The sequence below is a fragment of the Pseudomonas sp. NPDC087817 genome (assembly GCF_044742875.1).
GTDB lineage: Bacteria > Pseudomonadota > Gammaproteobacteria > Pseudomonadales > Pseudomonadaceae > Aquipseudomonas.
On record NZ_JBIUVJ010000009.1, the window covers coordinates 7,202 to 64,872 of the forward strand.

Annotated in this window: 46 protein-coding genes and 2 pseudogenes (1 of these 48 cut by a window edge); 26 read left to right on the plus strand and 22 right to left on the minus strand. The window is 58.7% G+C overall.

Going from position 1 to position 57,671, the window contains the following annotated elements:
• The 5 genes and pseudogenes from ACIONG_RS10320 to ACIONG_RS10340 form a co-directional block, all read left to right on the plus strand.
• Nucleotides 1-85, plus strand: a pseudogene (locus ACIONG_RS10320) (type VI secretion system tube protein Hcp); the annotation flags it as partial.
• A 116-nt stretch (nucleotides 86-201) separates the two neighbouring features.
• Complete coding sequence (locus ACIONG_RS10325; RefSeq protein WP_401298876.1) at nucleotides 202-2,157, plus strand: type VI secretion system tip protein VgrG; 1,956 nt, start codon at nucleotides 202-204, stop codon at nucleotides 2,155-2,157.
• Nucleotides 2,158-2,188: 31 nt separating this feature from the next.
• The gene (locus tag ACIONG_RS10330; protein ID WP_095190024.1) at nucleotides 2,189-2,638 is read left to right on the plus strand and encodes a DcrB-related protein; all 450 of its coding nucleotides are present in this window, start codon (nucleotides 2,189-2,191) and stop codon (nucleotides 2,636-2,638) included.
• 42 nt (nucleotides 2,639-2,680) lie between these two features.
• Nucleotides 2,681-6,901, plus strand: a complete 4,221-nt coding sequence (locus ACIONG_RS10335) for an RHS repeat-associated core domain-containing protein (RefSeq protein ID WP_401298881.1) — start codon at nucleotides 2,681-2,683, stop codon at nucleotides 6,899-6,901.
• 19 nt (nucleotides 6,902-6,920) lie between these two features.
• Nucleotides 6,921-7,526 carry a hypothetical protein gene (locus tag ACIONG_RS10340; RefSeq protein ID WP_401298883.1) on the plus strand — a complete coding sequence of 202 codons (606 nt, stop codon included), beginning with the start codon at nucleotides 6,921-6,923 and terminating at the stop codon, nucleotides 7,524-7,526.
• A 243-nt stretch (nucleotides 7,527-7,769) separates the two neighbouring features.
• Here ACIONG_RS10340 and ACIONG_RS10345 read toward each other — a convergent pair.
• From ACIONG_RS10345 to ACIONG_RS10355, 3 genes and pseudogenes are all read right to left on the minus strand, one after another.
• Nucleotides 7,770-8,226: pseudogene (locus tag ACIONG_RS10345) on the minus strand (IS66 family transposase); the annotation flags it as partial.
• 13 nt (nucleotides 8,227-8,239) lie between these two features.
• The gene (locus ACIONG_RS10350) at nucleotides 8,240-8,434 is read right to left on the minus strand and encodes a hypothetical protein (RefSeq protein ID WP_401298886.1); all 195 of its coding nucleotides are present in this window, start codon (nucleotides 8,432-8,434) and stop codon (nucleotides 8,240-8,242) included.
• Nucleotides 8,435-8,489: 55 nt separating this feature from the next.
• Nucleotides 8,490-8,906: an antitoxin Xre/MbcA/ParS toxin-binding domain-containing protein gene (locus ACIONG_RS10355; protein WP_401298889.1), complete on the minus strand. Its 417-nt coding sequence runs from the start codon at nucleotides 8,904-8,906 to the stop codon at nucleotides 8,490-8,492.
• A 201-nt stretch (nucleotides 8,907-9,107) separates the two neighbouring features.
• Between ACIONG_RS10355 and ACIONG_RS10360 the strand changes: the two genes are divergently transcribed.
• A complete protein-coding gene (locus ACIONG_RS10360; protein WP_401298892.1) occupies nucleotides 9,108-10,370 on the plus strand; it encodes a YiiX/YebB-like N1pC/P60 family cysteine hydrolase in 1,263 nt (420 codons plus the stop codon).
• Between the two features lie 227 nt (nucleotides 10,371-10,597).
• Here ACIONG_RS10360 and ACIONG_RS10365 read toward each other — a convergent pair whose 3' ends face one another.
• The 6 genes from ACIONG_RS10365 to ACIONG_RS10390 all read right to left on the minus strand — a co-directional run bounded on the left by ACIONG_RS10365 (nucleotide 10,598) and on the right by ACIONG_RS10390 (nucleotide 18,577).
• Nucleotides 10,598-12,022 (minus strand): sigma-54-dependent transcriptional regulator, encoded by a 1,425-nt coding sequence (locus ACIONG_RS10365; RefSeq protein ID WP_401298895.1) that lies wholly within the window; start codon nucleotides 12,020-12,022, stop codon nucleotides 10,598-10,600.
• Nucleotides 12,019-13,539, minus strand: a complete 1,521-nt coding sequence (locus tag ACIONG_RS10370) for a phosphatidylserine/phosphatidylglycerophosphate/cardiolipin synthase family protein (RefSeq protein WP_401298898.1) — start codon at nucleotides 13,537-13,539, stop codon at nucleotides 12,019-12,021. The genes ACIONG_RS10365 and ACIONG_RS10370 overlap by 4 nt, the downstream gene beginning before the upstream one ends.
• Nucleotides 13,539-14,675: a hypothetical protein gene (locus ACIONG_RS10375; RefSeq protein WP_401298901.1), complete on the minus strand. Its 1,137-nt coding sequence runs from the start codon at nucleotides 14,673-14,675 to the stop codon at nucleotides 13,539-13,541. The genes ACIONG_RS10370 and ACIONG_RS10375 overlap by 1 nt, the downstream gene beginning before the upstream one ends.
• Nucleotides 14,662-17,202 (minus strand): AAA domain-containing protein, encoded by a 2,541-nt coding sequence (locus ACIONG_RS10380; RefSeq protein WP_401298904.1) that lies wholly within the window; start codon nucleotides 17,200-17,202, stop codon nucleotides 14,662-14,664. Before ACIONG_RS10380 ends, ACIONG_RS10375 begins: the two co-directional genes overlap by 14 nt.
• 282 nt (nucleotides 17,203-17,484) lie before the next feature.
• The gene (locus ACIONG_RS10385; RefSeq protein ID WP_401298907.1) at nucleotides 17,485-18,216 is read right to left on the minus strand and encodes a hypothetical protein; all 732 of its coding nucleotides are present in this window, start codon (nucleotides 18,214-18,216) and stop codon (nucleotides 17,485-17,487) included.
• Nucleotides 18,217-18,337: 121 nt separating this feature from the next.
• Entirely contained in the window at nucleotides 18,338-18,577 is a 240-nt protein-coding gene (locus ACIONG_RS10390; protein ID WP_401298910.1) for a hypothetical protein, read from the minus strand.
• Between the two features lie 714 nt (nucleotides 18,578-19,291).
• Here ACIONG_RS10390 and ACIONG_RS10395 point away from each other — a divergent pair.
• The 3 genes from ACIONG_RS10395 (at nucleotide 19,292) to ACIONG_RS10405 (ending at nucleotide 23,026) form a co-directional block, all read left to right on the plus strand.
• The gene (locus ACIONG_RS10395) at nucleotides 19,292-20,218 is read left to right on the plus strand and encodes a LysR family transcriptional regulator (RefSeq protein WP_103302844.1); all 927 of its coding nucleotides are present in this window, start codon (nucleotides 19,292-19,294) and stop codon (nucleotides 20,216-20,218) included.
• A gap of 105 nt (nucleotides 20,219-20,323) precedes the next feature.
• Nucleotides 20,324-20,950, plus strand: coding sequence for a glutathione S-transferase (locus ACIONG_RS10400; RefSeq protein ID WP_315444934.1), 627 nt, complete (start codon nucleotides 20,324-20,326; stop codon nucleotides 20,948-20,950).
• Nucleotides 20,951-20,995: 45 nt separating this feature from the next.
• On the plus strand, nucleotides 20,996-23,026 hold the full coding sequence (locus ACIONG_RS10405; RefSeq protein WP_401298915.1) for a pyridoxamine 5'-phosphate oxidase family protein: 2,031 nt from the start codon (nucleotides 20,996-20,998) through the stop codon (nucleotides 23,024-23,026).
• Between the two features lie 139 nt (nucleotides 23,027-23,165).
• On the opposite strand, the gene ACIONG_RS10410 is transcribed toward ACIONG_RS10405, so the two are convergent.
• Genes ACIONG_RS10410 through ACIONG_RS10445 form a run of 8 tightly spaced genes read right to left on the minus strand, consistent with a single transcriptional unit; the run spans nucleotide 23,166 to nucleotide 32,175 of the window.
• Nucleotides 23,166-24,296, minus strand: coding sequence for a glycosyltransferase family 4 protein (locus tag ACIONG_RS10410; RefSeq protein ID WP_103302838.1), 1,131 nt, complete (start codon nucleotides 24,294-24,296; stop codon nucleotides 23,166-23,168).
• Nucleotides 24,297-25,427 (minus strand): glycosyltransferase family 1 protein, encoded by a 1,131-nt coding sequence (locus ACIONG_RS10415; protein ID WP_103302837.1) that lies wholly within the window; start codon nucleotides 25,425-25,427, stop codon nucleotides 24,297-24,299.
• A complete protein-coding gene (locus ACIONG_RS10420) occupies nucleotides 25,411-26,787 on the minus strand; it encodes a glycosyltransferase family 4 protein (RefSeq protein ID WP_401298919.1) in 1,377 nt (458 codons plus the stop codon). The genes ACIONG_RS10415 and ACIONG_RS10420 overlap by 17 nt, the downstream gene beginning before the upstream one ends.
• Nucleotides 26,784-28,049, minus strand: a complete 1,266-nt coding sequence (locus tag ACIONG_RS10425) for an ABC transporter ATP-binding protein (protein WP_401298922.1) — start codon at nucleotides 28,047-28,049, stop codon at nucleotides 26,784-26,786. The genes ACIONG_RS10420 and ACIONG_RS10425 overlap by 4 nt, the downstream gene beginning before the upstream one ends.
• Nucleotides 28,049-28,846: an ABC transporter permease gene (locus tag ACIONG_RS10430; protein WP_401298925.1), complete on the minus strand. Its 798-nt coding sequence runs from the start codon at nucleotides 28,844-28,846 to the stop codon at nucleotides 28,049-28,051. Before ACIONG_RS10430 ends, ACIONG_RS10425 begins: the two co-directional genes overlap by 1 nt.
• Nucleotides 28,847-30,289, minus strand: coding sequence for a mannose-1-phosphate guanylyltransferase/mannose-6-phosphate isomerase (locus ACIONG_RS10435; RefSeq protein ID WP_401298928.1), 1,443 nt, complete (start codon nucleotides 30,287-30,289; stop codon nucleotides 28,847-28,849).
• Between the two features lie 3 nt (nucleotides 30,290-30,292).
• Nucleotides 30,293-31,264, minus strand: a complete 972-nt coding sequence (gmd, locus tag ACIONG_RS10440) for a GDP-mannose 4,6-dehydratase (protein ID WP_103302826.1) — start codon at nucleotides 31,262-31,264, stop codon at nucleotides 30,293-30,295.
• Nucleotides 31,261-32,175 carry a GDP-mannose 4,6-dehydratase gene (locus ACIONG_RS10445; RefSeq protein WP_401298933.1) on the minus strand — a complete coding sequence of 305 codons (915 nt, stop codon included), beginning with the start codon at nucleotides 32,173-32,175 and terminating at the stop codon, nucleotides 31,261-31,263. Before ACIONG_RS10445 ends, gmd begins: the two co-directional genes overlap by 4 nt.
• 427 nt (nucleotides 32,176-32,602) lie before the next feature.
• Between ACIONG_RS10445 and ACIONG_RS10450 the strand changes: the two genes are divergently transcribed.
• From ACIONG_RS10450 to ACIONG_RS10480, 7 genes are all read left to right on the plus strand, one after another.
• Entirely contained in the window at nucleotides 32,603-34,231 is a 1,629-nt protein-coding gene (locus tag ACIONG_RS10450) for a glycosyltransferase (RefSeq protein ID WP_401298936.1), read from the plus strand.
• Entirely contained in the window at nucleotides 34,225-35,529 is a 1,305-nt protein-coding gene (locus ACIONG_RS10455) for a glycosyltransferase (RefSeq protein ID WP_401298939.1), read from the plus strand. The genes ACIONG_RS10450 and ACIONG_RS10455 overlap by 7 nt, the downstream gene beginning before the upstream one ends.
• Nucleotides 35,526-36,413 (plus strand): bifunctional 2-polyprenyl-6-hydroxyphenol methylase/3-demethylubiquinol 3-O-methyltransferase UbiG, encoded by an 888-nt coding sequence (locus ACIONG_RS10460; RefSeq protein ID WP_213027056.1) that lies wholly within the window; start codon nucleotides 35,526-35,528, stop codon nucleotides 36,411-36,413. The genes ACIONG_RS10455 and ACIONG_RS10460 overlap by 4 nt, the downstream gene beginning before the upstream one ends.
• Nucleotides 36,410-37,564, plus strand: a complete 1,155-nt coding sequence (locus ACIONG_RS10465; RefSeq protein WP_401298942.1) for an acyltransferase family protein — start codon at nucleotides 36,410-36,412, stop codon at nucleotides 37,562-37,564. Before ACIONG_RS10460 ends, ACIONG_RS10465 begins: the two co-directional genes overlap by 4 nt.
• Nucleotides 37,558-38,385: a class I SAM-dependent methyltransferase gene (locus ACIONG_RS10470; RefSeq protein ID WP_401298945.1), complete on the plus strand. Its 828-nt coding sequence runs from the start codon at nucleotides 37,558-37,560 to the stop codon at nucleotides 38,383-38,385. Before ACIONG_RS10465 ends, ACIONG_RS10470 begins: the two co-directional genes overlap by 7 nt.
• A gap of 76 nt (nucleotides 38,386-38,461) precedes the next feature.
• Complete coding sequence (locus ACIONG_RS10475; protein ID WP_401298948.1) at nucleotides 38,462-39,649, plus strand: DUF3142 domain-containing protein; 1,188 nt, start codon at nucleotides 38,462-38,464, stop codon at nucleotides 39,647-39,649.
• Entirely contained in the window at nucleotides 39,636-41,768 is a 2,133-nt protein-coding gene (locus ACIONG_RS10480; RefSeq protein ID WP_401298951.1) for a hypothetical protein, read from the plus strand. The genes ACIONG_RS10475 and ACIONG_RS10480 overlap by 14 nt, the downstream gene beginning before the upstream one ends.
• Here ACIONG_RS10480 and ACIONG_RS10485 read toward each other — a convergent pair.
• The gene (locus ACIONG_RS10485) at nucleotides 41,765-42,394 is read right to left on the minus strand and encodes a LysE family translocator (protein ID WP_401298954.1); all 630 of its coding nucleotides are present in this window, start codon (nucleotides 42,392-42,394) and stop codon (nucleotides 41,765-41,767) included. The genes ACIONG_RS10480 and ACIONG_RS10485 overlap by 4 nt on opposite strands.
• Before the next feature lie 144 nt (nucleotides 42,395-42,538).
• Between ACIONG_RS10485 and ACIONG_RS10490 the strand changes: the two genes are divergently transcribed.
• On the plus strand, nucleotides 42,539-43,012 hold the full coding sequence (locus tag ACIONG_RS10490) for an Lrp/AsnC family transcriptional regulator (protein WP_103302808.1): 474 nt from the start codon (nucleotides 42,539-42,541) through the stop codon (nucleotides 43,010-43,012).
• A 74-nt stretch (nucleotides 43,013-43,086) separates the two neighbouring features.
• On the opposite strand, the gene lpdA is transcribed toward ACIONG_RS10490, so the two are convergent.
• The gene (lpdA, locus tag ACIONG_RS10495) at nucleotides 43,087-44,487 is read right to left on the minus strand and encodes a dihydrolipoyl dehydrogenase (protein ID WP_401298957.1); all 1,401 of its coding nucleotides are present in this window, start codon (nucleotides 44,485-44,487) and stop codon (nucleotides 43,087-43,089) included.
• Nucleotides 44,488-44,698: 211 nt separating this feature from the next.
• On the opposite strand from lpdA, the gene ACIONG_RS10500 reads away from it, so the two are divergent.
• The 8 genes from ACIONG_RS10500 (at nucleotide 44,699) to cfaB (ending at nucleotide 53,983) form a co-directional block, all read left to right on the plus strand.
• Nucleotides 44,699-46,660, plus strand: a complete 1,962-nt coding sequence (locus ACIONG_RS10500; RefSeq protein WP_401299072.1) for an SPFH domain-containing protein — start codon at nucleotides 44,699-44,701, stop codon at nucleotides 46,658-46,660.
• On the plus strand, nucleotides 46,657-47,697 hold the full coding sequence (gene hflC, locus ACIONG_RS10505; RefSeq protein WP_401298960.1) for a protease modulator HflC: 1,041 nt from the start codon (nucleotides 46,657-46,659) through the stop codon (nucleotides 47,695-47,697). Before ACIONG_RS10500 ends, hflC begins: the two co-directional genes overlap by 4 nt.
• Nucleotides 47,694-48,755, plus strand: a complete 1,062-nt coding sequence (hflK, locus tag ACIONG_RS10510) for a protease modulator HflK (protein WP_401298963.1) — start codon at nucleotides 47,694-47,696, stop codon at nucleotides 48,753-48,755. Before hflC ends, hflK begins: the two co-directional genes overlap by 4 nt.
• Nucleotides 48,752-50,659 (plus strand): cation-translocating P-type ATPase, encoded by a 1,908-nt coding sequence (locus tag ACIONG_RS10515; RefSeq protein ID WP_401298966.1) that lies wholly within the window; start codon nucleotides 48,752-48,754, stop codon nucleotides 50,657-50,659. Before hflK ends, ACIONG_RS10515 begins: the two co-directional genes overlap by 4 nt.
• 110 nt (nucleotides 50,660-50,769) lie before the next feature.
• Entirely contained in the window at nucleotides 50,770-51,021 is a 252-nt protein-coding gene (locus ACIONG_RS10520) for a hypothetical protein (RefSeq protein WP_103302797.1), read from the plus strand.
• 65 nt (nucleotides 51,022-51,086) lie between these two features.
• Nucleotides 51,087-51,932 (plus strand): DUF692 domain-containing protein, encoded by an 846-nt coding sequence (locus ACIONG_RS10525; protein ID WP_401298970.1) that lies wholly within the window; start codon nucleotides 51,087-51,089, stop codon nucleotides 51,930-51,932.
• Nucleotides 51,923-52,711: a putative DNA-binding domain-containing protein gene (locus tag ACIONG_RS10530; RefSeq protein ID WP_401298973.1), complete on the plus strand. Its 789-nt coding sequence runs from the start codon at nucleotides 51,923-51,925 to the stop codon at nucleotides 52,709-52,711. The genes ACIONG_RS10525 and ACIONG_RS10530 overlap by 10 nt, the downstream gene beginning before the upstream one ends.
• 84 nt (nucleotides 52,712-52,795) lie before the next feature.
• Nucleotides 52,796-53,983: a C17 cyclopropane fatty acid synthase CfaB gene (gene cfaB / locus ACIONG_RS10535; RefSeq protein WP_401298976.1), complete on the plus strand. Its 1,188-nt coding sequence runs from the start codon at nucleotides 52,796-52,798 to the stop codon at nucleotides 53,981-53,983.
• 37 nt (nucleotides 53,984-54,020) lie between these two features.
• Here cfaB and cls read toward each other — a convergent pair whose 3' ends face one another.
• The gene (gene cls, locus ACIONG_RS10540; protein WP_103302786.1) at nucleotides 54,021-55,460 is read right to left on the minus strand and encodes a cardiolipin synthase; all 1,440 of its coding nucleotides are present in this window, start codon (nucleotides 55,458-55,460) and stop codon (nucleotides 54,021-54,023) included.
• Nucleotides 55,461-55,592: 132 nt separating this feature from the next.
• On the opposite strand from cls, the gene ACIONG_RS10545 reads away from it, so the two are divergent.
• On the plus strand, nucleotides 55,593-56,111 hold the full coding sequence (locus ACIONG_RS10545; protein ID WP_315444953.1) for a DUF3617 domain-containing protein: 519 nt from the start codon (nucleotides 55,593-55,595) through the stop codon (nucleotides 56,109-56,111).
• An 80-nt stretch (nucleotides 56,112-56,191) separates the two neighbouring features.
• Here ACIONG_RS10545 and ACIONG_RS10550 read toward each other — a convergent pair whose 3' ends face one another.
• Together ACIONG_RS10550 and ACIONG_RS10555 are read right to left on the minus strand one after the other, a co-directional pair.
• Complete coding sequence (locus ACIONG_RS10550; RefSeq protein WP_401298981.1) at nucleotides 56,192-57,523, minus strand: dihydroorotase; 1,332 nt, start codon at nucleotides 57,521-57,523, stop codon at nucleotides 56,192-56,194.
• Between the two features lie 3 nt (nucleotides 57,524-57,526).
• Nucleotides 57,527-57,671 carry the end of a carbonate dehydratase gene (locus ACIONG_RS10555; protein WP_103302781.1) on the minus strand. Its footprint extends 416 nt past the window's final position, so 145 of the gene's 561 nt are visible here — the last part of the coding sequence; its start codon lies beyond the right edge, outside the window; it ends in the stop codon at nucleotides 57,527-57,529.

A 57,671-nucleotide genomic window follows, 5' to 3' on the forward strand; every position in this document is an offset into this window, starting at 1 on the left:
GCAGTTCACCTACCGCAAAATCACCTGGACCCACGAAGTATCCGGTACTTCGGGTTCCGATGACTGGCGTGCTCCAGTCGTTTAATTACGGCTGACCGCTTCACACATCGGCCAGCTCTGCTGGTCGATGTTGCTTTGCCCTTCAAGAATCTTTGATCTGCTGATGAGGCTCGCGCCGCAGCACTGCACGAGGAACAACGGATGTTCAGTTCAGCCAATCAGACTCACTTCAGCCTGACTATCGAGGGGGTTCAGAGTGATCTCCAGGTGCTCTCCTTTTCCGGCAAGGAGGCTATCAGCACACCCTATGCCTTCGATGTAGAGCTGGTCAGCGAGCGACACGAACTGGACCTTGAAAGCTTGCTCCACAAGCCCGCTTTTCTCGCTTTCAGTGATAGAGGGGACGGAATCCACGGGATCATCCATCGAGTGGAACAAGGCGCCAGCGGCAAACGTCTGGCCCGCTACAGCCTGACGTTGGTTCCGCAACTTGCTTATTTGAGTCACCGAATCAACCAGCGCATTTTTCAACACTTGCCGGTCAACAAGATCATCGCGCAGGTACTGGAAGAGCACGGCATTCTGAGCAATGCCTATCAGTTCCAATTAAGTACGGTTTACCCCGAACGCGACTACTGCGTGCAGTACGACGAGTCAGACCTGCAGTTTGTCCAGCGCCTGTGCAGTGAGGAAGGTATTCACTATCACCATCAGCACAATCAAACGGGCCACCTGTTGGTGTTTGGTGATGATCAGACTGTGTTTCCCAAGTTAAGTCAGCCAACCGAGTATCAGGCCGGCACCGGTATGGTCGCGGACAAGCCAGTGGTCAAGGGGTTTGATTTGCGGGTGGAGGCTCGTACCAGCCGTACTACGCGGCGTGACTATGACTTTGAAAAACCGAGCATGCTGCTGGAGGCAAAGCACCAGACTGAAGGTCAGGCGCAGCAGCCAGACCTTGAAGACTATGACTACCCAGGTCAATTCATCAGTCGTGAACGTGGCAAGTTACTGAGTCAGCGTGCACTGGAGCGTCATCGCACGGATTACCGTCTGGTGAGAGGTAACAGCGACGAGCCGGCTCTGGTCAGCGGTCACTTCCTGACACTGGCTAACCATCCACGTACCGCGTGGAACGATCTCTGGCTGCTGACCGAGGTCTGCCACGAAGGTCTGCAACCACAAGTGCTCGAGGAGTCGATCACCAGTAATGCGCAGCCTGCGGATGGTTTTGTGCAGGGCTATCGCAACACGTTTTCTGCCACTCCCTGGGACACGTTGTTCCGTCCCTCCATGACGCTCAGAAAACCGGTTCTGGCCAGCCAAACGGCGAGAGTAACGGGACCTGAGGGGGAGGAAATACATTGCGATCAATACGGTAGGGTCAAGGTGCAGTTCCATTGGGACCGCGAAGGCCGCTTCGACGAAAACAGCAGTTGCTGGGTACGTGTGGCTTCCAGTTGGGCGGGGCCCGGATATGGTCAGGTGGTGATTCCGCGCATCGGTATGGAAGTATTCATCACCTTCGTGGAAGGCGATCCTGACAAGCCGTTAATTACGGGTTGTGTCCCGAACAAAATCACACCTGTGCCATATCCGCTACCGGCAAACAAAACCCGGAGCGTTTTCAAAACCAACAGCAGTCTTGGGGGCGGTGGCTCCAACGAGGTTCGTGTAGAGGACCGCAAGGGACAGGAACAGATCTACATCCATGCCCAGCGCGATCAGGACTGCACCGTCGAAAACAATGAAAGCCATTGGGTCGGAGTCAATCGAGTTCATTCGGTTGGTCAGGACGAAACCATCACCATCGGCCAAAACCGCGTCAGATTCGTCAAGGTCAATGACACGCTACAAGTTGGCGGCGCCAAACAGGACAGCGCCGGCACTCAATACCTGATGGAGGCGGGAATACAACTGCGTCTGGTCTGCGGCCAGAGTGTTTTCGAGATGAATGCCAGTGGAGAGATCAACCTGTATGGCACGAAGTTTAACTTCTCGGTAACGGGCGACGCACAGATCAATACCGGGGGCAATCTCGATATCAACATGCCTGGCGGGGCTGCCGCTACGGACCCTGGTGCTGATGGCGCAAAAGGTACCATCGATGGCAGGGTCGAAAGTGTTTTCTCCAATCCGCCACAACCAGCCTTTTGATCCCGCAACCCAACAAAATAGAGTCGAGTAAATGGATTATTTTATTCAGGAAGGCAAACTCACTTTGCCAACAGGCTTTCAGGACCGCAGCGTCAATATGTTTGTGCCGGGTGTCACCCTGCCGGCGCCATTCAGCCTGACCGTGTCACGTGATAACACACTTCCGAGCGAAGCCTTGCCCGACTACGTCGAACGTCAGGTCAGTCTGATTGCGGCGAAGCTGCGCAAATACCAACGCCAGAGCACCGTCCATGTCGAACTTTCTGCGCAATCGCCGATACCCGGCCTGCAAGTCGATGCGCACTACCAAAGCGATGGTCGCCCGGTTTACCAGCGCCAGGCCGCTTTCTTTGTCGGACCTGACCGGGCGCTGATTTTTACCGCCACCAGTCAGGTGCCATTCGACGATCAGTTGAATCAGCTATGGGTGAACGTTCTGGCAAGCTTTGAGCAGCACCCTCCTGTCACCGCAACACCCTAAGGACTCCCGACATAAAAGGTCGGCAAGACATGGAAGTTTCCGATGTTTGAAGCAGCACGGTTTGACGATGAGGTTGCTCATACCAACGCTCTCTTGGGGTTTTTGGTAGGTGCGGCGTTGGGACTGGCACTTGTCGCGGTTGCATCGATCTTTGTTGTTGCAACCTGTGGATTCGGTGCCGGGTTATTGGTCGGAATTTTGGCGGGCTTGGGAGGTTCCGGGCTGGTGATGGCGGGTGAAGCCATAGGGCGAATGTGCAAGGCGCCCGCCGGAGGGATCACGAGTGGTTCCAGTAATGTCCGTATCAATGGCCTCAAGGCAGCCTACGTGCAAGGCAGTGTCGGCATCTGCAAAAAACACCCAACACCACCGATGGTGGCGGAGGGTTCTGGCAAGGTATTTATCAACGGTCTGCCGGCTGCCCGCAAGGGCGACAAGCTGACCTGCGGCAGTGTGATCGACAGCGGTTCAGAGAACGTCTTTATCGGTGCTGAAAAGGAACAGTACCTACCGATCGACGATGAGGTACCCGAATGGCTGCGCAATACGGTTGATATCCTGATGATCGTAGCCGGCCTTGCCGGCAGCCTTGGGCAGTTAGCGCTCAAAGCTGGCCAGGTGGGTCTTAAAAAAGCGGCCCCCTGCGCACTGCAATTCGCCGCTGGTTTTGTGGCGGGTGAATTGGCTTCTCGGTTTGTCATCGGCCCGGCTATTAGCCGGGTGGCCGGCGGCCTGTTTGGCAACCCGGTGGATGCAATCAGCGGACGCAAATTGCTCCTGGAAGAGAGCGAAACAGACTTTGCTCTTCCGGGCCTCATGCCCATTGTCTGGTCGCGTTTCTATGCCAGTGACATCAGTCACGAAGGCCTGCTGGGAAGTGGCTGGGTGCTTCCGTGGGAGCAAAGCCTGCGCCTGGAAGATGACCAGCTTTACCTGCGCGACAACCAGGGGAGGAATCTTAATCTGCCGGTTCTTGAGCCGGGGGAGCGTTTTTTCCTCGCCAGCGAGCAGATGTTTCTGGTGTGCTCCGAAGGCGGGCACTACCTTATCCAGACGCTCGACAATACCTTCTTCTATTTCGGTGAGTTATCCGAAAGCGGCCAATCCTCGCCGCTGCGCCGCATCGAGAATGCACTGGGTCACTTCCTCACGTTCCACTACGACACACAAGATCGTCTGAGCGATGTCTGTGCTACCGGCGGCATTCGCCTTCACTTGTGTTACGACCACCATGCACGACGCCTGAGTCGAGTTGAACGGGTGGTGGACAACCGGTCAGTGGAAACCCTGGTTCAGTACCATTACGACGCCGCGGGACAACTCCAGAAAGTCATCAATCGCAACGGCGACCGGGTGCGTAATTTCGCCTACGAACACGGGTTAATGGTTGCTCACGAAAATGCGCTGGGACTGGTTTGTAATTACCGCTGGTCAACACGCTTCGACGATCATCAGCCTCGTGTAGTCGAGCACTGGACCAGCGACGGCGAGCGTTACCATTTCCAGTACGACCTTGCCCAGCGGCAAACTGAAATCCGTGACGTACTCGACCGAGTCGCCCGGATCCACTACAACGAAGGGCGTCGGGTAGTCGCCAGTCGTGATTTCGGTGGCGAGCAATATGGCTTCGAGCTGGACGCCTCGGGCAATATGACTGGTCTGGAGTTGCCCGATGGCAACAAACTGGCATTTGCCTACGACGACTATTCTCGCCTGGTCGAGGAGATCGATCCGCTGGGTCGCAGTACCTGCTACAGCTACCACCTTAACACCAGCCTGATAGCCAGTATCCAGCGCCCTGATGGCAGCAGCCAAAGCTGGGTCTACGACCGCAGCGGTACGTTGCTTGACAGTATTGACCCGCTGGGTCAGATCACCCAGTACTTCAACACCAATGATGGCCTGCCCCATAGCTGTACAGACCCAAAGGGGAATACCACCCGCCTGTGGTGGAACGGGCTAGGCCAAATTGAGCAGTATCAGGATTGTTCTGGTCATCGCAGTCACTATGCCTACGATGAAAGGCTGCATCTGGTCAGCATTACGGATGCCCTGGAACGCACGACTCGATTGACCCGCAAGTCCAGCGGTGAAGTAACTCGTATTGAGCATCCTGATGGTAGCCAAGACAGTTATAGCTACAACGTTCTTGGTCAATTGCTCAGCCACACGGATGCTGATGATCGCACCACCTACGTGACCCGTACCCCCCGTGGCTTGCTCAGCAAACGCCAAGACCCACGCGGTCAGTACGTTCATTATGAATACGATCAATGCCAACGCCTGATCGGTTTGCTCAACGAGAACAAAGTAGCCTATCGCTTCAGCTATGACGCCAGCGATCGTCTGAAAGAAGAAGTCCGAGTGGATGGTCTGCGCCGGCGTTTCAGCTATAGCCTCAGCGGTACCCTCACGCAGTTGGAAGAGTTGGCCCGGCAGGACTTCAGCGAGGTTTCGCGCCAGCAATACTTCGAGCACGACGCTGCAGGGCGCCTAGTCAGTCGCATCACTGACGACGCGCGTTTGGACTACCTCTACGACGATGTCGATCGCTTGATTGCCGTCGACCGTCAGCCCAGTGCAGCAGGCAAGGCTCTGGGAATCAGCAGTGACCATCTGACGTTCAGCTACGACGCCGCCGGCCAACTGCTGAGCGAAGACAGCAGCACCGGCAATCTCGTTTACAGCTACGACGAACTGGGTAATCTCACCCGTTTGGAATTGCCTGACGGGCGTAAGGTCAATCACCTTTACTACGGCAGCGGCCACCTGCACCAGATCAACCTTGACGGTCAGTTGATCAGCGACTTCGAGCGTGACGCCTTGCACCGCGAGACGCTGCGTACTCAAGGCTTGCTGACCAGTCGCTACGGTTACGACACCAAGGGGCGCAAGTTGTGGCAGGCAGCTATCCATTTGCCTCACGAGCAACTCAGCCAACTTCAGGAAAAAACCGACAACCTGCTCGGCCATCCGCAGCATCCAGCCACAGCCCTGCACCGTCGCTACCACTACAGTCCGGGGGGCGAAGTGCAGCGCGTGACGGACAAACAGCGTGGGGTGACAAACTTCACTTATGACGCCAGCGGCCAACTGCGCAGTCGTCAACCCGATCATCCGCAGTTGCAGACGGAAGACTTCTCCTACGATCCCGCCGGAAACCTCAGTGGCAGCGGTCGCTGGCAATTTGAAAGTCTGCCGGACAATCGCCTCGTGGCCTTCAAGGACTTGCGCTTCAGCTACGACACCTGGGGCAACCTCAGCGAGAAAAGCAGTGCGGCCGGAGGCATGCAACGCTTTCACTACGACAGCGAAAACCGTCTGATCCGCGCGCAAACCTGGCAGGGTACAACCTTGAGCAGCGAGGCTCGTTACCACTACGACGCCCTGGGCCGGCGCATAGGTAAACAGGTCACGCAAGACGGCCAGACTCAAGAAACAAAGTTCCTCTGGCAAGGCTTGCGTCTGCTCCAGGAACAACAGTCGCACTTACATAGCCTGTACCTCTACGAACCGGATAGCTATGCACCGCTGGCCCGTATCGACAGCGACCCCGAACTGCCGGAACAGGAAGCTCGACACTACTACTTCCACACCGACCAGATCGGTACGCCGCAGGAAATGACCAACGCCGAGGGGCACGTGGTGTGGCGCGCCTATTACAAGGCGTGGGGTGGACTGGAGGCGTTGTCACCGAATCTGGTTGATCAAAATTTACGCTTTCAGGGGCAGTACCACGACCGGGAAAGCGGACTGTACTACAACACGTTCAGGTACTACGATCCGGCGGTGGGGAGGTTCACCGCGCAAGATCCAATCGGGTTGATGGGCGGGGACAATCTTTATCGATATGCGCCGAATGCGTTGGGTTGGATTGATCCATTAGGATTGAGTTGCTCTATGGATGCACGGACGCTGCGTTTAAATATGGAAGCCGCAGGAAGATCCACTCCAAGCTTTAAAAACTCTGCACACCACGTTGTCATGTCAAATGCAAAAGATGTCAGGATGAGATGGCTTCGAAGGAGAATGGATAGATTGGGAATAGATGTGAACTCCGCCGAAAATGGGGTTTTTCTACCCTCGAGTAGCAAAGTTAGGCAGGCTGCGGGAGTTAATGCGCCAGCGCACTCAAAAATTCATACAGAGCTATATAAACAGAATGTCTTTGATCGACTTAAAGGGGTTGCTGATAAGCCCAGCTTTGAAGCGGAGTTAAGCAAAATTGCTTCCGAAATTTCCAGCGGCAGTTTTGCTTTTTAAATAACAGGAATATTATTTCATGAATAAATCTCACGAGCTTCAACAGCAATTCCACGAGCTTCAATTAAAGGCCGAGCACTTCCTGAGTGCCTATTTAAGTAGCGCAAATTTACGTGTGGTGAGAAATACCATAAGCAAAGGTGCTCTGTATAATTTTAGACCGTTTGAAATTCAGAGGTCAGGATCTAAGCTTGGTAAGGTTCTAAAGTCTCTGCCAAAAAACATAAAAAATACTCATGTTTACTATTTTGACAGAGAGAATAGGGTTGTATTTGTAGAGATTTACGGGCAGTCAGAAAACGTAATAAATAGAGAGTTCTATTTTTACGAGGAAGGAGAAATTAAGAGCATATATTTCAATGCTGCTGGCAGCATTAGGAATGTAATGCTCAGCCTGAATGAAGGCGATAAAATTAAGCAGGATATTAACTATGGAAAATTTGGCGAAAGCATTTCCGACTATATATATGTAGGCGACAGGCTAGAGTCAATAGAGGTCAAACAGAAAGAGCATGACCAAGAAAATTGGTCCAGCTATCAGGTCTTGTTCGAATATTCAGATGGGCAAGTTAGCAAGATTACTAACTCATTCCCTAACGGATATCAAGAACAGCGTTATCCATAGTTATGAGGTGTCTTGGCAGAGGTTCCTGCACGCTAGTAGCCCAAGGTGCCTCCTGTGATGTTAGCGGATGGCAACGTCCTACGTTCGCTTGGTTGCCCATGCGCTAACATATGTTGGCACTGATGTGATTTTGACCCAGGCTGCCGGAAATAATTGACCCACTCGGGGACTGAATAATTGATGGTCTATCTAAATCTTTCAAGGTCGGCATGGGGGTAGTGATGCCCTTGAGCAAGATACAAGCAATTTCCCTGCGATGGGCACCGCTATTTCCTGGCGTAGTCGCCAGCGATCTTCATCGATCATATCTTTGGCCTGCCACTCGAGCTCATACATGCCGCCGATTGAGTGCAGCTCTTGCTCAGCCAACTGGCTTTTGTTCGCCATGCAAGTCGAAGAACTTGCGACGGGCATGCGTCATACAGCCGATTTCGGTGATGCCCTGCTCGAAGCTGGCCTTGTAGCCAGCGAAGTCATCGCAGACGAGCTTACCGTACCATGTGCCCAGGAAGTTACGTGCATGTTCGCCAGCACGGCTGGGGCTGAAGTCGTAGACCACGGAGCTCAATGCAGAGAACGGCGTGGTGCAGTAGTCCCATAAATAGGCCCGATGCGTTTTCCTCTCGCCGGGCGCCAGCATCTGCACGGGTGTTTCATCAGCGTGCACGACACGCAGAGCCAGCACTGCCTCGCGCAGTGCTCCACTACCAGACTCAGACCAGTACAACGTCTTCGCGAAACGCGCTGGCGGTCTCAAGCTTCTTCGGATCATGGCCAACCCAGATTCCGGGCAGCGGATCGCAGAATGTAGGTATACCGATTTCGGCGTAGGTTCCGGCGCCAGTGAAAACAGCGACTCGTTTCGCATCACCGACCTGGGCGGCTACTGCTTCAATCGTACTGTTCATCTACCCTCTGCCACTGACGCGTCCTGAATAAGCCCATAACGAAAAGCATCGGGCGTCAGCAATACACGCCATATTTGATGCGCTCCAGATAGTCCCTGACTAACCGATAGCCATGAACGTCAGTGACAACACTACAAGGCGGCCGGTAATCCAGGCCGCGGGCGGGTTTGTTAAACCATTGAGCGGCAAGATCACGGCTTCCGAGTACGTCTTTGGCCTGGGACAGGAGCATGTCTCGCTGCTCCAGATAAGCCTGATAGTGCCTGCTCAGGAAAATCGAATATAGCTTGGAGGCCGTGACCTTCTCTATCGTTTCTTGAACGTGCTCAAGATTCATCTTGATGGCCAAGCCACAACGCTCGTGGAGGCTGGCATTCTTTATCAGCGTGAGATGAGGCATTCGGGTCGGCCGATCAATCACCGCAAGCTGATTGGCACTACGTTGTTGGTTAAAGGCCTTGAGTATGACCACGCCGTCATTCTTGACGCCGACTCGCTTGATGCGAAGGATTTGTACGTCGCGATGACGCGAGGAGCGAAATCTCTCACCATCATCGGGACAGCTCGACATCTACCTGCTTGAATGCCTATTCAGTTTTGAACATCTCGGATCGGTCACCAATATCCATCGCTCATTACCTACACAGGAGCAATATTCAATATGGAAGGTGAGATGAATGAATTGGAATTGAGGCCTCGAGTGTTCGTCTCCGACCTCATCCAGCTGGGCGATATTGTATTGACAACCACGCCCGATCCCATGAGCAAAACGATCTGTAAGGCCATCGGCGCGGACATCTCTCACGCTATGATTTGTGTGGGGAGGTCGAGTGTGATCGATTCTACTGGTGACGGAGTTCATGCGCGCAATCTCGAGCGGCTGATGCTTGAGCCAGGCTGCGCTGGATACGTTCTTCGGCCCGTTGCGCCCCTGACTACTGACCAACTGCACTCTGTTATCACCTTCGCCAGAGCTGCGGTTGGTACTCGATACACCAAGATCGGCGCCGCCAAGAGTGTGTTGGCTGGTTTTGTGGCAGGTCGGAAGCAGTTCTGCTCGAGATTGGTCGCGCAGGCTTATCAAAAGGCTGGTGCAAACCTAGTGTCGGATGCTGACTTTTGCCATCCAGGGGAGTTACTGAATAGCGCCGCGCTTTTTGAGGTTCCTAATGTGCTTAGAGATCTCAATAAGGAAGAAGAGGCTCGCTGGCGTGAAGATATTGACCACGTTCAGGCTATGAGGGATTCAACCAATGCTTTGCTTCGGGAAGCCCGAAAGCTGTCCTCTGAGATTGAATCACTCAACGACATTGATGCATACCTAGTAGACCATCAGGAGGCAGATGATCACCTAGTACAAGCTCTGAGAGCTTCAAGGTATCTTGAACTGTGGAAAGATGAGTTTGAAAGGAATGCTTGGCAGTATCACGTCGCCTTCATGGAGGGATCTGGAAGCTCGGCGGAGTACAAGCAGCGATACTGTGAAGAGCTGCTTGCAAGCGAGAAGTTAGGGCAAAACCGTTTTGTCCTGAACCATGCGGGCTACGTGACCGTGAACGCATTGCATCCGCGCCAATATTTCGCTCTGAAGATAGAGCTGTACGAGCTTCTGACACAGCTAAATGCTCGTCGCATTAGGGCGGCAACTGCTTGGCTTGAGCGTAAGGGGTTGCTTGAGCCGGAGCCTCGCACGCTGCTTCGTCCGCACACGCCGGAATGGTTCGCTTCGCTGCGCGAGTGGGACCCAAAGCAGGCCGCAATGACGGAAGCGGCCATCCGCGTAGCCGGAAGTTTGGATGTGTGCACTGTCTGTGCAGACGAGCCAGCCCGCGATTATGTCCTCTTGAGTGTTCCACCGGCTGGACCAGGGACGTGTCGACTTTGCGACGACTGCTTCCGCATCCGTTCCATTGACGAACCGATGAAGACTTTCTAGCCGCAAGTGAGGCGGCTGCACCCCGTACGTCAGCCGAGTGTCCACATGGGACCATTGGTCGTGAGTCCTCATCTTCTAAGGGCTTCTCTTGCAGTACGTCATGCTCTTGTCTGGTTGCCCCAGCTCTCAAATTTTTGGTGGGTGCCTCCGTAAAGCGACGCGTCGCCTGAGCAGATCGTTGGCGATGCCCGCACCGTTCCTGCAAATCCTGATCAGCAAAACGCTTGCTACGCAGAACGTGTGCTACCTATGAAAACAGCATCGCGCTGCAAAGTTTTCGCATCGCAGTCCAGTACCTTCGCCGCCTCTTTCCAAGTACCAAACTGCCTTTTAGTCCGAACCGCCAACGCCGCCTGAAAGTGTTTGGTCTGCTCTTCACGAGTACCGCTGTTCAGCGGCTCCGCACCCAGAGAGTCGACGGCTGCGGCGGACCATTGCTGAAGGGCTTTTTCCAGACTGCGAATTTCAGCACCAGGCTCGAACCATGCCGTGTACAGTGCTGCCAGCCGTTGTAGGTCACGCAGGTTGCCGTGCAGCGGGTGCTCTGCCAGAGTTCTCGCCAAGGCATCTGACCAAGGTGCTTGCGCGGGCATGTTGGGATCCACCCGGCAATCGACCCACACTTGCTCCCAATCCTGGCGGAGGTCTTCACGGCAATCGCGCAAGGCCGGCAGCCTGACGCAGAGGTGACTCAGGCGATCATAGAAGTCTTCGTCCAACCGCTCGCGCAGTTGTGCAATTGGCAGGTTTGATGCGCAGACCAGTTCGAAATCCACACTGATCTCGTCATCACTTCCGATGGGGCGGTAGCGTCGCTGGCGATCCTGGAAAACACGCACCAGTTGGCGTTGTGCGGAGCGGGGCAGGTCTTGAATTTCATCGAGAAAAAGAATCCCGCCATCGGCCTGCGCTAACAGCCCTTTGCGAGCTTGTGCTGCCCCCGTGAAGGCGCCTTTTACATGACCGAACAGCAGACTTTCGGCAAGCGCGGACTCCAGCCCGCCGCACGCCAAGGTGACCACTCTGTGCGGTCGCTGCTTGAGCGTTGCCACTTGGGTTTCAACCAAGCGGCTTTTCCCTGTACCGCGCTCGCCTAACAACAATAGCGGCACACCCGCCACACGCGCGAAACGAAAGAGGTTGTCGAGTGCGATACGGCGCGCTGTTGAGCGAGCTTCCGGGTCGTAAGAGGGCATGCTAGGTGCCAGCCGCTGCTGAAGGCGGACTTCGGCCAAGTAGGTGGTGACATCGAACTGAACAGGATCAAGTCGGCTAGGCTGTGATGACCAGAGGCAGGTGCCGGGTGCGAAGACGCCGCCAGCATGTAGAACCACCCACACACTGTGCATGGCTGGCGTGCCTGGTGAGACATTGATGTGCAGGGGGCCGGTAACGCTCTTAAGCTTGGGCACCACCTGCTGTTGAATCGCTTCATAGATGATCTGATGCTGGGTTGGATCGTCCAGTTTGATCTCGACCTGCTCCACCCGCGCATCGCTTATTAGGGGCGGAACGCTAGGGCAACTTTGCGCCTGTACCAGGTAGATCACACGACTGATCGGTATGTCTTGCTCAGCAAACTTGCAGAGTGCTCCCTTAAGCACCTCCAGGCCGTGCCGTTCAGAATGCCAGCAAAGTAGCGTCCCACTCATTTGCGTTGCTTCCTATCAATAACAATGGCTGCGGCGCCAACTTCGCCCAACAGCGCTAGCGCGGCGCTCAGTTCGCTTAGTTCGGTGATGGCCACCGCGAGTCGACCGTCCGGCTCCCGGAGCAATGTGGGGGAGTAGGGCTGAGGCTTTTCCTTCCCTTTAGAAGGGCGCATCTGTTCATTCGCTTTTGGATGGCAGGAAGGTGCTACTACCGACCAGTTGCATATCAAACGATGGGCCGGGTCGTTGCTTTGCGCGGGCTCGGAGACTGCTGGCCGTGGCGCTTGAAGTTGATGAGCTGAGCCTGCGATCACCTCGCCCAGATCAACCTCAGCTTCTGACAGGACCTGCACCTGATCCAGTTGGCCTTTGCGCCAAAGCTGCACGCTACCAGTTAGATCACCAAGCACCGGACTTGGTATCAAGTGCCAGGCGGCATTGTTTTGCCAGTGTTCAAGGCGGATTTTGAGTTCTTTTGCCTGCTGCATCGTCAGCAAAGCACCCAGCTCGAAGCCTCCATTCAGGCCATGTGCTTCTAGGTTGGCGGACATCACCATGGCATCTCCGAAATCTGTCCACAACGCTTTGGCATGCAGCCATTTGAATCCGTAAACATATGCACCACTCTCCGCCAACGTAAGCAATGCGGGCATGGCAGCCGGGCGGATTCGGGCCAACACCGTCACCTTGAGACCTTCACGGGCGCGGCGGCAAAGCGCTTGAACAACGGGATGCTGTTTATCCCAGCCAAAGCTGCTGACGATGATATGCGACGTTGCCCGCTGCACCGCTTGCAGTAACCATTCGGAGATACCTTGATGTTCATGCGTGGTGGCGCAGATGTCTGCACTGGCTGCCGGATGCGCCACATTAGCTACGGCATTGGCGGCTTTGAAGTCGCGGCCATCCAGCAACTCATGTTGTGCGGTTTGCCACATGGCCCAGCGAAGATAGCCGGCAATTCCTTTGACCTGCGCGGGGCTCAAGCGAACAGCGAGTTCTTCGTTACGCGTCAGCGCTTCCTTCGTGAGGTTGGCCGTGAGCAGGATGCCCGCTGGCTGAGTGTACGGATCGATCAGAACCGTCTTAGCGTGGAAATGTTCAGCGGTGCGGAACAGCACGGATTTGCCCAAGGTTTTGAGCATCGTCTTGTGATGCTCATGCGTGATCCTGTCGAACTCACCTTGGGCGGGCTCTCGGCCCAGTCGGGCTTCTGAGGCTAGCATCACATATACCCTGACACCTCGGTCGGCCGTGGCTTTGATTGCTGCTTCCAACTTTGAGTCTGCGATTAGAAAACTGCAGACCACAGCCATTTTTGTAGCTTGGTTCAGCAGGTCAATCAGCTCTTCACGCAACGCACCGTCGATACCGGAGAGATGGATTGATTCGCCGATTTCTGATGCGGGTTTGTGAGGTGCTTTGGTCCTTTGCCACGCTGCTGGCATTGGTAAGGTACGTTGGTCGAGTACCTCAGAGTGGGCGCGAGCCCAAGGGTTGTTTGTTTGTGTCGTCATTATAGTCCCCAGTCTTCAGCGGCAACCAAGTGCCAAGTGATGGCACGGCTTGTTTCCCGCTGCTGCCAAGTGTGTTCGGCGAGGTCTTTGCGCATTGGCATGCTCAAGTCGAATTTGTGGAACGGTGCGTAAGCATCCTCCGCCCATGCGGCAAACTTTGGTGAGCTGGCGTAGCTATTGATGCGTTCGACTAAGCGCCACTGCGCCCAATGCCGGGCATCTTCAAGCGAGGCAGGCATCAACGCCACTTGACTTACGCGTACATCGTCGAAGCGACCAAAGCGTTGCAGCTGCGGTGCAAACAGTTGCAGATCCGCGCGCAGGCTGTTGCGCTCGGCGGGACTGCTGGCGGCGAAGGATTTTTTTAATGCACGGGTTTCGTCGTCCCAGTCATCAAGCAACCCAGATGACTCAAGTAAACCTTGCCATACTTGGTGTGCCGTCATCTCAGGCGGCATGCAGGGTGCGTCGAAGAGGTTGTCACCCAGCTTGCCCTTTAAGTCCAGGCGGGCGGTGTCTACATTCCACGTGCTCCTTAGGGTCGCTTGCGTGTCCTGCGGTTGTAGGTTTTTCTCGAGATGATCAATTCGCAGCGCCACCTTGTTGCCATGCGGCGTGATGGTTTTGCCCAAAGCTTTTTGCAGCCACGAGGGAATTTTCTCTATAGTGGGCGGTGAATCTGATCGAGCTTCTTGCTTGGCCTGTGGCTCATTGTTGGGCTCTATCAGCAGTATCGGGCAGTCTAGCAATGGGTCATTGCTGGCCCACAGCCGCCAACTACCATATTCAGGCACGAAAACTTCCTTGCGTTGCAGGGCTTCATGACCGAGGTCGGTTAGGCCATAGGCCTTGCGAGAGGAGCGCGATCCGCCAGGTGAGGATACCGACTCGAGAAGCCCTAGCCCGCAGGCTATTTCCAGCAGGCGCGCGGCAGCCGCATGGCGGGAGTCCTCAAGCAGCAGGTGAACCGCGATGTCTTGAGCATCGACGGTCTCCTTCATTCCCGCGCGCTGCAAAACAGGCAACAACTCAGGGCGCCGAGTGGCTCGAGCAACCTCACCGAGGACGTGCCAGCAATAGGTAGTAATTTCGCGAGTTAGGACGATACCGCCGCGTTCGGTTTCAGTCATTTTCATACAGCGATACCCCCCAGTTTTCTTCAGCGGCCAGTCGGCCGAACAAGCTGTCTTTGGATCTGCCCAGACGGTGGCGGTCACCTACGATGATCCGGCAGTAACGCGCCCGTGTCAGCGCTACGTTGAGCCGATTGGGGCTCTGCAAGAATGCGGTCAGGTGATCGCGCGTCAGCGACAACAGCACCAGATCGGCTTCGTGTCCTTGGAAGCGGTCGACCGTGCACAGTTCCAGCGTGAGATAGGGATGTTTCACCGGCCCTTCGTTGAACGTGCCGTGTGCATAAGGGCTCTTGAACATTTTGCGCAGAGCTTTACGCAGCGCCCACTCCTGGCCGCGGTAGTAAGTAAGCACGGCGACCTCCCAGGGGTGGCCATCTTCCCGACGATTCTTGCTTGCCCAGCGTGCGAACCGCTTGACCTCTGCGATGACCTCATCTACTTCAGCCACGTTGGTGTTGGTGCGCGAATCAAACCGTGTTTTTACATGGCGCCAAGATGCAGGCTGCCTGTCGTAAGTCCAACTGCGCTCTGCAACCATCCGCTCAGAAGTGAATAGTGCTTCGCCGTTATAAATATGTGTGTGAGAAAAAGCTGCGATATCCGGATGCATGCGGTGCTGGTTGCTCAACTTCACATGGCGCATCGCAAGGACTTGGGGAGGTAAGCCATCACTTAGGGCATTGCCGGTCTTTTCCCGGGCACTGCGGCCGAACCCTTCTTGGATGGATTCAAGGATAGAAGGCAAGGCGACTTTACGCACCCGATCAACCTTCTTCGTAACGCCCTCAGGGTTGACGCATGCTCCCTCGACAGGAATCAGTTGATCGATCTCTGCTTGTTTGCGCGCCTGTTCGGAGCCTGCATGGTTGCTGCCGTGTCGCTGCTCGTAGTGGGCATTGATACGCCAGGCGAGCTCGCTGCTCCAATCAGGCGTAGCATCGGCTGTTCTGAGTTGCGGACTGCGCTGACGGATGGCTGCGGCACGGCGCTCGAGTGTTTCCGGCACCTGGCCACGGACCGTGGCGATGTCCAGAGGGAGCTCATCCAGCCTGGTGCTGAGGGCTTCGCGTGTGCCCAGCACAACTGTGGCGTCCCATAATGATGTGGTGTATTCAGTGTGGGCGAGCCGAATACCGTGTGCCAGCGCTTGGGCCTCGTAAGCTTGCCGCGTACCCTTTTCATCGCTGGCAATCACCGCACTGCGACGGCCCTTTTTCGCCATGAATATATCGACGCAAGCATTGCGTAGATTCGCCTGCGGCAAGCAAGCATCCAGATTTGCCGCCATGGCCTCTTCATCCACATAAGGCGACAGTTGGCGTACATCGCCGACCACAACCCAACGCTTCGCTAGTACTGCTGGCACGAGAAATTCGTGGAATGTTGTCTTCGACGCTTCATCAAGAATCAGCATGTCGTACAGTGGTTGATTACTGCGCCTTTTCTTCAGTTCGGGATGCTGCAGGATGCCTGTGGTCGTACCGCAAATAAGGTTGGCGGTATTGAGCACCAGGTCTGTGATGAAATCCTCGTCGTGGCGTAAGGTGTCGAGCAATGTTTGTTGAGCCTCACTCCGTTCTGGCTGATTAAGCAAGGCCGTTTGCAGGCGCTTGCGCTCGGTTTCCCGGAACGTCTCAAGCTGCCATTTGCGTGCCTTCTCGGAAACTTTGCGTTTCTCGCCGATGCGCACTGGAATGATTTCATTGCGATGCCTATTACGAACATCCATGAGTTTTTCCAGCACGTTATCCACAGCCACGTGAGTCGAGGCACACAGCAGTACGCGTTTGCCTTGCTTAGCCATTTGCAGGATCAGCTCACAGATCGCCGTGGTTTTTCCCGAACCTGGCGGACCTTCCAACAGCATAAAGTCCGGCGTGTTGAGGGCCTTTTCAACGAAGCGACGTTGCTCATCGGTCCCGGGGCGATCTAGGTCGGTCAGCAATTTCCATTCGTCGCTCTCCAGAGTTGGCGCTGAAAAGTCTGGCCATCGCGCGTGATCATTGGCCTCGAGCAGGCGCAGCAACGGCCGGTGGCTTATCGAAGGCGTGTCTTGCAGGCAGGCGATTGCTTCCATCTGACGTCTGAGCGTGTGGGTATTAGGACGCAGCAGCAATTGGCTTTTGGTGGGGACACGTTCCAGGAGAAGGCGCTGGCCGGTTGGATCCCGATCAAGGATGCGTATGGGCTGCAGTCGACTGAAGTTGTAATCGCCCCGGTGGCTTTGAGACACGTCGTATTCGTATACCTCCCGCGCGCTTTCGTCCAGAAACTCCCGGAATGTTACGTCCGCTTCGTTGGGGCGGTCGTTTGGGGATTCCAGGCAGATCCATGAGCCCGGAGATTCTTCTTCGCCTTTGGTAGATGGTGCTTGTATCCAGCCGAGCCGTTTGATTGCGTGATCACTTGTGAGGTATTTCTCGGTGTGCTGCAGGAAGTCACTGAAGTCTCTAAGGCTGTGGAAAACCCTTCTCATCAAGATGTCGGGACGGTGTGGTTCGAGGTTTTGATAGTAGAGCATGGCCATCAGGTCAGTTCCGTTGGGTGTTTGTTTGCAGGGTCCATTGCAATGGGTATGCCTGAAGTGAATTTTTTTTAAATATATGATTTTTATAGTTTTTTTATTTGTGTTTCGACTGCTGTGGGGGTGTAGATGTCTCATCTTGGACAAAATTGTCCCTTTCCATGCGGGGTGTGCGGATGGAGTGGTTGATGTAGTTTTGACTAAGTGGTGGCCAGTAACCGTTAGAAACATGCCAGTGGCTATGGCCATTGCTTGGGGGTTTTACAGCAGCCCGAACCGCATGTTTCAGCGCTTGTGCTTCTTAGTTTTTTTCTTACGTCGTTCTAGCTTTTTATAAAATACAATTTTATTCCACTGCTCTGCCACTTCGCCAGCCTGCCTATAAACGCCTTTACTCATTTTAATGCTTTCAAGTAGTTCAAGTATTATAGGAGATATCTCCATTCTCTGTTTTTTAAGAATGAAAATCATCTGATGTGAAAACACAAAAAGACACAGGGCGGTCAATAAAAGCGTTATCTGAATCCACAGGGATTCCGCAGGCGCGTATGCGCCGGAGTTAATCTGTATCAGATAATAGTTAAATACGCCTATGATGGAAAACTGAAGCCCAATCAAGGACCGTGTCATGGTCTTAGGAAGTCGGACGCCGACAATTTTTCGTTTTTTCAACGCAAAACTGTCGTACACACTTAACAATAAAAATGGGAAGCCAGCAAAAGCTATGTCAATACTTGACAGGCTGTAGTCCGCTGAAGAAATGTTAATAATGAATGTAAGTGATAAGCCGCCAAGCAGTGCTATACAGAAGTCTTTATTCAGTTCGCCATAAAACTCCCTGTAATAAGGGGAGCTTCGTCCAGTCAAAGCTTGAATGCAGTCATAGGTGTATACCGTGCCGAGGATCCACGAGACGGATATCGCGGACAACAGAAAAAAATTCCACCAGGAGTGATATTGAAAACTCAGCTGCCACAAAGTCGATGCGACAGCGACGAAAAACAGGATGTATTTCATTAGGTTTATTCAACCTCTCATTGGCACGAGTGTTACGTTTGGCAGCTTGCTTAAGCCTGTGTTGATCAGCAATTCATGCATCGCACGGGGGGGCGCATTTTTCCAAGCTGGATTAGGTCATTCATGCGCAAGCCATGAGCGCCTTTGCGTCGTCATCGTTGAGCATAAACACCCCTGCCGCCACACTTGATCCTGATTGCATGGCTAGAGTGGTCTGGATGAGCAGATCCTGAAGTACGCCTTTGGCTTCGTTTTCTAAGATATAGGGAAGGAAGGTGTCGATGAGTTGTTGATCAGAAAGAGTGGTGTCTGGCATGAATAAGCGCTCCAGCTTCGACTGGAGAGCCTGCTTGTTCTGCATGGGCGATACCAGTTGTCCTAGGGTAGAGCACGGAGCGTACCTGCCAGGGTGAGAGTTTGTCATCCGGCAAAATCACCCTAACATGTTGCGGCCTGGACAGCTCGCCAGCGCCTTCACTAGTGCACGCATGTTGAGGCCAGTAATGCATGGGAACTAAGGGCTTAAAGGGGGGAGCACTGATAATAAAACGGCAACGAGACTATTTTTTGTCTGGATACGTCTACTTGATGAGCAATGCGACGAAATAAAAAGTCAGGGCATTCACTAGTTAACTCCGACTAAGACCCTTCCCCTGGCCGGAGAATCTGTCCATGCAAACAATGATCCTTTTCCAAAGTGGCATTCCGGTCGACAGATCAACCCCATGTCTGGTTAATGACCATCGGTCTCTTTGACTATTTCATCCCTCGCCGCGCGCTCTAGTACCCAGGGGCAGATAGTCGCTGCGAGGTTTCTAAATCGATACTTTCAGCGTTTGATAGCGCGGTCCTTGGTGCTTTGGATTGCTTTGACGCCGGTTTCCGACAGACTTTATTTAGTAGGTCACACGGCAAGGTGTCAAAAAATGCGGGTTGCGACAGACTTTATTTCTGGTTAGCACGTTGGCTATCCCCAGTAATTGCTGGGCTCGATCCGACAGACTTTATTCCGTAGGATCAGCACAAAATAATCGCAGCTTCGGCTGCGATTTTTGTATCTGACTCGAGGGCCTCCATGGACCGCTTCCAGGAAATGCAGATCTTCGCCGCCGTTGCTCAGGAGCAAGGTTTCTCCGCAGCAGCGCGGCGCCTCGGTTTGTCGGCGGCCAGTGTCACTCGGGCGGTGGCGGCGCTGGAGCAGCGGATCGGCACGCATTTGCTGGTGCGGACCACGCGCAGCGTGCACCTCACCGAAGCCGGTCAGCGTTATCTGGAAGACTGTCGCCGAATTCTTGCCGAGGTGCAGGAGGCCGAGGATTCGGCGGCGGGCAGTCATGCCGAGCCGCGGGGGCAATTGACGGTCACGGCGCCGGTGTTGTTCGGTGATTTGTTTGTGACGCCGGTGATGGCGAATTATCTCGCGCAGTATCCGGATGTCACGATCAACGCCGTACTGGTGGATCGGATCGTCAACATGGTCGAGGAGGGCATCGATGTCGCGGTGCGCATCGGTGATCTGCCGGACAGCAATCAGCACGCGATTCGTGTGGGTGAGGTGCGCCGGGTCATTTGCGGCTCGCCGAAATACTTTGCCGAGCGTGGTCGGCCGGTTCATCCCCTCTCGTTGGCAGGAGCGCCAGTGGTGGCGACTTCGGCGATTGGTCAACAACGCAGTTGGCCGTTTCTCGACGGTGGCGAGCCGCTCGGTGTGCGTCCTGAACCGCGTTTGATCGTGACCGCCAATCAGGCTGCGATCACGGCTGCTTGCATGGGCTTGGGTTTGACCCGGGTGTTGTCCTATCAAGTGGCGAGCCAGGTGGCTGCCGGTGAGCTGGAAATCGTCCTCGCAGAATTCGAACTGCCGCCGTTGCCGATTCATGTCGTCTATCAGGGCGGGCGCAAGGCCCCGGCGCGAATCCGCAGTTTTGTCGATTTCACGGTCAACGCGTTGCGCGAACATCCTGCTTTGAAAAATGCTTCGTTATTGCACCCACTGAAATAATTGATTGCGCTTGATGGTGATTCTGTTGTTTTGGCGAACAGAGGAAGATGGCCCTCATTGGCGCTCTCATCCTCGCAGCGGCGCCCCTGTTCAGCGGAGTCGACCATGCAAGCGATCAAACTCTACAACTTTCCACGTTCCGGCCACGCCCACCGTGTCGAGCTGATGTTGTCCCTGCTGCAACTGCCGACCGAGCTGATCTTCGTCGATCTGGCCAAAGGCGAGCACAAACAGCCCGCTTACCTCGCAATCAACAGTTTCGGCCAGGTGCCAGCCATTGATGACAATGGCGTGGTGCTCGCCGACTCCAACGCGATTCTGGTGTATCTGGCGCAGAAATATGGCCACGGTCGTTGGCTGCCAACTGATCCGGTCGGTGCCGCACGGGTACAGCGCTGGTTGTCGGCCGCCGCCGGACCGATCGCTTTCGGGCCAGCCGCTGCGCGATTGGTCACGGTGTTTGGTGCACAACTGAACGCGCAAGAGGCGATCACTCGTGCGCACAACCTGCTCAAGGTAATGGACGCCGAGTTAAGCACAACCCGGTATCTGGCCGGCGACGAACCGACCATCGCCGACGTTTCCGCCTACAGCTACATCGCCCACGCGCCGGAAGGCAACGTTTCGCTGGATGACTACGCGAACGTGCGTGCCTGGCTTGCCCGGGTTGAAGCCTTGCCGAATTTTGTCGGCATGCCGCGCACCGTCGCGGGTTTGCAAACCGCAGTCTGATTCCCGCATTCCACACTGTGCCGACGGCGCAGGGGAGAGGTCGTGATGGAACGTTCACCGTGGCACGCTGGCGAGCAACAACTGCAAGCACATGTCGGCGTTGCGGAACGCATGGAGGAATTCGGTCGTAAGGTGATTCGCACCTGGATGCCGGACCAGCACCGCGAGTTCTATCAGCAATTGCCGTTCATGCTCTACGGCGCAGTCGATGCGGAAGGTCGTCCGTGGGCCAGCGTGCTCGAAGGTGCGCCGGGGTTTGCCCATTCACCGGACCCTGAGCATTTGCACTTCGCCACGCTCCCCGCTGCCGATGATCCGGCGCTGTTGCGCAACGGCGAGCCTATCGGTCTGCTCGGCATCGAACTGCACACCCGTCGGCGCAATCGCCTCAACGGGCACGTCGGCGATTTGAATGGCGGCGGTTTCACCCTGAGCGTCGATCAGGCGTTCGGCAACTGTCCGCAGTACATTCAGCTTCGGCAGTTTCAGCGGGTACCGCTCAGCGATCCGCAGACGCGTCCATCTCAGCATCTCGACAGGCTCGACGACGCGGCCACAGCCCTGATTGCAGGCGCCGACACGTTCTTCGTAGCCAGTTACGTGGATGTCGAAGGCCAGCGTTCGGTGGATGTTTCCCATCGGGGCGGTCAGCCCGGTTTTGTCCGGGTGGAGGGCAATCGTCTGACCATTCCGGATTTTGCCGGCAACCTGCACTTCAACACCCTCGGCAATCTGCTGCTCAACCCCAAGGCCGGCCTGCTGTTCATCGACTTTTCCACAGGCGATCTGCTGCAACTCAGCGGGCGTACCGAGATTATTCTGGAAGGGCCGCAGATCGAGGCGTTTCAGGGCGCGGAACGGTTGTGGACATTCGAGGTGGAAAAACTGGTGCGCCGCCCGGCAGCACTCGCCTTGCGCTGGCGCTTCGACGGCATGTCGCCGACCAGTCTGTTGACCGGCAACTGGGCCGAGGCCGATGCACGTTTGCAGGCACAGGCGTTGGGCAATCGCTGGCGGCCATTGCGGGTGGCGAAGATCGACATGGAAAGTCGCCACATCCGTTCGATCTATCTGGAGCCGGACGATGGCGCCGGTTTACCGGTGTTTCAGGCTGGCCAGCACTTGCCCCTGCGTTTCACCCTCGATGGCGAGGTGCACATTCGCACCTACAGTCTGTCGAGTGCGCCGTCGGACGGTTTTTACCGCATCAGCGTGAAGCGCGAAGGGCGGATTTCCACGCACTTGCATGAGCAGATTCGTGTCGGCGATGTCCTCGAAGCACGAGCGCCGCAGGGGCATTTCACCGTGGCGCCACTGGAGCGCCGGCCGTTGGTGCTGCTGGCCGCCGGGGTCGGCATCACACCGTTGCTGTCGATGTTGCGCGAGGTGGTGTATCAAGGCCTGCGCACTCGACGGATTCGTCCGACGTGGCTGGTTCAGAGTTCACGCAGCCTCGCCGAGCAACCGTTTCGCCAAGAGCTGGATCGTTTGCTGGAGGAGGCGGGTGATGCCGTGCGGGTCTTGCGTCTGCTGAGTCAGCCGGAAGTGGATGCACACCAAGGCGAGGATTTTGATCGGCAGGGGCGCATCGACGCCGACCTGTTGAGGAATCTGCTGGAGGTTGAGGATTACGATCAGATCGATTTCGTCCTCTGCGGCCCCGGCGGTTTTACCCAAGGGCTTTACGACAGCTTGCGCGAGCTGGACGTCAGCGATCGGCAGATCCACGCGGAAACTTTTGGCCCGTCGACACTCAAGCGTCGGCCCGACCCGGACGCGACTGTGATCGAACAGCCGCCCGCTGCTATCACGTCTGTGCCGGTGGTCTTCGAACGCTCGGCGAAAGAGGCGCGTTGGCAACCGGACGGCGGCAGTCTGCTGGAGTTGGCGGAAAGTCGCGGCTTGCGCCCGGAGTTCAGTTGCCGGGGTGGTTCCTGCGGAACCTGCAAGACCCGTCTGGTCAGCGGTGCGGTGAACTATCCACAGGTGCCGGCCGAGGTGCCGGAAGCCGGGCATGTGCTGATTTGCTGTGCGGTGCCAGCCCAAAGCGACCAACCTCTGGTGCTGGACCTATGAATGCCGATCTCCATTCGGCACCAAAACCCTGTGGGAGCGGGCTTGTCCGCGTTGGCGTCGGTAAATTCAACATCTATCTCGGCCGACATACTGCAATCGCGGGCAAGCCCGCTCCCACAGGGACAGTGGTGGACAGGCATCAGGCGTAGGAGAGGGATTTTTCCTCCAGCAACTCCTGGTACAACTCCGTCCACTTGCGGCCCATTTCATCGGCTGTGAATAACTGCCGATAGCGCGCCTCGGCCTTCACCCCCATCTCTGCCGCGCGCAGCGGGTTTTCCCACAAGGTGCGCATGGCTTCGCGGAACGCCTGTGGATTACTCGGTGGCACCACCAGCCCGGTTTCGTTGTGGATATTGATGTAGCTGGTGCCGGTGCCGATTTCGCTGGAGATCATCGGTTTGCCGTACATCGCGCCTTCAAGCAGGGAGATGCCGAACGCTTCGGAACGCAGGTGGGACGGGAACACAATGGCGTAGCTCAGTTGCAGCAGCGCCACTTTGTCTTCATCGCCCAAACGTCCGAGGAAATGAATATTGCGCAGCCCCAGCGCCGAAGCCTGGGCATGCAGTTCCCGTTCGAGCGGACCGGCGCCGACGATGACCACCGGGTAATCAACATCCTTCAGTGCGTCGAGCAGGATGTGCAGGCCTTTGTAGTAGCGCATCACCCCGACAAACAGGAAAAACTTATCCCCAAGCTGCTGGCGCCAGCGGTTCATCCGCTCGGTGTCCGCCTGTGGATAACCTGATTTGTTCAAGCCGTAGGGAATGACCCGGGTCTTGTTCTGGAATTGCTGCAATACATCGCTGGTGTGCAGGTAATTGGGTGAGGCGGCGACGATGCGGTCGGCGCTGGCGAGAAAGCGATTCATCAGCGGCCGATAGAGTTTGAGCAGGTGTTTCTGGCGAATGATGTCGGAGTGGTAGGTCACCACGCTTGGCTTGTTCATGCCACTGGCGAAATGCACCAGATCCATGAACGGCCAAGGGAAGTGGTAATTGACCACATCGGCTGCAGCGGCCAACTCGCGAAACTGTTTGAACACGCTCCAGGAAAATCCGGTGGAGGCGAACTGGATGTCGAGTTTCGCCCGGTGCACTTCGTGTTGCCCCAGTTGCACGACGGCGGGCGTCGGGTCGGCGCTGAGGGTCAGCACCTGACCGTCGATGCCGTGCTGGGCGCCGCTTTCGCACAGTTGGAAGATCACTTGTTCGATGCCGCCGACCGAATCAGGCAGGTACGTCTTGAAAAAATGAAGAACGCGCATTCAACCTCCCATGGCCTGTCGGTAGGCACCGGCCGTGGCCTGTGCACAACGCTTCCAGGAAAAAAATCGTGCCTGCTGCAATCCGGCTTCGCGGCATGCCTGCCAGTGCGTCTGATCGTCGATCAGGCGAGTCATCACATCGCGCAAGCCGTGCGCATCGTCAGCGTCAATATAGTTGCCAGCGGCCCCCGCCACTTCCGGCATGGCCGAAGAGCGTGTGGTCACTACCGGTGTGCCGCTGGCCATCGCCTCCAGTACCGGCAGGCCGAAGCCTTCGTACAGCGAAGGAAAAATCAGTGCCCGGGCGCCAGCGAGCAATTGCGCCACATGCTCGTCGGGCAGATAACCGAGCAGGCACACATGGCCGCTGGCCAGTGCCTGGCGCAACGGTTCACTGAACTGCTCACGCTGCCAACCGGCCATGCCGACGATCAGCAACGGAAAGCGCTCGCGCACGGCTTCCGGCAGCAAGGCATGGGCGCGCAAGGCCAGACTCAGGTTCTTGCGCGGCTCCAGCGTACCGACACACAGGAAATATTCCCGCGCCGTCACTGCGTGGGCCTTGAGCACCTCATCGATGGTGTGGGTTTTGCGCGGACGAAACCGTTCGGCGACACCCAATGGCGCCACGACGAAGCGCTCGGCGGGCAGCCCGAAATGTGCTTGAGCTTCGTCGGCAATCGCCTGCGAGTCCGTCAGGATCAGACGCGCCTGCTGTACCCCGACGGCCAATCGCCGCTCGATTTCCTTGAGCCGTGCCGGTGGCTGAGTCTCGGGAAAATGCAGGTGGGTCAGATCGTGCAGGGTGATCACGGTCGGGCCGTCAAAGGCCAGCGGCCACAGGCTCGGCTCGTGATACAGATCGATGCCCCGCGCGCGGCCCTGATCGAAGCGTTTCTGTTCCAGCCAACGGCGTGCCTGGTAAGCCCCGGGAATCTGCCGCAGCAGTGGCGTCAAACGCGAATAACCGGGCATGGCCGCTTCTGGCAACGCCGAACTCCAGCCCCAGCCGTGAAACAGATTTACTTCAACATCAGGTTCGTTGTGCAGGGCGTTGACCAGCTCAGCGACGTAGTGGCCGATGCCAGTGCGCGGCGCCTGGAGAATCCGCGCGTTAAGAGCAATGCGCATGCTGACTCTGCGGGCCGACCGCTGCGGGGTTCACATTGCGCTCGATGCGCTCGACCAGCTGCGCACTCGCTTCGCGCCAGCTCAACCAGCGCCATTGGTCCAGGCTGAGAGGGGCAGGAAATACCTCGCTGCGTTCCATGCCGGTGACCAGATCGGTCAGGCTCTGCGGGTTGGCCAAATCGAAGTAGGCCATGTAGTCGCCGCCGATTTCGCGGAACACCGGAATGTCACTGCCCATCGCCGGCAAGCCGCGCTGCATCGCTTCCACCAGCGGCAGGCCGAAACCTTCGACGTGGGACGGGAACACCAGCGCCGTCGCGTGGGAGTAAGCGTGTTCGAGGCTTCTGTCCGACAGCGAGTTGTACATGAACAAGCGCCGGTTCAATTCGGGATGCTGGCGGATGCGCTCGATCAACGCCTCGCACTTCCAGCCGATCTTGCCGACGATGCATAACCGCGCTTTCGACCCCGCAGCCCAGGCGCGCTCGAACGCATCCAGCAGATAAGCATGATTCTTGCGCGGCTCGATGGTGCTGACCATGAGGAATACCGGATCCGCCGTTTTGAACAGACGCAACAAGCCGCGATCGACCTCGGCGTCGGGGTCGCTCAGATCCAGCTCTGAACCGAGGTGGAAGTGATCGAACCAGCGTTGCGCGACCTGTTGCGGGCCGATGCGCCGCAGCATTTCCTCGCGCACTTGATCGCGGATAGTGGTCGAGATCGCCACGTAGCCATCGGCCGTGCGGGCGATCCAGTCGAACCAGTCGTTGAATACCTTGACCAATCCGGCATCGCAGAACTGCGGATGGGTCAGCGGGATCAAGTCGTAGATCACCGAAACGATACCGACCCCTTCACGCTTGAGTTGCTCGGCCAAAGGGAAAAAGTTGGCGTGCCAGGACGAGTCGAGCAGCACCAGTTGATCACCGGCCCGATGCTGCAACGGCACGCAGCGCTCGGGGATCTGTTTGCCCTTGAGTGCTCGCCCTAGCAGGCGCATCGGCAGGCTGAAACAGGCGAACGCGGTGAGCCGGCAACCGACGTACAACACGCGACGAGCGAAGTGCGACTGAGTGAACGGGCGCCGCCGCTCCAAGGCTCGGTGGCGCAACCAGAAGGCATTGGCCCACTGTTCGAGTTTCACCCGCAGACCGATCAGATCGAGCTTCAGCGATTTCAGCGGGGCCAGACTCTTAACCTGATACAGGCCACCGTCGATCATCACCACCGGAATGCATTCAAGGTGCTCGTCGGCTGCGGGCAGTTGCTGGATGACGTTGCGCACCACACGCTGGATACCCGAATTGGCGCTGGGGTGTTCAAAGACGTAAGTGCATTCCACCAACAGTCGCGTCATTTCGAGATCTCTCTGTCGGGCAGGGGCGCGAGGTGTTCCCCGGAACGGCTGATTTCAGTTTGCGCTTGCAGCCAGGCGCAGCCGACAAAGTCTTCCTGGCGGTTGTTGATGACGTGGAAGATCAAACCGAAGTCGCGCCATTCGAAGTTGCGATCCAGATGCGAATCCAGACGCGACAGGCTCAGTGCGACCGAATAACTGCCCTTGCCCAGGCGCATGTCAAAAGCGAAGCGGAAGGTCACGCGCTCGCCGGCACTCAGATCGATGACCGGTTTATCGAGGCGATGGGTATTGATGCCGTAAATCGCCTGACCCAGACGATCCTTGATCATGAAGCCGAGAATCAGCCGTTCGATGTCTTTGCGCACTTCGGTCTGTACTTCCAGCACCACAGGCTGGCCGACTTCCGCGACTTCGAGGCTGCGGCCCTGGGCATCGAGCAGGCGGACACTGACGATCCCCGCTTCCCCGGTGCCGGAAATGGTTTGTACCTGCCCATTGGCCAGCATCTCCTGACGCACGATCTGGCCTTCGCGCTGGGCGAGCATGGCGTTGTAGTAGTCCATGACTTCTTCGGGTTTGCCGCGCATCGCCAGACGCCCGTTTTCCAGCAGGATCGCGGTGTCGCAGATCGACTGGATGGCCGAGCGGTCGTGGGAGACGATCAGCAGGGTGGTGCCGGCCTTGCGGAAGCTGCGGATGCGTTCGAAGCTTTTGTGCTGGAAATAGGCATCGCCCACCGACAACGCTTCGTCGACGATCAGGATATCCGGGCGGCGCGCGGTGGCGACACTGAACGCCAGGCGCATCTGCATGCCACTGGAATAGGTGCGCACCGGCTGATCAATAGCCTCGCCGATCTCGGCAAAACTTTCGATCTGCGGCATCAGCGCCTCGATCTCTTCTACCTGCATGCCCAATAACTGGCCGGCCATGAACGCGTTCTGGCGACCGGTAAAGTCAGGATGAAAGCCCATGCCCAGTTCCAGCAGGGCAGCGACTCGACCTTGCAGTTGAATCTGGCCGCGAGTCGGTTGGGTGGTGCCGGTGATCATCTTCAGCAACGTGCTTTTGCCCGCGCCGTTGACGCCGACGATGCCCACGGCTTCGCCCGCTTGAATCTCGAAATCGATGTCCTGCAAGACCCAGTGCAAGTGATGCCTGGGCCGGGAAAACGGCATCATCCATTCGAGCAGGCGGCTCCAGCGATTGGGGTACTGCTTGTAGGCCTTGGCCAGGCCACTGACACGTATGTTCCCCATCAGAGTTCGTCCACCATTTCACCGATACGTTGGCGGAACAGGCGCAGCGCCATGGCGCAGAACAGCAGGCCGATGATCAGCAGCGGCATCAGCGACGGCCAGTTCGGCCACTGGTTATAGAGGAACACGTTCTGGTAACTGGTCATCAGCGCCGTCATCGGGTTGAGGCTGATCAGGTGCTGGATGCCTGGCGGCAGAATCGACAGCGGGTACACGATCGGTGTCAGCCAGAACCAGAATTGCAGGCAGATACCGAACATCTGCCCGACATCGCGGAAGAACACGTTGAGGATGCCGAGGATCATCCCCAGTCCGGCGGCAAAGATCACTTGCACGATCAGCAGTGGTATCAGCGCCAGCAACGCCATGCCGGGCATACGCCCGCTGATCAGCAGAAAACCGAAAAACAGCGCGAGGATGATCGCGAAGTTGATCCCGGCATTGAACAACGCAATCACCGGCAGGCAGATACGCGGGAAGCTGATTTTCTTCAGCAGGTTGGCGTTTTCCAGAAACATGCTCTGGCTGCGCGAGGTGATTTCCGCAAACAGCCCCCAGGTCAGCAGGCCCGCACACAGGTACACGCTGTAGGCCAGACCGTCATCCACACCTGGCAGGCGTGCGCGCATGATCTGGGAAAAGATCACCGTGTACACGACGATCATCGACAACGGATTGAGCACGGTCCACAGCGCACCGAACAACGAGTTGCGATAACGCGCCTGAAACTCCCGCTTGACGCTACCGAGGATGAATCCACGGTAGCTGCGCAGCGAGCGGTACAAGGAAAGCAGCATTCAGGCCGTCCTGCCGTAATCGTCTTCGAAGCGCACGATGTCGTCTTCACCCAGGTATTCGCCACTCTGCACTTCGATGATCACCAGATCGATGACGCCGGGATTTTCCAGGCGATGCCGGTGTCCGGCGGCAATGAACGTCGATTCGTTCTTGGCCACCAGATGCGTGCCGGTGCCGTTGTTGGTGACCTTGGCCATGCCTTCGACCACCACCCAGTGTTCGTTGCGGTGATGGTGCATCTGCAGGGACAACTTGCCGCCGGGCTTGACCACGATGCGCTTGATCTTGAAGCGCGGACCTTCCTCCAGCACGGTGTAGGTGCCCCATGGGCGGCTGACCGTACGATGCAGGCGATAGGCTTCGTGGGATTTGTCCTTGAGCTGTTTGGCCACCCGCCGCACATCCTGTGCGCGGTCGGCGTGGGCCACCAGCACGGCGTCGGCGGTGTCGACGATGATCAGGTTATCGACACCGACAGCGGCGACCAGGCGGCCTTCGCTCTGGACGAAATTGTCGTGGCTGTCGATGAAAATCGCTTCACCGCTGGCGCGGTTGTTGTCGGCATCCGCCGGCACCAGCGCGGCCACTGCACCCCATGAACCGATATCGCTCCAGTCGAAACCGGCGGGCACTACCACGACTTTTTCCGAACGCTCCATCAGCGCGTAGTCGATGGAGATGTCAGTGATCTCGGCGAACAGCGCCGGCGACAGTTCCTGTTGCAGGCAGCCGACGGTTTCCACCGGAGCGCTGGCGGCCATGCACGCGCGGGTCTGTTCCAGCAACTCAGGTGCATGCAATTGCAGTTCGGCGATCACGGTGGCGGTGGTGAAGCAGAACATCCCCGAGTTCCACAGGAAGTTACCGCTCTCCAGGTAGTGTGTAGCGGTTTGCAGGTCGGGTTTTTCCACAAAGCGCTGCACTTTCGCTGCGCCTTTGGCGTCCAGTGGCGCACCGGTCTCGATGTAGCCGAAGCCGGTTTCCGGCGCGGTCGGCAGCACGCCGAACGTCACCAGATAACCGTCCTTCGCCAGATTGACGGCGTGCTCGACCGCCGTTTTCAGTGCGTTCTGATTAACGATCAAATGGTCGGCCGGCATCACCACCATGATCGCGTCGTCGCCGTGCAGCGCTTGCAGCGACAGCGCGGCGGCGGCGATGGCCGGGGCGGTGTTGCGCCCGGTCGGCTCCAGCAGGAAGTGCCCGCGATGGCGCGATACGTGGGCAGCGCAATAGTGATCCTTGCTCTGGAAGTAATACTCGCGGTTGGTCACCGTGACGATGTCGCCCCAGCCGTCCAGCAATGCGGCGGCACGCTGATAGGTCTTGCCCAGCAGCGACTGGCCGTCGGGCAAGGTCATGAACGGCTTGGGATGGCCCTCGCGGGACACCGGCCACAAACGGGTGCCGGCACCGCCGGACAGAATCACGGGGATCAGCATGGCCTACTCCTTGGCGACGCGTTTCATGTCCGCATCCATCATCATGCGGATCAAGGTATCCAGGTCGGTCTTCGGCTTCCAGCCCAGCACGCGCTGAGCCTTGGCCGGATTGCCGAGCAGCACTTCGACTTCGGCCGGACGGAAGAAGGCCGGGTCGATTTTCACGTAATCGCGGTAGTTGAGGCCGACGTGATCGAAGGCGATACGGCACATCTCGCGCACCGTGGTGGTGACGCCGGTGGCGACGACGAAATCGTCAGGCTTGTCCTGTTGCAACATCAGCCACATGGCTTCGACGTAGTCGCCGGCAAAACCCCAGTCGCGTTTCGCGTCGATGTTGCCCAACGCCAGCTCCTGCTGCTTGCCCTGCTTGATGCGGGCGGCGGCGTCGGTGACTTTGCGGGTGACGAACTCGATGCCGCGCAGTGGCGATTCATGGTTGAAGAGGATGCCGCTGCTGGCATGCAGGTTGAAACTTTCGCGGTAGTTGACGGTGATCCAGTGGCCGTACAGCTTGGCCACGCCGTACGGGCTGCGCGGGTAGAACGGCGTGTTTTCGTCCTGCTGCTCAGCCTGAATCAGACCGAACATTTCACTGGTCGACGCCTGATAGAAGCGGGTATGCGGGCTGAACTGGCGGATCGCTTCGAGCAAGTGAGTAACGCCCAGGCCATCGACGATGCCGGTGGTTACCGGCTGATTCCACGACGCGGCGACGAAACTCTGCGCCGCCAGGTTATAGATTTCGTCCGGAGTCGATTGAATGACTGCACGTTGGACCGAGCAGGCATCGGCCATGTCACCGTCCAGATAGACGATGTCGGCCTCGACGCCCATTTCGCGCAGACGCCAGCGCGAATCGCTGCTGCGCCGAGCCACGAAGCCATAAACCTTGTAGCCCTTGTCGAGCAACAATTTGGCCAGATACGCGCCGTCCTGACCGGTGATCCCTGTGATCAATGCACTTTTTGTCATTCTTGTCGTACTCGCGTCTCCCAGTCGGACAGGATCGCCCGCAGGGATTGTTGTGTAGTGATGTCTGGCGCCCAGCCGGTGGTGTTGGCCAGTTTTGCGTGGCTGCCGCAAACGCGGCGTTGATCGGCGCGACGCATGCGCGCCGGGTCCTGAACCAGTTGCATCTCGACTTCGGCTAGGTCCGCCAACTGTTCAATGAGGCTGCGAATGCTTTGCTCGCGTCCCGAGCAGATGTTGTACACCTGCCCCGGTTGGCCTTTTTCGAGCAGCGCGAAGTAGGCCGAGACCACATCGCCGACATCGAGGAAGTCGCGCGTGACATCGATGTCACCGACTTCCAGTTGTGGCGTTTGCAGGCCCTGCTTGATGCGAATGATCTGGCGGGCGGCGCTGGCGATGACAAAGCTGTCTTTCTGCCCGGCGCCGATATGGTTGAACGGGCGCGCCACCAGCACCGGCCAGTGTTCGCTCAGGCCCCATTGCAGGCTGAGAAATTCCGCCGCGAGTTTGCTCACCGCATACGGGTTGCGCGGGCAGGGCGGTTGTTGCTCGGTGATCGGCAGATCGTGCTCAGCCACTTGGCCGTAAACGTCGCCGGAGCTGACATACAGGAAGGTGCCGGTAAAGCCGCGAGCCTTGAGGGCCTGCAACAGATTGAGAGTGCCGAACAGATTGATGTCGAGGGTGCGGGCCGGATCACGAAAGGCTTCGGGGACAAAGGTCTGCCCGGCCAGATGAATGACAGCGTCGGGCAATTGCGGCCAGAGATCGACGAGGCTGTCGGCATTCGTGAGGTCGTAGGGCGAAGCGACAGGCAGCAACTCCCAAGACGAATCAGGTACTGCCAGACGTGCCTGGATATGGTGTCCCACGAATCCGCTAAGACCCGTGACGAACAGACGCTTTTTCAAACAGCGACCCCTTGGTCTTGAACTTGCGCCACTTTCCCACAGGCTTTAAGGAAATATCCGTCAGATCGAAAGAAAAAAGTGTCTGAGGGGCTGGCGAAGTCAAATGTTGTAGTTGTTTGTTACCAATCTGTGCCAATTGCTCGGCAATTTCAACAGGCCAAACCGTGACCGGTCAGTTCTCATTAGCGTAGTCAGGTTTTTTCTCGCCGTGCGGTTCACGAATGCTCGACGGATGTGTTTAGAATGCCCCTCGTCGCCATGCTCGGAGTTCGCCGTGGGCTTGGCGCAACAGGGTGAAACCGACCACTAAAACAAGAACGAAGACGGGCCTCAAGAGTAAGGACAAGCACCGGTGATACCGGCTTGATCCGACGCCGGGCCGTCATAGCATGAGGTTGCCGGAATGGCTGCTTCATCGTGGGATGCCATGAATTTCATTCTTTACTCGGACGTCAACGACCGTTCCATCAGCCAGAGTCTCGGTCGTCCTGAATACAGTTACTACTTCGTGCTCAAGGCCTATCGCCCGGTGCTGGAAAGCCTTGGTCGCGTGCATGTGGTGGCGTCCGTCGCCGACGTCGATCCGCTGTATCAACAGCTGAGTCAGGCCGGTGAGGAATGTCTGTTCCTTTCGTTTTCGCCACCGCATAAAGCCCCGACCGATCTGCAATGCCCGATGGTCTGCGTGATTGCCTGGGAATATGACTCGATCCCGTCCGAGTGCTGCGACGACGATCCCCGCCAGGACTGGAGCCAGACCCTGGCGCGTCATGGCCGGGTAATTACCCTGTCCACCCACACGGCGCAGGCGATCCGTAAAACCCTGGGTGAGGACTTCCCCGTACTCGTGCTACCCACACCGTTGTGGGAGCGCTTTGCGCAGGTGCGCCAAGACTATCCAGGAGCCCCGGTAAACCCGGGTACGACGTTGCAGATCAAGGGCTGCATCATCGACAGTCGCGCGATGGGCCTGTCCGCCGATGGCTTGATCGCGCCGATACACAGTGAGCAGGAACTGGAACTTCGCGGCCTGGCTGAACCTGAGCCGGAACCCGAGCCCGAAGCGGCACCGCCCCTGACCTGGCGTCGGCGTGCATTCATCACCAAGCATTACCTGCGCGAAGCTTGTCGGGCGCTGACCAGCCCTGGCGAACACCCGCCGCTGTTCTTGCTCAAGCACAATCTGCTGTTGTGGTATCGCGAAGCCGTTGGCGATCTGGTGCCGGACGGCCTCCGCCAGCGGTTGGCGAAATCGCGTACGCCAGCATCGCCGCCCCTGCCGGTGGCCACCACGGTCAGCGAAGCGCTGGACCCCGCAGAACATCCGCAAGCGGTACTGCCCGACACCAGCGAGCAGGTGGCCATCGATGTCAGTGGCGTGGTCTACGTGAGCGTGTTCAACCCTGAAGACGGTCGCAAGAACTGGCATCACCTGATCACCGCTTTTTGCTGGGCCATGCGTGACAACGAAGACGCCACGCTGGTGCTGAAAATCACCCAGAACGACCTGGCGAGCTACTACGTTCACTTGATCACCTTGCTGTCGCAACTCTCGCCGTTTGCCTGCCGGGTCGTGGTCATGCACGGCTATTTGCAGGACGAGGAGTTCGCCCGGTTGTATGGTGCCGCGAGTTTCTACGTCAACGCCTCCCGCTGCGAAGGTTTGTGTTTGCCGCTGATGGAGTTCATGTCGTGCGGCAAACCGGTGATCGCTCCGAATCACACGGCGATGCGCGACTACATCGACGAAAAGGTCGGGTTCATCGTCAAGTCCAGTCACGAGCCGACGATCTGGCCGGAAGACGTGCGGATCCTCTATCGCACCGTGCGCCATCGCCCGGACTGGAGCTCATTGAGAGCCGCTTATGAGGACAGCTATGCCATGGCCAAAAACCACCCGCAGGCCTATCTGGCCATGGCCGCTGCCGCCAATGAGCGCATGCGCGATTACTGCGGGTTTACCCCGGTGCAGCAGCGCGTGATGGCGTTTTTCGACCTGAAGGCGAACAGCGAAAACACGCCGCTGATGGCCGAGGCGGGGACTGCCGCATGCTGATCATCATTCATTCGGAAACCAACAAGAGCAACATCCAGCAGAACCTCGGCCGCCCCGAGTACAGCTACTACTTCGTCCTCAAGGAATTCCGCCCGGTGCTGGAACGAATCGGTCAGGTGATCGAGGTCAGCAACCCGGACGAACTGGTTGATCGCCTGTATTTTGACTGCCTGAGCCGTGGCGAGGACTGCGTCTTTCTGTCGTTCTCGCCGCCGCATCGCACGCCGATTCATTACGCCTGCCCGACCATCCCGGTGTTTGCCTGGGAGTTCAGCACCATCCCCACCGAAAGCTGGCAGGGCGAACCTCGCCATGATTGGCGGGTGGTGCTGGAGGCATGCGGCCGGGCGATCACCCATTCGAGCTTCACGGTCGACACCGTGCGCAATGCGATGGGCGCGGATTACCCGATCTGCGCGATCCCAGCGCCCGTGTGGGATCGCTTCGCCGCGCGCGCTGAACATCTGGATCGACGCCCGGTCATCGAGCCGATCACCCTGACGCTGCGCGGGTTGCTGATCGACAGTCGCACGGTGGATTTGCGCCCCTATGGGCCACCCGGGCGGTGCGAAGGCACGCCGCTGTCCTTCGCCGGGCCGGCGCAGGATTGCTCGCTGCAGCTTGACGGCGTGGTCTATTGCTCGGTGTTCAACCCCTACGACGGGCGCAAGAACTGGCAGGACATGCTCAGCGCGTTTTGCACCTCGTTCCGTGATACCGCCGATGCGACCCTGGTGCTGAAACTCACGCACCACGACATCGCCGAGGCGTTGACCGACATGCTGCACCACCTCTACAAGAACCAGTCATACCAATGCCGGATCGTGCTGATCCACGGTTATCTGGCCGACTTCGATTACGAACGCCTCGTGCAGGCCACCAGCTACGTGGTCAACAGTTCCTTCGGTGAAGGCCAGTGCCTGCCGCTGATGGAATTCATGTCCTGCGGCAAACCGGCGATTGCGCCGTTGAACACCGCGATGGCTGACTACGTGAGCGACGACAACGCGTTTATCGTCGATTTCACCGAAGAACTGACGGCCTGGCCCCACGACCCGCGAGCGGCCTATCGCACGATGCGCTACATGACCAATTGGGACTCGCTGTGCGCGGCGTATCGGGCCAGCTACGACGTGGCGAAGACTGATCAACAGCGTTATGCGGCGATGTCGGCCGAAGCGGTGCGCAGCCTTGAGCGCTTCTGCAGTCAGGCCAGCGCCGAGCAGCGTTTACAGGCGTTCCTCGAGCCGTTGTTGCAAGCGGCCGGCTCTTCATCAGCGCCAGTCGCCGTCGCATGATCCGGCGCCTGCTCGCACGATTGCGTCCGGCGCCTGCAGCGGTCCCCGTCGTGGAGCCGGCCCCTGCCGCACCCGATGCCGCGTCACCACTGTATGTCGGGTTGCGCGACGCGGTCCTCGACGGCTGGTTTCTCGGTGACAGCGGCGAGTTGCTCAAGGGCTTTGCCATCACCGCTGACGATACGTTGCTCGACGTCGGTTGCGGTGACGGCGTAGCGACACTGTTCGCTGTGCGCCAGGGCGCGTCAGTGATCTTCACCGACAGTGAACACGACAAGGTCCGCGAACTGGCGCGGCAGGTCGACGCGCAAAGCCGCCAGTTGAATCTGGGGCTGGTCAGTAACAGCCTGCCGCTGCCGCTGGCGGACGGTTGCGCCAGTAAAGTGGTGTGCATGGAAGTGCTCGAGCATGTCGACCAGCCTGAAGCGTTCATGGCCGAACTGGTACGCATGGGCCGTCCTGGCGCGCAGTATCTGCTCAGCGTGCCGGCCCCGGTTGGTGAGCACCTGCAAAAAGGCATTGCGCCGGCCAGTTATTACCAGTCGCCCAATCATGTGCAGATTTTTACTCCGGAGCGTTTCGCCGCGCTGGTGGAGGACGCCGGTCTGGTGATCGAGCACCGTCAGGCCAGCGGTTTTTTCTGGGTGATGGGCATGATCTTCTTCTGGGCCGGCGAACGGGCGGCCGGTCGCGAACTCACGGGGGCCGTGCGTGACCGTATCCATGAGCCGTTCACGCCGATGATGGAGCACTGGGCCAGGGCCTGGCAGAGCCTGCTCGATCAGCCTGACGGGCTGCTGATCAAACAGACGCTGGACCGGTTCATGCCCAAAAGTCAGGTGATCATCGCGCGCAAGCCACTGGACGGCGGAGGCGCACCATGAGCGACAAGCGCATCATGGACATCGAAGTCTTGCGCGCTGTCGCAGTAATGGGCGTGCTGTTCCATCACGTGCAGGGGAGTCTGTTTACCGATACCGTGCCGCTGCTGGTGAAAATTCAGGTGTGGGCGCAATCGTGGTGGGGCGTCGATCTGTTCTTCGCGATTTCCGGGTTTGTCATCGCTCGCGGCCTGATCCCGGCACTGCGCCGTTGCAACACGCGTCAGGAGTATTGGCAACAGACGCGCAATTTCTGGTTGCGCCGCGCCTTCCGGTTATTGCCGGCGGCCTGGCTGTGGCTGGCGCTGATGCTGCTGGCGTGTGTCTTTCTCAATCGCTCGGGGGCGTTCGGTTCGCTGTACGCCAACCTGCAGGCGACGCTGGCAGGTGTGCTGCAGTACGCCAATTTCCGCTTGGCCGACAGCTTCTTCCACTACGAATACGGCAGCAGTTTCGTCTACTGGAGCCTGTCGCTGGAGGAGCAGTTCTACCTGCTGTTCCCGCTGCTGATTGTGCTGTTGCGCAAACACCTGGTCTGGGCGTTGCTGGCGCTGATCGCGGTGCAGATTCTCACCGTGCGCACACCGTTACTGATGTTCGTGCGCACCGATGCGCTGGCGGTTGGCGTGCTGCTGGCAATGTGGAGCGCGCAACCTTCCTATCGACGCTGGGAGCCGACCTTTCTGCGCTTGCCCGGGGTTGGCACAGCGGTGTTGCTGGGCATCGGATTGCTCCTGTGTTTCATGGCCACCGACCGCTTTACGTTTGCCAGCTATCGCATCGGATCGCTCACCGTGCTCAGCGCGCTGCTGGTGTGGATCGCGTCGTACAACCGCGATTACTTGCTGCCGGCCGGCCGATTGCAGCAACTGATGGCCTGGATCGGCAGCCGTTCCTATGGCATCTACCTGATCCATGTTCCGGCCTATCTACTGGTGCGTGAATTGATCTTTCGCTTGCAGGCAGCCGGCCTGCCAAGTCCTGCCGGGCATCCGATTCTGACGTCGCTGCTTGCCCTGGGCCTGATCGCGCTGCTCAGTGAACTCAATTACCGCTTCGTTGAAATGCCCATGCGCAACCGCGGAGCTGCCCTGGTGGCGCGCCTCGGTACGTCCCGATCCGCTGTCCCATCCTCTGGAGCCACCTCATGCTGAGCTTTTTGAAGAAACGCACAGTGGCGGCGCCTGCTCCCGCCGTTGCGCCAGCCGTCATCCCACCGGCGCCCAGGGTCGATCCATTCCTGCTCGGACTCCACGATTCGGAGCTCAGCGGCTGGTTCAACCAGAAGACCGGGGAGTTGTTCACAGGCTTTCCCGTGGGCGCCGAAGACACGCTGCTCGACGTCGGCTGCGGCGACGGCGGCAACGTGCATTTCTGCGGCATGCGCGGGTCGAAGATCATCATCGCCGACATCGACGGCGCCAAGGTTGAAGCCACCCGCCAGCGTCTGAGCGATACCCCGGCGCGCGACATCGAATGCCACGTCACCGACTGCAACCCCTTGCCGATCGCCGATGGCACCGCGACCCGCGTGGTGTCCACTGAAGTCATCGAGCACGTTGACGATCCGGCGCAGTTTCTCGCCGAACTGGTGCGTGTCGGCCAACCGGGCGCGCTGTATCTGCTGAGCGTGCCGCACCCCAGCTCCGAGCACCTGCAAAAGGGTATCGCCGCGCCGGTGTACTTCGAGAAGCCCAACCACGTGCGGATCATCGGCGAAGAGCAGTTCAAGACGATGGTCAGTGAGGCGGGGCTGGAAGTCATCAGCCACAGCCAGCACGGTTTCTATTGGGCCATGTGGATGTTGCTGTTCTGGGAAGCGAAGGTTGACCTGAGCAACCCCGATCATCCGTTGCTCAACCACTGGGCGGCTACCTGGCAGGCCCTGCTGGAAACTCCGCGCGGGTTGCAGATCAAACAGGCACTCGATGCGGTGGTGCCAAGATGTCAGATCATCATTGCCCGCAAGCCCTGAAGTTTTACCGCCGGGAGCCTGCTCGCGGCGGTTTTGTGTACCCTGCATTTTTGTGTCGGCAGGGATTAGCGATTTCATGCGGTTGGGTTATTCGATACTGATTACGGTGATGTTGCTGGCGGGGTGTGAACAACGGGACGCACCGCCACTCGACCAGCAACTTTATGTCTGGCAACGCCAGTGGACGCCCGCCCATGCGGCAGCGTTGCGCGATAGCCGAAATGATTTCTCCACCTTGCGCGTGTTGGCGTTGCAGGCTTTTCCGGGGGCGGACTGGAGCCGGGCGCGAATCGATGCAGCGTTGTTGAAAAGCGATGGCCGTCCGCTGATCGCAGTGATTCGTCTTGATGGCCAACTCAAGGCGCTGGACCAGCAACAGGTCACGGCGCAAATCCTTCAGGTGATCCAGGACTGGCAGGCGCAAGGCCTCACGGTGCAGGGTGTGGAAATCGACCACGATGCTGGCAACGCCCGCTTGCCGGACTACGCAAAATTCCTCAACCATCTGCGTTCGGCGTTGCCGGTGTCATTGCCGCTGAGCATCACCGCGTTGCCGGCGTGGCTCGACAGTGCGCAGCTGCCGACCCTGCTGGCCGCGGTCGATAGCAGCGTGCTGCAAGTGCATGCCGTCAGTGACCCGCGACGCGGTCTGTTCGATCCCGAGCAGGCACGGCGATGGGCGGACGCCTGGGGGAAGATCACATCTAAACCCTTTTACCTAGCGCTACCGGCCTATGGTGTGGCGCTGTTGGCGGATGGCGACGGCGCACCGCTGGTTGAAAGTGAAGTACCGCTTGAGCGCGGCGGTCAGCGCCGCGAATTGCTCGCTGATCCGTTGCAACTGAGCCAACTCGGTAAAGCATTACGCGAAGATCCGCCTGCGCATCTGGCCGGGTTGATCTGGTTTCGGCTGCCGTTGGCCAATGACCGGCGCGCCTGGAGTCTGACCACGTTGCGCGCTGTAGCGCAGGGCGATGCGTTGCACAGCCAGCTCGGCCTGAGCTTTAGCGAGCAGGGTGGCCTTTACGACATCACGCTGAACAATCCCGGCAACCTCGACAGCCCATGGCCCGCGCAGATCACCATTAAGGCCCAAGGTTGTGAAGGGGCCGATGCGCTCACCGGTTATTCGTTGCAACAAAGCCCGGATCTGCTTACCTTCACCCGCCTTCGCGACGGCCGCTTGCCGGCGGACGGGCAGCGCGCCATCGGTTGGGCACGTTGCGCACATATTGATCAAGGAGGTTCGCATGTTGACCCGTAACTGGCCCCGCCATCTGCTTTGCCTGAGCCTCAGCCTGCCGCTGGGTTCAGCTGTGGCCTGCGGCCCGGATTTCCCTAACCGGCTGCTCGATGATCGCGGGCAGACCCTGGCGGATCTGCCGGCGGGCAGCTTCAAATTCGAAATAAGTCGTCTCGGCAAGACCATCGCCGGGCTGAAGAATGTCACCGCGGCGACGTACAATCCCGATGAAATGTACGGCGATGAAGAGGCGCCGGCCAAGGCTCGCGAGCAAGCCGAACAGCTTGGTCTCGACAACGAGCAGGCCGGGCTGGTCATGCAACTGCGTGGTCTGACCGATGCCCGTCAAGCCGAAGAGCAGGGCGCCAGTCTGCCGGCGGAAATCCGTCTGTACGTGGCGGGCGCGGTAGCGTTTGCGACGGGCGAGCATCAACTGGCGGTCGAGTATTTCGACAAACTGCTGGCGTTGCCTGCCGAGCAGCGTCCGTTGCGCAGCACCTGGGCGGCCTACTCGCTTGGCCGTACCTGGTTGGCCATGAGCAGTGAAGCGGAAGACGCCGTCACTGCGCTGGAGCAATCGCGCGAGGCGTTCCGCCAAGCCCGCCAGATGAGCATCGACGGCTTTAGCGATCCGCTGGAACTGGGCGTTGCCAGTCTGGGCGAGGAGGCGCGGGTCTTGCGTAGCGCCGGCGACTGGAGCGGCGCCATCGAACTGTATGAAGCGCAAAATCTGCATGGCTCGGCCGTGGGTTACACCTCGCTGAAACAATTGGTGAACGAACTGGCCGAGTTGCCCGAGGCTGATCTGGCGAAATTGCTGCAACGCAAAGCGGTGCAGCAGTTGGTCACCGCATCGTTGGTCAGCCGTCTCGACTGGTCGTATGGCGAGCAGCCGCCGAACGAGAAAAAACTCATCAAACTGCTGCAGAGCAGCACCCGCGGCAGCCTCGAAAACGCCGATCGGCTGGCGGCAATGAATTACCAACAGGGTGACTACGCCAGCGCCAAGGCCTTCCTCGAAAACGCCGGTGACGGCGGACTGGCCTGGTGGTTGCGGGCGAAGCTGGCGGTACGCGATGGCGATAAAAATGCCGCCGCTGCTGCTTACGCCAAAGCCGCACAAGCGTTCCCGCAGAGCGAAAGCTGGGGCTATCAGCGCACGGCGGACTGGGCATTTGAAACCGTCCAGCCGAAATGCCGGGTCGAGGGCGAGAGCGCGATTCTGGCCTTGCAACGGGGCGAATACCTGCAAGCTTTCGTGCAGTTGTATCGCAGCAACAGCATCTATTGGTTTGACGCCGCGACGGTGGCCGAGCGCGTGCTGACGGTCGAAGAGCTCAAGCAGTATGTCGATGAAAACGTCCCGGCCCCGGCAGTGCCGATTGACGATGGGCAAGGAGACGCCGAGCAACTGCATACAGCCGAAAATCTGCGTTATCTGCTGGCCCGGCGTTTGTTGCGTGAAGGGCATTACGCCGAGGCGGTCGACTATTTCGACAGCAGCAGTATGAAAGATGAGGCCAGGTACTACGGCGAACAGCGTCTGGCGGCAGACAATGCATGGTGGCCGACGAAACGCGCCACGGCGTTGTTCAATGCTGCGGTGGCCGCGCGTGAAAACGGCTTCTTGATCCTGGGGTACGAGATGGCGCCGGATTATGTGTCGTTTGGCGGTTTCTATTCTCTCGGCAGCCCGGCGTTGCAAGCCGGGCCGCTGGTCAGTGAAGACGAAGTGCAACGCCAGCAGGCCAGCGAAGCGCTGACCAAGCATCGTTTCCACTACCGTTTCGTCGCGTCCGAGTTGGCCAATCGTGCGGCCGACAACCTGCCGCATACCAGTCAGGCGTTTGCTGCCGTGTTATGCAGGGCCGCTGGGTTCAACACCAGCGTGGAAGATCAGCAAGCGCTGTATCAGCGTTACGTAAAGGAAGGGCCGTACGTGCAGTGGGCGGAGAATTTCGGCCGTCAGTGCGAGGAGCCGGACTTTGCCAACGCTGACAAACGTTACGTCACCCAGGTGACCGATGCCGTGCGCACGGCGCTGCGGCCGTACAAATGGCCAGTGATCGGTGCCGTTGTGCTGTTTGGCGTTGCCGCGTTGCTGGTGTTCGGCCGTCGTCGCAAGGTGCGCAAAAACTAAGCCTGCTGGATGGACGTCAGGCGCACCGCAAAGCCGATCAACAGGCTGCCGAACAGCCATTGCTGAACCCGTTGCGCCGTTGGACTGTGTTGCAGCCAACGGCCCAGTGCGGCGCCAGTCAGGGCGTAGGCGCTGTCGAACAGCAATCCGACGCCAACCAGCAGCATGCCGAGGACGGTGAATTGGCTCAGCACCGGTGCGCCATCGGCGACGATGAATTGTGGCAACAGCACGGAGCAGAACAGCAGCGCCTTGGGGTTGAGCAGATTGGTCAGCAAGCCGCGCCGGATTGCTTCGCGCCATTGCCCGCGCGTGTCGGCAATGTCCCCGGCGTTCAGGTTCGGCACCAGTGTGCTGCGCAGGCATTGAATGCCGATCCACAGCAGATACGCCGCCCCGGCCAGTCGCACCACGTCGAACGTCCACGGCGCAGCCTTGAACAACGCCGCCAGCCCCAACGCCGCCAATGCCACGTGACAACCGCGGGCAATCGCCAGACCCACCGCCGTGGCCAGCGCTGCCCCACGACCCTGACGGGCGCCGGTTTGCAGCAGCAGGATCATGTCCGGTCCGGGCAACAGAAACACCACGGCCAATGCCAGGAAAAACAGCCAGAGACTCGCCACGTCATACCCCTTTCGTTGTCGATTCGGTGACGTCAGTCTAGGGCTGAAGGGCGGGGCAGGTGCTTGCGTAGTCAGCTTCAAAAGGTTGCAGATTTGGCATAACCTGCGTTCTTTTCAGGCTCACACCATCAGGATCTGCCAAAGATGAAACTCGACGCTTTTGATCGCAAGATTCTCGCCGCGCTGCAACGGGACGGACGCCTGAGCAACGTCGAGCTGGCGGACGAAATCGGCCTGTCTGCCTCGCCCTGCCTGCGCCGGGTGCGGATGCTGGAAGAGGCCGGGGTGATTCGCGGCTATCAGGCCAATCTGGATCGCGATGAAGTGGGGTTGGGGTTGACGGTGTTTGTCGGGGTGAAAGTCGAGCGGCATAACGATGAACAGGCGGAAGCCTTTTACCGGGCGGTCACCGCGTTGCCGGAGGTGATTTCGGCGTTTCTGGTGTCCGGAGAGTCGGACTTTCTGCTGCAGGTTGTCGTGCCGGATCTGCGCGCGTACGACCGTTTTCTCAGTGGTTGCCTGTTGAAGCTGCCGGGGGTGAGTGACATCCGCAGCAACTTTGCGATTCATACGGTGAAGACCCCGGGAGCCTTGCCGCTGGGGCATCTTCCTGCCTGAAAGCAAAGATCGCAGCCTTCGGCAGGCAATGCGTACCCCTGTAGGAGTTGCCGACGGCTGCGATCTTTTGATCTTTACATCTGCGTCGCCATCCCCTCGACATTCATTGCTGCCTGGCGCAGCGCCTCGGACCGTGTCGGGTGCGGATGGCAGGTCAAAGCAATGTCCTCAGCCGAAGCGCTGAACTCCATCGCCACACAGAACTCGCCGATCATTTCACTCACGCTTGGGCCGACCAGGTGCACGCCGAGCACTTCGTCTGTGCGCTCGTCGGCGATGACTTTGGCAAAACCTTCGGTCTCGTGATTGATCTTCGCCCGGCTGTTGGCGGTGAACGGAAACTTGCCGACCTTGTAGGTGCGACCTTCAGCCTTGAGCTGCTCTTCGGTCTTGCCGACGCTGGCCAGCTCCGGTTTGGTGTAGATCACGTTGGGGATCAGGTCGTAATTGACCTCTCCGGCCTTGCCGTGAATCTGCTCGACGCAGGCCATCGCTTCATCTTCAGCCTTATGGGCGAGCATCGGCCCGGAGGTCACGTCACCAATCACCCAGACGCCGGGGGCTTCGGTGCGGTGCTGTTTGTTGGCGAGCATGCCGCGCTTGTCGGTACTCAGACCGACGTTTTCCAGGCCCAGGCCTTGGGTATACGGGCGGCGACCGATGGCCACCAGCACATAATCAGCTTCCAGCAGTTCGGCGCTGCCGCCCGCCGCCGGTTCGACGCTGAGCTGCACACCGTTGGCCGAGGTGGTGGCGCTGGTGACTTTCGAACTCAGTTTGAAGGCGATGCCTTGTTTGCTCAGCGCGCGCTGCAAGGTTTTGCCGGCCTCGCCATCGACACCCGGACAGATGCGATCGAGGTACTCGACCACCGTGACTTGCGCACCGAGCCTGCGCCACACCGAACCGAGTTCGAGGCCGATCACGCCGGCACCGATCACCACCAGATGTTTGGGCACTTCGCTCAGGGACAGCGCACCGGTAGAGTCGAGGATGCGCTTGTTGTCGATCTCGACACCCGGCAGGGGCGTGGGCTCGGAGCCGGTGGCGATGATGATGTCCTTGGCGGTCAGCTCGATCTTGCTGCCCTGATCGCCAGTGACCGTGACTTTGCCCGGCCCGTCGATATGTCCCCAACCCTTGATCCAGTCGACCTTGTTCTTGCGAAACAGAAACTCGATGCCTTTGGTCAGGCCGGCCACGCTCTCGTCTTTCTGCTTCATCATTTGCGCGAGGTTCAGCGTCGGTTTGACTTCTATGCCGAGGTTGGCGAATTCCGCGCCCATGGCCGCGTCGTACAACTCCGAGGCATGCAACAAGGCTTTGGACGGCATGCAACCGACGTTCAGGCAGGTGCCGCCAAGGGTCGCGCGACCCTCCACGCAAGCAGCCTTGAGGCCCAACTGGCCGGCGCGGATGGCGGCGTTATAGCCACCGGGGCCGCCGCCCAGAATCACTACGTCATAGTTGCTCATGCGCTTACTCCTGGTTGAGGGATGCGGATCGCTAAAAGTAGTCGGTGATAAAAATTACGAACGTAATATGTGCGCGTATGGACATTTCGGTCAAGGCTTCAGGCAAGCGACAGGTTGCGCGTCTTTAGATAAGCGCAATTGTGTACGAATATTTCACGACTTTCGTTATATTGTAACGATAAGAGCAGTGAGCCGATGGCTTTGGGGTGATATGCAAGTCGATCTGGAGGTTGAGGGCACGCAAGTGACCGGACTGCCGCGCTTTCAGCAGGCCGCGACACAGGGCCGGCGATTACGCCGTCTGGCGATTGGCCTTGGCAGTCTGGCCGGGGCAGGGTGGGGGCTGGCGTTTTTTGTCGGATTGTTCGCGCCGCAATCGTTATGGCTGCCGCTGCTGGTCAATCAGGGGGCGGCGTTGCTGGTGTTGGTCGCCGGACTGCAATCGGCGTGGTGGGTGACGCAGTGGCGTGCCCGGGTGATGAGTCCGCTGGCGTCGCTACCGCTTGCGGCTGAGGAGTCGCCCGCACCGGATGGCTGGTACGAGCGGTTGCTCGATCGTCTGAGTCGACGCAGTTTCTACTTGCTCGGCCTGATCGGCGCGGCGACGTTGTGGCTGGGTGGTTGGGCACTGTTGGTGGTGCTCAGTATCGAGCAGGTGTGGAACCTCGCCTTACCGGCCGCCGCAGTAGGTTTGTCCGCCACGGTTGGCGCGGCACTCGCCTTGCTGTTGGCGTTCGGGCTGCTGGTGCTGGAGCGGCAACTGGCTCAGGAAAACCCCACGCAATGGCCCGAAGCCGGTTCATTGGCCCAACTGATCCGCGTGGCAATTATCGGTCTGGTGCTGGGAGCGTTGTGTTTACTGTTCGCCAGTGACCAGGCGTTGTGGCCCGTTCGCTTGGCGGTGCTGGTGGGAATCTTGCCGGGATTGGTCGCGATTGAGTGGTTATTGCGTGCCGTTCTGTCACTGTTCAGCCCTCGACGTGATCAGCTTGAACCGACCTTGCTGGCGCGCAGTTTTGTCGCCGATCTGCTGCGCTGGCCGCCGCAACCCTTGCTCGCGTTGCAGCACGAATTGCATAACCGGTTTGGCATCGATCTGCGCCAGATCTGGGCGTTCAGCTACATGCGCAAGGCGTTTCTACCGGTGTTGGCATTGGTCGCGGTGGTGGGCTGGGCATTGACCGGCCTCCACGAAATTCCCCTGCAAGGACGTGGTATCTACGAGCGCTTCGGCAAACCGGTGCAGGTGTTCGGCCCCGGCTTGCACGCAGGTCTACCGTGGCCGTTGGGACGGGTATTGAGCGTCGAAAACGGTGTGGTGCATGAGTTGGCGACCAGTGTTGGCGAAACGCCGGCAGTTGTTCAATCCGAACCGGCCGAAGGACCTGCTCCGTACACAGCCAACCGTTTGTGGGACGCCAGCCATGTAAACGACAAATCCCAGGTCATCGCCAGCAGCCGTGGCGAGCAGCAGAGCTTTCAGATCGTCAACATGGACGTTCGCTTTGTCTATCGCATCGGTCTGAGCGATCAAGCGGCGCTGGCGGCAACCTACAACAGCGCCGATGTGCCGACGCTGATCCGCAGCACCGCCAGCCGGATTCTGGTCCACGATTTCGCCTCGCGCACCCTCGACGGATTGCTTGGAGCGGACCGGTCAGGGCTGGCAGAAGACATCGGCCGCGCTGTGCAAAGCGATCTGCAAAAACTCGACAGCGGCGTGGAAATTCTCGCCACGGTCGTCGAGGCGATTCATCCGCCGGCCGGTGCAGCCAACGCTTACCACAGCGTGCAAGCAGCGCAGATCGGTGCGCAGGCATTGATCGCCCGCGAACGCGGTGCAGCGGCCGAAGCGAGTAATCAGGCGCAGTTGCAGGCCAGCCTTGCCCGCGATCAGGCCAGCGCCAACGCCCGCGAAATCAGCGCCGCCGCGCAGGCCGCTGACTTGAAATTCAGCGCTGAGCAAAAAGCCTACGCCAGTGCCGGCCAGGCGTTTGTGCTGGAGCAATACCTCAGTCAACTCAGCCAAGGCCTGAGCAAAGCCAAATTGCTGGTACTCGACCATCGACTGGGCGGCAGCAGCAACGCCCCGACCATCGACCTGCGCTCATTCACGCTGCCGGCTGACCCGACGCCCGCGCGTACCACCGCTCAACCAGGAGTCGCCCATTGAGCCAGTCGCACACACACGATCATCAAGACCACAGCGGCCATGATCACGGCCATGGCGGGCATCACCATCATCACGGTCATCACCACCACGGTGCGCCGGAAGAGGCGGGGCCATTGCCGTGGCGACGCATGGGTTGGGCGGCGTTGCTGGTGGCTTTCGCCATCGCGGCGGCGAGCCTGGTGCAAGTGCGCTCCGGCGAAGCCACGGTCATCACGCGTTTCGGTAACCCATCGCGGGTTTTGCTTGATCCGGGCTTGAGCTGGCGCTGGCCGGCACCGTTCGAAGCGGCGATTCCGGTGGACCTGCGTCTGCGCACCACCTCCAGCGGTTTGCAGGATGTCGGCACCCGCGACGGTTTGCGCATCATCGTTCAGGCCTACGTAGCGTGGCAGGTTCAGGGCGATCCGGACAATGTGCAACGCTTCATGCGCGCCGTACAGAATCAACCGGACGAGGCGGCGCGGCAGATTCGCACGTTTGTCGGCTCGGCCCTGGAAACCACCGCGAGCAGTTTTGATCTGGCGAATCTGGTGAACACCGATGCCAGTCAGGTACGCCTCGCCGACTTCGAGGCGCAGTTGCGCCAGCAGATCGATCAACAATTACTCGCCACATATGGCGTACGCGTGGTGCAGGTTGGTATCGAACGACTGACGTTGCCCTCGGTGACACTCACCGCGACAGTTGATCGGATGCGTGCCGAGCGTGAAACAATCGCCACCGAACGCACCGCTATCGGCAAGCGCGAAGCGGCACAAATCCGTTCTGCCGCCGAGCGTGATGCGCGAATCGTGCAGGCTGACGCGACAGTGAAAGCCGCCGATATCGAAGCGCAATCCCGTGTCGAAGCGGCGCAGATCTACGGGCGCGCCTATGCCGGTTCGCCGCAGCTGTACAACTTGCTGCGTTCGCTGGATACCCTCGGCACCATCGTTACTCCAGACACCAAACTGATATTGCGCACCGATGCCGCGCCGTTCCGTGTGCTGGTCGATGGCCCGCCGAATCTCGATAGCAAAAGCGGAACGCAGCCATGAGTGAAGAAGTTCCACGTGGAACACATGCGCTGAACAGTCCGTGGATTCAAGCCGGTCGCTTGGCATTTTTTGCCTTGTACGCGGTTACCGTATTGGCCGCATTGGCGTGGGCGTTTTCCAATGTGCGGCAGATCGATCCGCAGAATCGTGCCGTGGTTTTGCACTTTGGCGCGCTGGATCGCATCCAGAATGCCGGTTTGCTGTTGGCGTGGCCGCAGCCATTCGAACAGGTGGTTCTGCTGCCAGCGGCGGACCGGGTGATTGAGCGGCGAGTGGAGAATCTGTTGCGCAGCGATGAGGCGTTGAAGGCCGACCGAGTCGCCTCGTTCGCGACACCGATCAGCGATGCGTTGGCCGGCTCTGGTTATTTATTGACCGGTGATGCCGGGGTGGTGCAACTGGATGTGCGGGTGTTTTACAAAGTCACCGATCCGTATGACTTCGTGCTGCAGGGCGACCATGTGCTGCCGGCACTCGATCGTCTGGTCACCCGCAGCGCTTTGGTCCTGACCGCCGCGCGGGATCTGGACACCATTCTGGTCGCTCGACCAGAACTCATTGGCGCCGACAATCAAGCCGCCGAACGCCGTGAACGCTTGCGCGGTGATCTGGTGCAAGGCATCAATAAACGCTTGGCTGAACTGAAGGCGAACGGGCAGGGCATCGGCATCGAGGTGACGCGGGTCGATGTGCAATCGAGTCTGCCCGATCCTGCCGTCAGTGCATTCAACGCCGTCCTCACCGCCAGTCAGCAGGCCGACAAAGCTGTGGCCAATGCCCGCACCGACGCCGAGAAACTCACCCAGTCCGCCAACGAGCAGGCCGACCGCACGTTGCAAGTCGCCCATGCTCAGGCCGGTGAACGCTTGGCCAAAGCGTCAGCTGACACCGCCACGGTGCTGAGCCTGGCCAAGGCCCGACAACAAGGCACCGACCCGCAAATGCTCCTGCGTCTGTACCGCGAGCGCATGCCGAAAATCCTCGGCCAGGCTGGATCGGTGACCACGGTCGATCCGCAAGACGATTCCCGCCTGATCATTCAGGGAGCCAGTCAATGAACGCGACTACCGCTGCACCGAGTCTGTTGTCCTCAGCCGAACAACGGCGCGCAGCCAGACAACTGACGTTGGCGATGCTCGCACTCGGGCTGCTCGGCCTCGGTTTGATCTGGCGCTGGGCGATGCCGGAACAAACCGGGGTCAGCCAGTTGCTGCTCGGTTTTGCTTCTTTATTAGTTGCCGTGCCGGTGATGCGTTCGGCGTGGTACAGCGTGCGTTATCCGAGCCTGCATGGCATTACCGATCAACTGATTGCCCTGGCGATGCTCGGGGCGTGGGCAACGGGTGATCTGCTGACCGCCGCGCTGCTGCCGATCATCATGATCTTCGGCCACGTGCTGGAAGAGCGCAGCGTCATTGGTTCACAGGAGGCGATTCACGCCCTCGGCCAATTGACCCGCAGTCACGCGCGCAAACTGCAGGCCGATGGCTCGATCATCGAAGTCGACAACGGCATGCTCAAACCCGGCGACACGGTCGAGGTGCGTGCCGGTGATCGTGTCCCGGCGGACGGACGCGTTCTGTCTGGCCAGGCCAGTCTCGATACTGCTTCGATTACTGGCGAGTCGGTGCCGGTGGAGGCAGGCATCGGCATGTCGGTGTTTGGCGGTGCGATCAATCTGGACGGACTGCTGCATATCGAAGTGACCCGCACCGGCGATGAGTCGACCCTCGGCAAAGTCATCGCGCTGATGCAAAACGCCGAGCGCTCAAAACCACCCATCACTCGCCTGCTCGAACGCTATGCCGGCAGTTACATGGTGCTGGTGTTGCTGCTGGCAGCCGTGACCTGGTTTGTCACCCACGATGCGCAAGCGATGCTCGCGGTATTGGTGGCGGCGTGCCCGTGCGCCCTGGTGCTTTCCGCTCCGGCCACGGCGATTGCCGGTGTCGCGGTAGCGGCGCGCCACGGGATTCTGATCCGCAGTTCGGCCTTCCTCGAAGAATTGGCCGACCTCACTTCGCTGGTGGTCGACAAGACCGGAACCCTGACTTTTGGCACTTTGCGCGTGCAGTCGATCAACAGCCCTCGCGCGGATTCGTCCACGGTGATGGCGTTGGCGGCCAGTCTCGGCGCGGCAAGCAGTCACCCGGTCAGCCGCGCACTGGCCGGATTGGTGCGGCAGGAAGACTATTTGTCCCTCAGCGATATCCATGAGCGGCAGGGGCTCGGCGTCGTCGCCTTCACCGGACAGGGCGAAGCGGCTCTCGGCCGCCCTGAGTTGTTTGCGCAACTCGGCATCACCACGACCACGGTTCCCGATCACGACGGCCCCATCGCCGGGCTGTCGCTCAACGGGGAATTTCTCGCGTGGTTGTTGCTGGCTGACAGCGTCAAACCGGAAGCAAGATTTGCCCTCGGTGAATTGCGTGAACTGGGCCTCGGACGACAACTGCTGCTTACGGGCGATCGACACAGTGTGGCGCAGTCTCTGGCCAGAGAGGTCGGGTTGCACGAAGTCGAAGCCCAGGCCTTGCCCGAGGACAAACTCAATCGCGTGCTCAAGGAAATCGACAATGGCTTCCGGCCGATGGTGGTCGGCGACGGCATCAACGACTCGCTCGCGCTCAAGGCGGGTGTGGTGGGTGTGGCGATGGGGGCGGGCGGTGCGGATATTGCTCTGGCGTCGGCGGACATCGTGCTGATCGGCAGCGATCTGCGCCGGCTCGGCACCTGCGTGCGACTCAGTCGTCAGTGCCGCAGGACATTGCAGGTCAATGTGATCATCGGCCTGGGCTGGACGCTGGCCATTGTGGTGTTCGCCGCGTTCGGCTGGCTGGGGGCTGCCGGGGCGATGATTGCGGCGTTGCTGCACAACCTCAGCACGCTATTGGTGCTGGGTAATGCCGGGCGATTACTGCGCTTTCAGGAGCCGTTGCTCAAGCTCAAGGAAGAATCCTGAAATTATTTTTCGCTCCTCTGTAACGCCGTCGGGGCTGCTCTCTCTAGTGCCATGTCGGGACTGAACAACCTTCCAGCCGACAACCCCTGACGATGACCGAGGATATAAAAATGACGATCAAGACCGCTGCTGCCGGTGCCGCCCTCGCTTTGGCCGCCGCTACCCTGTTTGCCGGTGTCGCAACCAACGCGATGGCCGCCGATGCCAACGTTCACTGCTACGGCGTGAATGCCTGCAAAGGCCAGAACGACTGCAAAACCAAAGACCACGCGTGCAAAGGCATGGGCTCCTGCAAGGGCCAGGGCTTCAAAGCCATGACTCAAGCGGCTTGCGAAAAAGCAGGTGGCAAGGTCGGCGAGTAACTGACCGGCAAGTGCCGCCGCAGTGGCTCACGCCACTGCGGCCACTTTTTATCAGGAGTTTGCTCATGCCCGCCTCTGTACCTTTTCTCGGCTACGGCCTGGGATTGCGCAGCGCTTACTACCAGCAGATCCTCGAACAGTCGCCCGACGTGGACTGGTTCGAAGTGGTCTCGGAGAATTTCATGGTGCAGGGCGGCAAGGCCCTGTATCACCTCGATGCCATCGCCGAGCGTTATCCGTTGGTGATGCATGGTGTGTCGCTGTCCATTGGCGGTCCGCATGCCATTGACGTCGACTATCTGCAACAGCTCAAGCAACTGGCCGAACGGGTCAGGCCTGCTTGGGTCTCGGATCACTTGTGCTGGAGCCGCGGTAACGCCCATCAATTGCATGATCTGCTGCCGTTGCCCTACACCGAAGAGAGCCTGGAATACATCGCCGGGCGGGTGGTGCAGGTGCAGGATATTTTGCAGCGCCCCTTGGTCCTGGAGAATGTCTCCAGTTACGTCCGTGCAGCTTCGGACGATTTCACCGAATGGGAGTTTCTCGCCCTGTTGAGCCGTGTCAGCGGCTGCGAGTTGCTGCTGGATGTGAACAACGTCTACGTCAGTTCGCGCAACCACGGCTTCGATCCGTGGACCTTCATTCAAAGCCTGCCTGTCGACAAAGTCCGCCAACTGCATCTGGCCGGGCACAGCGATTACGGCGATTACGTGATCGACACCCATGACCATCCGGTGAGCGATCCGGTCTGGGCGTTATACCAGCGCACGCTGGAGCATTTCGGTCCGGTGGCGACGCTGTTGGAACGGGACGACCATTTCCCGCCCTTCGAAGAACTCCTTGATGAATTGCAAAAGGCTCGTGAGCTGGGCACCAAGGTCTTGGTCGGGAGGCAGCAATGCGCCTGAAAGAATGGCAATTGGCGTTCGAAGCATTTCTGCTCGATGAGACAGCGACGGCCAATCTGAACCTGGACGAGAGCCTGATCGGCGGCCCGACGCTGGATATCGCTACTGGCCTGGCGATCTATCACAACGCCTACAATGCGCGTTTGCTGGAGGTGCTGCGTAACGACTTCGAAGCGATCTGGCAGTGGCTGGGCGACGAGGAGTTTGATCTGCTCGCCACGGCCTACATTCGCCAATCCCCGTCGGCGCACTACAGCCTGCGTTGGCTGGGCAAGGGTTTTGAGGGTTTTATCCGCAAGTATCTGGTGCCCGAGCAGAGTGCGCCATTGGCCGAAATGGCCGCACTGGAGTGGGCATTCACCCTGGCCTTTGATGCGCCGGCGGGTGATCCATTGACGATCGAAAGCATGGCGGCGCTGGCCCCGGAAGAGTGGCCAGAACTGCAATTCAAACCCATACGTTCTTTGCAGTGGCTTGATTGCCGCTTCAATAGTCTTGCGCTGTGGCGCTCGGTCAAGGACGGCACTGATTTTCCGGCCAGTGCGGCGCTCGACACGCCCAACATCTGCCTGATCTGGCGCCACGAGCTGATCTGCAACTACCGCAGTCTTGAGTCGGCTGAAGCGGCGGCGCTGAATGGCTTGCTCAATGAAGGCTGGAGTTTTGCCGAACTGTGCACAAATTCAACAGTCACTTATGGTAAGGACGCGCCACTGCAAGCGGTTACCTGGTTGAAGCAGTGGGTGCAGGATGGTTTGCTGGAGCGTCTGCAACGATAGTTTCGGCTGATCAAATCGATAGCCTGCTATTTTTCAAGGATGGTCTACCCTCAGATCTGACGTCTGAAACAAGGGGGATTTTCCATGCTCGCGCAACTTCCACCGGCCTTACAGAATCTGCAGCTTCCGCTTCGCCTGCGGCTCTGGGACGGCCATGAGTTCAATCTGGGCCCGACGCCCAGTGTCACCATCGTGGTGAAGGACCCGCAGATGGTCAGCCAGTTCACCCATCCAAGCCTGGATGCATTAGGGGCGGCGTTCGTTGAAGGCAAGCTCGAACTGGAGGGCTCGATCAGTGAGGTCATCCGGGTTTGCGACGAACTGAGTAATGCCTTGCTGGGTGAAGATGACGACACTCAACCTGTGCGTTCGGTCCACGACAAGGAAACCGACGCCAAAGCCATTTCCTATCACTACGACTTGTCCAACGCGTTCTACCAGCTCTGGCTGGACAGCGACATGGCGTATTCCTGTGCCTATTTCGAGACCGGCAGTGAATCGCTCGAACAGGCGCAGCAAGCCAAGTTCCGCCATTTGTGTCGCAAGCTGCGTTTACAGCCCGGCGACTATTTGCTGGATGTCGGCTGCGGCTGGGGCGGACTGGCGCGTTACGCCGCACGGGAATTCGGCGCCAAGGTGTTCGGCATCACCCTGAGCAAGGAACAACTGGAACTGGCGCGCGAGCGGGTCAAAGCTGAAGGCCTGGAAGATCAGGTCGAACTGCAGTTGCTCGACTACCGCGATCTGCCGCAGGACGGTCGATTCGATAAGGTGGTCAGCGTCGGCATGTTCGAACACGTCGGTCACGCCAACCTCGCCGAGTACTGCAAAACCCTGTTTGGCGCGGTGAAGGAGGGCGGTCTGGTGATGAATCACGGCATCACCGCCAAACACACCGATGGCCGCCCGGTGGGGCGTGGTGCCGGGGACTTCATCGAGAAATACGTATTCCCCAACGGTGAGCTGCCGCATCTGGCGATGATCTCGGCCGAAATCAGTGAAGCAGGGCTGGAGATCGTCGACGTCGAAAGTCTGCGTCTGCACTACGCGCGTACGCTGGATCATTGGAGCGAGCGGCTGGAAGATAACCTGGAAGCGGCGGGGAAACTGGTGCCCGATCAGGCGCTACGGATCTGGCGTCTGTACCTGGCCGGTTGCGCCTATGCGTTCGCACGTGGCTGGATCAATCTGCACCAGATCCTTGCGGTGAAGACGCACGCCGATGGCAGCCATGAACTGCCATGGACTCGCGACGACATCTATCACCCTTGACCCTTGATCACCTCTTTCCTTTCGGTAGAAAGGCGTTTCAAAGAATCGGTGAAATCAGCCGGGCGATCCGCATGCCGACCTGTTGCAGGCGGTGGATCTCCCGGCTTTCTTCTTTGGCGATCTCGTAGGATTGCTCGAAATCCTTGATGAGCATGTGTTCCACACTGGCGGCGAAGGCGCTATCGACGGTCAGCAGCATCACCTCGAAATTCAACCGGAACGAACGGTTGTCCAGGTTGGCGCTGCCAATGGCGCTGATCTCGCTGTCGATCAACACCACTTTCTGGTGCAGGAAACCGGGTTCGTAGCGGAACACCCGCACGCCGGCGCGAACCGCCTCAAAGGCGTAAAGGCTGGAGGCGGCGTAAACAATGCGGTGATCGGGCCGCGACGGCAGCAGCAAACGTACATCGACCCCGCGCAACACCGCCAGGCGTAAAGCGGCGAACACGGCTTCATCGGGAATGAAGTACGGGCTGGTGATCCACACCCGTTCCGTCGCCGCGTGGATGGCTTCGACGAAGAACAGCGAACAGGTTTCGTAGGCATCCGCCGGGCCACTGGCAAGCAATTGGCAGAGCACGCCGTCATCCGGGTATTCATCCGGCAGGATCAACGGTGGCAATGCACGGGCGGCCCAGAACCAGTCTTCGGCAAACGATTCCTGCATGCACGCCACTACCGGGCCGCGCACTTTTACGTGGGTGTCGCGCCAAGGTGCCAGTGGAGGCTTCTCGCCCATGTATTCATCGCCGACGTTGTGCCCGCCGACAAAACCGACCACGCCATCGACCACGACAATCTTGCGGTGATTACGGAAGTTGACCTGAAAGCGGTTGAGCCAGCCACTGCGCGTGGCGAACGCTTTGACCTCGACGCCGCCATCGCGTAACGCCTGCACATAACTGTGGGGCAGGGCGTGACTGCCAATGCGGTCGTAGAGCAAATGAATCGCCACGCCTTCGGCGGCTTTCTTCAACAGCAGGTCGCGCAGACGTTGGCCGAGTCGATCATCGTGGATGATGAAAAACTGGATGAGCACGGCTTCCTTCGCTTGGTCGATAGCGTGGAAGATTGCCTCGAACGTCGCGGTGCCGTTTACCAGCAATTGGACTTCGTTGTTGGCCAGACATGGCATGCGCCCCAGTTTCGGCATCGCACGTAGCGATGCGTAGGCTTTCGAGGCGCGAGCGGTCAGGGCTTCTTCCACCCAGGGACGCCAGTTCAGTTCGGAGATGGCCTGACGCATATGTTCGTTGGCCTGGCGGCGCGCCTTGATGTAACCATCGAAGGTGCTGCGGCCGAACACCAGATACGGAATAAGCGTCAGGTAAGGAATGAAGATCAGCGACAATGCCCAAGCGATCGAGCCTTGAGCCGTGCGCACGGTCAGCACCGCGTGAATCGCAGCGATCAAACCAAGGGTGTGTATCAGGGCGATCAAATAACCGAAAATGTGCGGTCCGAAATAATCCATGGGGCAGCCTTGCTCCTCAAGATTCAATGCCTTAACAGACCATGTTCTGTGGCGAATGTCGCTATTTAATTGGTGCATGAACCGAAGCAATCGGCCGACGTCTAACGGCCACTACTGATCAGGAGTTACTCGATGAACGTTCGTCTGCTGGGTTTGGCGCTGGGCCTGGGTTTGGCATTGCCGGTGATTGCGCAGGCGCAAATGCTGCAGCCGGGTCTGTGGGAAATGACCTCAAGCAATGTGAAGGTCGATGATCAGCCGATGGATGTGCAATCGATCCTTGGCCAGCTTCAGGGCCAGATGACCCCGCAGCAGCGGGCGGCGTTGGAGAAGAACGGTATCAATATCGGCGGCAAGGGGATCCGCGCTTGCCTGACACCTGAGCAAGTGGCGACCAACGATATTCCGCTGGCCGATCCGCAATCGGGTTGCAAGCAGCAGATCACCGAGCGCAGCGGCAACCAATGGAAGTTTCGTTTCAGCTGCCCGAAAGCGCAGGGTACGGGTGTAGCGACGTTCCTCAGCGATCGGGAGTTCACCACGGTCGCCAACGGTACGTTCAACGCGATCGGTATCAATCAGAAGGGCAGCCTGGAAACTCGCGCGGTGTGGTTGGGTCAGGATTGCGGCGCCGTCAAACCAAGAGCTTAAAAGCTTCGCGAGCAAGCCCGCTCCCACAGGTTCAGCGTGATCCTGTGGGAGCGGGCTTGCCCGCGAAGGCGTCAGTAAAATCAACGCATGAACCGCAGCGGCAATCCCCGACACCCATCATTCACGCGACCCTCGCGCCAGGCGATCTGCCCCGACACCAGCGTTGTGCTCACCCGATGCCGAAAGCTTCGACCCGCAAACGGTGTCCATCCGCATTGCGACAGTATCGGTTGTCGAGACACCTCCGACATCTGCGGTTGAACCAATACCAGATCTGCCCAATAGCCCTCGCGCAGATAACCACGATCCGGAATGGCAAACAGGTCCGCCACGCGGTGACTGGTCTTCGCCACCAGCGTAGTCAGCGGCACCACGCCATCCGCCACCAGTTCCAGTAACGCCGGCAGCGCATGCTGCACCAATGGCAAACCCGACGGCGCCTCGGCGTAGGGTCGCTGCTTTTCGGCCCAGGTATGCGGCGCGTGATCACTGCCGATCACATCCAGTCGATTGCTCAGTAATGCCTGTCGCAATGCATCGCGGTCGGCTTGGCTCTTGATCGCCGGATTGCATTTGATCAGGTTGCCGAGGTTTGGATAGTCGCGATCATCGAACAACAAATGGTGCAGGCAGACTTCTGCGGTGATGCGTTTTTGCGCCAGCGGTTTGTCCTCGAACAGTTCGAGTTCGCGAGCGGTGCTCAGGTGCAAAACGTGCAGGCGAGTGCCGTGACGTTTGGCCAGGTCCACGGCCAGCGAGGAGGAGCGATAACAGGTTTCAGCATTGCGAATCAGCGAATGCGCCTCTGGCGGCAAACGATCGCCGAACCGTTCACGCAGTCTGGCCGCATTGGTGTCGATGCTCGGCGTGTGTTCGCAGTGAGCCAGCAGGATCGTTGGTACTTCAGCAAACAGCCGTTCAAGAATTTGCGGTTCATCCACCAGCATGTTGCCGGTCGAGGCGCCCATGAATACTTTGACCCCGGCCACCTCACAAGGATTGAGCGCGGCCACAGTGTCGAGGTTGTTCTGGCTGACTCCGTAGTGGAAGCCGTAATTGGCCACCGAACTGATTGCCGCTCGGCGCTTCTTGTCGGCCAGTGCTTCGAGGGTGAGAGTCGCCGGATGGGTATTGGGCATGTCCATGAAACTGGTGATACCCCCCGCGACTGCCGCGCGCGATTCGGTATGAATGCTGCCCTTGGCCGGCGCGCCGGGTTCGCGGAAATGCACCTGGTCATCGATCATGCCCGGCAGCAGCCATTGGCCGCCGGCATCGATTTCCACGCTCGCGTTTTCGCCTTCGATACTGCGGGCAATCTTGACGATGCGACCGTTGCTGACCAATAGATCGCTGTCGAACTCCCGTCCCTCGTTGACCAGCCGTGCGTTGCGGATCAGCACACTGCTCATGGTTCAGAACTCGTTCTGCAAGGCTTTGTAGCCGCGCACCAGATCGACATTGGTTCGCGCCACGTCTTCGGAAAACTCCGAGGCACTGACACTCACCGGCGGGAATAACGAGAGGTCGGTGTTCGGGCCAATGCGCGTAGTGGAGGGT

Coding starts and splice junctions, on each gene's coding strand:
- ACIONG_RS10400 (WP_315444934.1), top strand. CDS start 20,324: ATGCAAGCGATCAAACTCTACAACTTTCCACGTTCCGGCCACGCCCAC.
- ACIONG_RS10550 (WP_401298981.1), bottom strand. CDS start 57,523: ATGAGCAGTGTGCTGATCCGCAACGCACGGCTGGTCAACGAGGGACGG.
- ACIONG_RS10395 (WP_103302844.1), top strand. CDS start 19,292: ATGGACCGCTTCCAGGAAATGCAGATCTTCGCCGCCGTTGCTCAGGAG.
- ACIONG_RS10390 (WP_401298910.1), bottom strand. CDS start 18,577: ATGCAGAACAAGCAGGCTCTCCAGTCGAAGCTGGAGCGCTTATTCATG.
- ACIONG_RS10530 (WP_401298973.1), top strand. CDS start 51,923: ATGCGCCTGAAAGAATGGCAATTGGCGTTCGAAGCATTTCTGCTCGAT.
- ACIONG_RS10465 (WP_401298942.1), top strand. CDS start 36,410: ATGAGCGACAAGCGCATCATGGACATCGAAGTCTTGCGCGCTGTCGCA.
- ACIONG_RS10460 (WP_213027056.1), top strand. CDS start 35,526: ATGATCCGGCGCCTGCTCGCACGATTGCGTCCGGCGCCTGCAGCGGTC.
- ACIONG_RS10420 (WP_401298919.1), bottom strand. CDS start 26,787: ATGACGCGACTGTTGGTGGAATGCACTTACGTCTTTGAACACCCCAGC.
- ACIONG_RS10325 (WP_401298876.1), top strand. CDS start 202: ATGTTCAGTTCAGCCAATCAGACTCACTTCAGCCTGACTATCGAGGGG.
- cfaB (WP_401298976.1), top strand. CDS start 52,796: ATGCTCGCGCAACTTCCACCGGCCTTACAGAATCTGCAGCTTCCGCTT.
- ACIONG_RS10545 (WP_315444953.1), top strand. CDS start 55,593: ATGAACGTTCGTCTGCTGGGTTTGGCGCTGGGCCTGGGTTTGGCATTG.
- ACIONG_RS10500 (WP_401299072.1), top strand. CDS start 44,699: ATGCAAGTCGATCTGGAGGTTGAGGGCACGCAAGTGACCGGACTGCCG.
- cls (WP_103302786.1), bottom strand. CDS start 55,460: ATGGATTATTTCGGACCGCACATTTTCGGTTATTTGATCGCCCTGATA.
- ACIONG_RS10365 (WP_401298895.1), bottom strand. CDS start 12,022: ATGAGTGGGACGCTACTTTGCTGGCATTCTGAACGGCACGGCCTGGAG.
- ACIONG_RS10435 (WP_401298928.1), bottom strand. CDS start 30,289: ATGCTGATCCCCGTGATTCTGTCCGGCGGTGCCGGCACCCGTTTGTGG.
- ACIONG_RS10425 (WP_401298922.1), bottom strand. CDS start 28,049: ATGGGGAACATACGTGTCAGTGGCCTGGCCAAGGCCTACAAGCAGTAC.
- ACIONG_RS10340 (WP_401298883.1), top strand. CDS start 6,921: ATGAATAAATCTCACGAGCTTCAACAGCAATTCCACGAGCTTCAATTA.
- lpdA (WP_401298957.1), bottom strand. CDS start 44,487: ATGAGCAACTATGACGTAGTGATTCTGGGCGGCGGCCCCGGTGGCTAT.
- ACIONG_RS10525 (WP_401298970.1), top strand. CDS start 51,087: ATGCCCGCCTCTGTACCTTTTCTCGGCTACGGCCTGGGATTGCGCAGC.
- ACIONG_RS10375 (WP_401298901.1), bottom strand. CDS start 14,675: ATGAAAATGACTGAAACCGAACGCGGCGGTATCGTCCTAACTCGCGAA.
- ACIONG_RS10490 (WP_103302808.1), top strand. CDS start 42,539: ATGAAACTCGACGCTTTTGATCGCAAGATTCTCGCCGCGCTGCAACGG.
- ACIONG_RS10405 (WP_401298915.1), top strand. CDS start 20,996: ATGGAACGTTCACCGTGGCACGCTGGCGAGCAACAACTGCAAGCACAT.
- ACIONG_RS10455 (WP_401298939.1), top strand. CDS start 34,225: ATGCTGATCATCATTCATTCGGAAACCAACAAGAGCAACATCCAGCAG.
- ACIONG_RS10380 (WP_401298904.1), bottom strand. CDS start 17,202: ATGGCCATGCTCTACTATCAAAACCTCGAACCACACCGTCCCGACATC.
- ACIONG_RS10480 (WP_401298951.1), top strand. CDS start 39,636: ATGTTGACCCGTAACTGGCCCCGCCATCTGCTTTGCCTGAGCCTCAGC.
- ACIONG_RS10515 (WP_401298966.1), top strand. CDS start 48,752: ATGAACGCGACTACCGCTGCACCGAGTCTGTTGTCCTCAGCCGAACAA.
- ACIONG_RS10430 (WP_401298925.1), bottom strand. CDS start 28,846: ATGCTGCTTTCCTTGTACCGCTCGCTGCGCAGCTACCGTGGATTCATC.
- ACIONG_RS10475 (WP_401298948.1), top strand. CDS start 38,462: ATGCGGTTGGGTTATTCGATACTGATTACGGTGATGTTGCTGGCGGGG.
- ACIONG_RS10335 (WP_401298881.1), top strand. CDS start 2,681: ATGTTTGAAGCAGCACGGTTTGACGATGAGGTTGCTCATACCAACGCT.
- ACIONG_RS10330 (WP_095190024.1), top strand. CDS start 2,189: ATGGATTATTTTATTCAGGAAGGCAAACTCACTTTGCCAACAGGCTTT.
- ACIONG_RS10350 (WP_401298886.1), bottom strand. CDS start 8,434: ATGAACAGTACGATTGAAGCAGTAGCCGCCCAGGTCGGTGATGCGAAA.
- ACIONG_RS10470 (WP_401298945.1), top strand. CDS start 37,558: ATGCTGAGCTTTTTGAAGAAACGCACAGTGGCGGCGCCTGCTCCCGCC.
- gmd (WP_103302826.1), bottom strand. CDS start 31,264: ATGACAAAAAGTGCATTGATCACAGGGATCACCGGTCAGGACGGCGCG.
- ACIONG_RS10415 (WP_103302837.1), bottom strand. CDS start 25,427: ATGCGCATTGCTCTTAACGCGCGGATTCTCCAGGCGCCGCGCACTGGC.
- ACIONG_RS10370 (WP_401298898.1), bottom strand. CDS start 13,539: ATGACGACACAAACAAACAACCCTTGGGCTCGCGCCCACTCTGAGGTA.
- ACIONG_RS10520 (WP_103302797.1), top strand. CDS start 50,770: ATGACGATCAAGACCGCTGCTGCCGGTGCCGCCCTCGCTTTGGCCGCC.
- hflK (WP_401298963.1), top strand. CDS start 47,694: ATGAGTGAAGAAGTTCCACGTGGAACACATGCGCTGAACAGTCCGTGG.
- ACIONG_RS10385 (WP_401298907.1), bottom strand. CDS start 18,216: ATGAAATACATCCTGTTTTTCGTCGCTGTCGCATCGACTTTGTGGCAG.
- ACIONG_RS10360 (WP_401298892.1), top strand. CDS start 9,108: ATGAATGAATTGGAATTGAGGCCTCGAGTGTTCGTCTCCGACCTCATC.
- ACIONG_RS10410 (WP_103302838.1), bottom strand. CDS start 24,296: ATGCGCGTTCTTCATTTTTTCAAGACGTACCTGCCTGATTCGGTCGGC.
- ACIONG_RS10450 (WP_401298936.1), top strand. CDS start 32,603: ATGAATTTCATTCTTTACTCGGACGTCAACGACCGTTCCATCAGCCAG.